This window comes from Mesoplasma photuris ATCC 49581 (assembly GCF_000702725.1).
Lineage (GTDB): Bacteria > Bacillota_I > Bacilli_A > Mycoplasmatales > Mycoplasmataceae > Tullyiplasma > Tullyiplasma photuris.
The window spans coordinates 1-57,671 of record NZ_JNJI01000005.1 but is presented as its reverse complement, the minus strand read 5'-3'; the positions used below and the strand labels follow the sequence as shown (position 1 = coordinate 57,671).

Here is a 57,671-nt window from a genome sequence, read left to right as displayed (position 1 = left end):
AACTTCTTAATAGTGACATTTCTTTTTTTAATATCAACATCTTGACCACTTAAAGCATATTCATATAGTTTTTTACCACCAACTTTAATTGCTGAATAAATTGGTGGTGTTTGATCATAATTTAAACCATCAAAATGTTTAATAGCATTTTTAACTTCTTCTAATGAAATCTCGAATGGATTTTGAGTTTCTGTTATTTCTCCATCACTATCGTAACTATCAGTTGACGTAAACAATTTCATTGTAACTAAATATTGTTTATCTGAACTTAATAAATAGTCACTAATTTTAGTTCCGTTATTAACTAAGCAAACAACAACTCCAGTTGCTAGTGGATCTAAAGTTCCTGCATGCCCAACCTTTTTAATTCCTAAACTTCTTTTTGCCTTTTGAATCACATGATTTGTACTAATTCCTTGTGATTTATCAATTATTATAATTCCTGATTTCATTTTAAGTTCCTCATTCTAATTAATTATACTATTGAAGTATAAAAAATAAGACCTAAGTCTTATTGATAACCTTTTAAAGTTAATTATTTACAAGCTCAATTTGTTAATTTTGTAGCAATTGAATCTTCATTTTTGTATCAGAAGTAAATGTTTACAACTCATAAAATTAATGAAATATACATAATTACTGAAAAAATACCAAAAATTAATTGTTCTTTTTTATCTGATGGACATGCTGTATTAAATAATTTTTGACCAAGTGGTTTTTCACCTTTATATCAAAAAATAACATATACAACTAATCCAATTAATGTAGCACAAATTAAAAAGTTTACTAATGCTGCTAATACTCTATCTTTGTTCATATTTTTATCCCTTATTCACTTTCTTTAGAATCTCTTCGATTCTGTTTGCATTATCTAAAGATGTATCATAAATGAATTGCAGTTCAGGAACTGCTCTCATTTGAATTTTTGACGCTAAGAGTTTTCTTATTTTACCGTGTCTTAATTCTAATTGATCTTCGATTGCATCTAATGTGATGTCTTCATTAAAAGCAATAAATGAAAAGTATACTTTAGCTAATTCACTATCGTTTGTTAGTCTAACTTCTGAAATAGAAATTGCTTTTAATAATTCATCTTCCATTTGTCTATTTAAAATTAAAGTCAATTCTCTTAATATTAAGGATTCTTTTCTTGCTTGAATTTTATTATTTGCCATAACGCCTCCATTACAACTTAATTATACAATATCTGTTCTTTTATAAAAAGAAAACAACTATAAAATTATAGTTGTTAGTCAATTATTTGATTAAATTATCTTCAATTTCAATTTCTTTTCCGTTTTCAATCATTTCTTTAAATCAAAACCCAGATTTTTTAATAATTCTTTTTTGAGTTTTTAAATCTAATTCAACAAGTCCATATCTATTTTTATAAGAATTAGCTCATGATCAACAATCAATAAAAGTTCACATTTGGTATCCAAAACAGCTTGAACCTTCTTCAATTGCTTTATTTAATCAATATAAATGTTCTTTAATAAAATCAATACGATAATCATCTTGAACTTGACCAGTTTCATCTTTGAATAAGTGTTCGTTTTCAACACCCATACCATTTTCAGTAACTAATCATTTAAAGTTATTATAGTTTTGTTGAATATCTTTAGCAATTTCATATAAAGTTTTTGGATTAATTTCTCAACCTCTATGCGGATTGATTCGTCTTTCGGCTCATTCATAATTTTCGAATCATTTTTCAGGCATAATCTGTCCTTCAAAAGGCGTTATTCGACTTTGAATTCGACTTGGTTGATAATAATTAACTTCTAAAAAATCAATAATATTTTCTTTAATGTCTTTTAGTTCCTCTTTAGTGTAAATGGGTAAAATATTCTCACTTTTAAAAAGGGCGATTAATTCTTTGGGAAATTCACCTTTTACAACAGGATCTAAAAATGATTTATTAAAAATTAAATCTCTAATTTTTGCAGCTTCCATATTTTCGGGGGAATTATCTTTTGGATAAGCTGGTGTTAAATTTAAAACAATACTGATTTGCTTATTAGAATCATTAGCAAACATTTTTTTGAAGGTTTTAACAGTTCTTGAATGAGCAAGAATTGTATAATATCCTGCTTGAATTCCTCTTTTGAAATCAACGATTTTTGGATAATATCATTTATAAAGATATCCTCCCTCAATTGGAACAACAGGTTCGTTAAAAGTAATTCAGTTATCTACTAAATCTCCAAATTCCTTAAATGCAGTTTCGGCATATTTTACAAATAAATCAACAACATGCAGGTTTTCAAAACCTCCAATATTTTGCAATTCAATTGGCATATCAAAGTGAAATAAGTTAACACTGATTACGATTCCCGATTCTTTAACTCTTTTAAAATAGTCACGATAAAAAGCAACTGCTTTTAAATCTGGCTCTCCCGTTTCAAAATCTTTAATCAATCTAGTTCACTGAATTGATGTTCGATAACTGTTTAGTTTCAACTGTTTCATAATTTCGATATCTTCACGATATTGTAAATACATATTAGAAGTTACTTCTGGTCCAACTTGATTATGAAAATCTTCTGGGTTTTGTTTATATCAAAAATCCATAATACTTTCATGTGGTTTATCTAATGCACCTTCTGATTGTGGACCAGATATTGCTGTTCCTCATAAGAAATCTTTGCTAAATTTTATTTTCATTGTTCTCTCCTTGGTTGATTTTATGGTTTATAAATTTATATCTTTATTTTCTAATTCAAGAAATGTAAACTTTTAAATTTCCAGTTACTTTAATATCTTCAATTCCATTCATTGTTATTGCTGATTCTCCAGTTTTAAAATCAATTCCATTAATAGTTCCCGATCCATCAACAACGCTTAATTGTAATCATGATGCTGATTCAGAAATTTTAAATGTATTTTCAATTGTTGCATCAAGTATGTAAATTGAAAAGAAATCAGAATTAAAAACTTCTTTATTTGCATTTCTAACAATCACATCATCACTATCTGGAACAGTTGTACAATTGATTGAATCTTCTAAATCCAATCTTCTTGGTTTTCCATCAGCTTCTAATCGATCATAATCATAAAGTCTATAAGTTACATCACTAGATCTTTGTAATTCAATTACTGTAACCCCTGGTGTGATTGCATGAATTTTACCAGCATCAACAAATAAGAAGTCACCTTTTTTAATATCAACATTTTTTAATAGTTTATCTCATTGACCATTTTCAATCATCGTTGATAATTCATCTTTAGACTTTGCATTGTGTCCATAAATTAATTGTGCATTTTCAGGACAATCTAAAATATATCATGATTCAGGTTTACCTAATTCATTATGTTTTTTTAAGGCATATTCATCATCAGGATGAACTTGTACTGACAAATAGTCATTAGCAGTAATTATTTTAGTTAACATTGGATACATACCTGTATAGTTACCAAAACTTTCTCGGTGATTATCAAAAACTTCTTTTAATGATAAACCAGCAAATTTTCCCTCACTCAAATAACTCATTCCATTCTCGTGAGCTGAAATTGTTCATGCTTCTCCGATTTTTTTACCATTAGGAATATCAAAACCTAATTCCTTTAATTTTGACCCACCTCACAGCTTTTCTGAATAAGCTGGTTTTAATTTTATTATTTCCATTTTTACCTCGTTTGTTCATTAATAGTTTAACTACAAATTTAAAAATATTCAACTTATGAATATTTTTAAATGAAAATAAAAAGGATTAGAAAATCTAATCCTGTTAATTATTTTAATAACTATTTTTTAAATGAAAATGTTTTTTTATTTGGGTTTAAAACAATTCCATGATCGACATTTAATTTACCTTTTTTAATATCTGCTTTTTTTCAGAATCCTAAAATCAATGCCATAATCATTACACCAACCACAATTGATAAGATGTATAATGCAATTCCGGCTCCCATTTGAGTTCCTGCTCCTTCAAATATGTGAGAATTTAGTAATGGGAATACTGCAACCCCACCATGAGCTGCTGATAAAGTGATTTGGAATCCACCAACCATTAAACCAGTAATTGCTCCACCAGTTAATGCTGATGCTGAAATTCTTTTTGGATCAGTTACCATAAATGGAATTGCTCCTTCGGTAATGAAGAATGCTCCCATTAATCAGTTAGCTTTAGCAGCATCTCTTTCTTTAGCTGTTCATACTTTTCTAAACATAATTGTACATACAGCAATTCCTAAAGGAGGAATCATACCTCCAGCCATAGCAGCAGCCATTAATACACCTGATAGATCAGTACCATCAACAATAACTTCAAGTCCACCAGTTGTTGTCATAACACCAATTGTATATGCGATTTTGTTAATTGGACCACCCATGTCAACACACATCATCAATCCTATTAACATACCCACTAGAATTAACAAGTTGTTTTGTGCCATTCAAACTAGACCTTCTTTAATACCAAACATTGCATATCCTAAAGGAATATTAATTACAAACATTGTGAACGCAATTCCCAATAATGATAAGATTGGAATTAAAACTATATCTCTAACCCCATGGAAACTTTTTTTGAAATTTCTAAATCCTTTTGTTAGTCCAAATACGATTAGTGCTGCGAAGTATGCTCCAACCATTGCTCCAATAAATCCTGAGTTCATTGGGATTTCCATTGGGAATAATTTAGATCATAAACCTGATCATCCATCAACAGCTCCATAAGCAAATCCTCCAGTACCATCAGCTAATAAACCAGCTACTACCCCAGGCATTAATCCTTGTGGACCAACAATTGTATATGCGATGTATCCACCAAGGATTGGAGCCATCATCATCATCGCTGTTTTACCAATTGCAGCAAATCATCCAGCAGCTTCGTTATTAATTCCTAAATTTTCTGTATAACCAGCAGCAAAATCAATTAGGAATGCGATTCCTAAAATAATACCACCAGCTACAACAAATGGTAACATTCTTGAAACTCCAGCTAATAAATTTCCTTTGAAATCAAAGAATTTTTTAAGTGAAAAATCATCACTCATCTCTTCAGAATCAGCTTTAACTTTAACAATTTTTGTTCCTTCACCTTTTTGGTATTGCTCAATTACTTTAGTTCCATTAAAAATAACATCTTTAGTGTTTGTATCAATAACTGATACTCCATTAAATCTGCTCATTCCAGCAATTGCTTTATCATGAGCTAAAATAATTACTTTAGCATTTTTAATATCTTCTTCAGTTAATCTGTTTTCAGTTCCACGTCTACCTTGTGTTTCAACTTTAACTGTCATACCTAATTCTTTTGCTGATTCAATTAATTTTTCTTCAGCTAAATAAGTATGTGCAATTCCTGTTGGACAAGCTGTAATACCAATCACATCATAATGACCCGAATCATTAGTTTCTAAAGTTTTGGCTTTTTTAGTAGTATTAAAAACTTCAACTAATTCTTTAAATGTTTTAGCTTTTCTAATTTTTGCTTGGTTTGCTCCATCAATTAAAGCAATTGATAAATTTGAAAGCGCTGTTAAGTGAGCATCACCATTTTCATCATTTGTAGCGATCATAAAAACCAAATCAACTGGTTTATTATCTAAACTACCTCACTCAATTGGTTTTTCTAAACTCACAAATGCAATTGAAGGATTTTTAACATGTTTTGTGATTGCATGCGGAATTGCAATTCCATCACCAATACCTGTCGAATCTTGGCTTTCACGTTCTAAAATTTTAGCTTTGAAAACACTTGCATCATCAACGATTTTTTCATTTAAAAGTTTTTCTGTTAAGAAATTAATCACTTCGTCTTTTGTTTCTAAATTAGATTTAAAAAACGAAATTTTTGATTTAAAAAAATCTTTTAGTTCCATTGTATCTCCTTTATATTTTTTCAACACTAATTGTTTCAATTAGTGGTTCGATATCTTCTTTTTGAGCTAGTCATTGAGTGAAAGCTGTTGCTCCACCTGCTGCTGCTCCATATTTTAAAGTTTTAATAATATCTAGTTTTTTGTATAAACCATAGGCAAATCCAGCAATCATACTATCACCAGATCCAACTGAGTTTACCAATTTTCCTTTAGCAATTCCTACTTTATATTTGTCGCCGTTTTCAGAAAAGAAGTAGCTTCCTTTTGAACCCATGCTCAATAAAACATTTTTTGCTCCCATTGTTTTTAATTCCATAATCATTTTTTCAATTTCTGAAAAATTATATTCTTTAAAAGGAATGTTTAAAATTTCACAAATTTCTTCAATGTTTGGTTTGATTAAAAATGGTTTTGACTTAATACCTTCAATCATTTGAATTTTAGATGTATCTAAAATAAATGTTGCCTCTTTAGAATTACAAATATCTCCAATTTCTTTATAAATATTTGTAGGCACTCCGTTTGGTAAGCTTCCTGAAGCGATTACTATATCATCTTTTTCTAAATTAGATGATAAAAAATCTTTTAAATCATTTAATAGTTTTAGTTCTTTAATTATCCCGATTCCGTTAATTTCAGTCTCTTCGTTTTTATTTAAATTTTTGATTTTAAAGTTTGTTCTAGTATTTCCGTCAAAAAAGAAAAATTTATTTTTTAAATTCACTTCATCAAATTTTTGAATAAATGGATTTTTGTTTTTTTCTCCCATAATTCCAGTAGAAAGAACATTAGCTTTTAAACTATTTAAGACAATCGATACGTTTATACCTTTTCCACCAATAACAGTGTAATCTTGACTATAATAGTTAGTTTCGCCAATATTAAATCCATCAGTTTCAATAATATGATCTAATGCTGGATTTAATGTAATTGAATAAATCATTCTTTTTCTCCTAACTAATTAATTCCAAATCTTTTGTATTTGAAAATACGTAAAAAGATTTAGCATTCATTTTACTTGAATCAGCTAATCCATAAGCTTTTTCAGAGCGGTTAATAATTTCGATTTTGATTTGGGCATGATCAGAACTTGTTGTAAAGATGTTTCCATTTTTATCAATTGCATTAATTCCGATAAAAGCTTTATCAAAATTATATTTTTTTAAGTGTTCAATCGCTTCATATCCTAGAATTGCTTCTGTTGTAGATTTGAATTTACCACCTAAGATATAAATGTCTTGATGACCATTTTTAGAAAGTTCTTGCACGTTTTTCATAGAATTAGTAACTATTTTCAAATTTAAATTTGGGTCTAAAATTTGCGAAATGAAGTAACCATTTGATCCTGAATCAATAAAAATTGATTCATTTTTTTTGATTTTAGCAACTGCTTTTTTAGCAATTTCTCTTTTTTCTTCAATATTAACTAAAACTTTAGATTCAAATTCTTCTTCAGCGACGATGTTTTTTTTGTTAATTTTAACTCCGCCATGTAATTTGGTAATAACATTTTCATGCTCTAATTCAATCAGGTCTCTTCTAAGTGTTGTTAATGGCACATCTAAGTGATCTAATAAATCTTTTGTTAAAACAATGTCTTTGTTTTCTAAAAAATCGATAATCATTTTATATCTTTGTTCTTTAATCATATATCCTCCTCAATTTTATTTTATCAAAATAAACCAAAATAAACCAAAAAAGTTTATTTTTATTTACGCAAAAAAAATTGTAACTTTACATTACAATTTTACCTTTATTTTTTAGTTTCTTCTTTGTAAGCTTCAATAATGTCGCCTTCTTTAATATCATTAAAGTTTTTGATTGTTAATCCACCTTCTGAATCAATTTTAGCTTCTTTAATATCATCTTTTAAATGTTTTAAAGAAGAAATTTCTCCAGTGTAAACAACAACACCATCACGTAAAACACGAATTTTTGCATTACGAGGAATTAATCCATCAGTTACATGGAATCCACCAATAACACCAATTGCTGTATGTCTAAATAGGTTTCTAATTTCTGCTTGACCTAAAATCACTTCAACCACTTCAGGGTCTAACATTCCTTTAGCGGCTGCTTCAAGTTCTTCAATAACTTTATAAATAATGTTGTGTAAACGAATTTCAACACCATCTTCTTCAGCTTTTTTACGAACAGATGCATCGGGTCTAACATTAAATCCATAAACTATAGCACTTCCAGCTCCCGCTAAAGTAATATCAGAGTTAGTAATTGCTCCAACTGAAGCACGAATAATTGAAAGTTTAACACCAGCAATATCAATTTTTGAAAGTGATCCTTTTAATGCTTCAACTGAACCTTGAGTATCAGCTTTAACAATAATATTAATATTTTTTAATTCACCTTCATCAATATATTTTTTAATTGAATCCAATGAGAATATTTGTTTTGATTGACGTTCTGCTTGTTTTTGTTTTTCAGCTTGCGCTTCAGCAATTTGACGAGCCATTTTTTCATCATTCATAACTAAAATTTTATCACCAGCATTTGGAACTTCGTTTAGACCATAAATTACAACAGGTTTAGAAGGCTCTGCTTTTAAAACTTTCTTATTGTGTTCGTTTTCCATATTTTTAATTGAACCAAAAGTTCCTCCAGCAATCACGGTGTCTTTAATTTCTAAAGTACCTTGTTGAATTAAAACTGATGCTACTGGTCCTTTTGCTTTATCCAAGTGAGCTTCTAAAACAACTCCTGAAGCAAATTTATTAGGATTTGCTTTATATTCATTGATTTCAGCAATCAATAATAAAGTTTCTTGTAGTTTATCTAAACCAATTTTTTGTTTAGCTGATCCTTCAATGAAAGGAATATCTCCACCAAATTCTTCAGCTACTAAGTTATATCTCATTAACTCTGATTTAACTTTTTCAGGATCTGCTCCAGGCTTATCAATTTTGTTTACAAAAACAACAATTGGAACTCCTGCCATTTTAGCATGATCGATTGCTTCTTCAGTTTGAGGCATTACACCATCATCGGCTGCTACGATCAAAATAACGATATCTGTAGCATTTGCTCCACGACTTCTCATTTCTGTGAATGCCTCGTGACCAGGTGTATCGATGAAAGTTATTTTTTTACCACTTGAATGAGTAACTTGATAAGCACCAATCGCTTGAGTAATTCCTCCAGCTTCACCCGCGGCAACATCAGCATTTCTCATTGAATCTAATAAAGTTGTTTTACCATGATCAACGTGTCCCATGATTGTTACTATTGGAGGTCTTTCTTTTAAATCTTCTGGTTTATCTTCAACTTGAGTTAATTGATCCAAAATATTTTCTTTTGTTAACACTTCTTCTTTTTTAAAGTCGAATCCAAATTCAATTGCTAATTCTCCCATTTGTTCTTCTGAAAGAATCATGTTTTGATTCATAATTGTTCCTTGAGAAAAGAAGAATTTTAAAATATCTGCTGCATTTTTACCAATTTTAGTTGCAAAATCTCCAACCGAAAGTGCTTCAGTGAAAACAAATACTCCATCAACTAAACCAGTTGCAACCTCTTCTTTAAGTTGTTGTTTAATTTGGTTGGTGTGTTGTTTTGCTTTTTGTTTAGCAATATTTTGTTTTTTATTTACGTTTTGTTTAGCCATGTAATTTTTCCCCTTTCTTAATATTGTTATAAAGTGGATTTAATTAATTTAACAAAGTTAGAATTATTAAATCCAACTGATACAATAGTGGTTCTTCCACATGCTTGTGCTAATTCTTCAACCGTTAATACATCATCGACATATTTAATGTTATGAGAAATGCACTTATCTGTTATTTTTTTCTTTTGACTTGGTCCCATATTAGAACCAATGATTACAAAAGAAGTTTTGTTTGTTTTAATAAAATCTAATAATTTAGCACCATAAATTACATTATTAGAAGCATAAGCCATTCCAATTGCATTTAGTAATTTTTGTTTATCCATTAATTTCTCTTTCTAATTGATCATAAATGTCTAAATTTAATTTCGTTTTTAATCCCTTTGATAAGAGATTTTTTTGTCGTGCTTTTTTGATTGAATCTATATCAGATTTAATTCAAACACCTCGACCATCAGCTTTTTGGCTTTGATCAATAAAAATTTCATTTGATTTATTCTTTACTATACGAATAAGTTCATTTTTAGGTAGTAACTGTTTTGAAACAACATCTCTACGTAATGAAACTTTTTGTTTTTTCACTATTTATAGTACTCGTCGTATTCTTCTAAATCTTCGTCGAATAAATCACTATCAGTTTCTTCATCAAGAGCTTCTAATTCAGCCTCAATATCACTCAATTCAAGAGTTGATTCTTCAAATAAAGGTTTTGGTGCTTCAATTTCTAATTCTTCGAAATCGATTTCTTCATATTCTTCTTCGATTTCATTATCTAATAAAATATCTGCTTGAGCAGCTGCTAAAGCATCAACATCAAAATCATTTCTACGGTTAAATTTTGGTCTTTCAACTCTTGGTGTAGTTGATTTTTCTTTTCTTCTATTAACATTTGCTAAGAATTCTGGATCTGATAATTCAGCTTCAGTAATATTACCATTTCATAAAATTTCAATTCCGTCTGTTATAGCATTCTCATATGAAAAAATATTAACTCTTAATTTTAATAAGTTCGCAACTAATCTAGCAGCAATTCCTGATTTACCAATTGCAAGTGATAATTGTTCATTTGGAACAATTACATCACACTCACCATCTTCTTCATTGTATGAAACAGAAATAACTCTAACTGGTGCCATTGCATTCATTACGAATTGAATAACATTTTCATCTCATTTAACAACATCAATTTTTTCACCTTTAAGTTCTTTTGAGATACTGTTGATACGAACACCATGTGAACCAACAACTGATCCAATTGGGTCAACAAATTCATCGTGTGACATAACTGCAACTTTTGCTCTTTTACCAGGTTCACGAGAAACTGCTTTAACTTCAATAATTCCATCAAAAATTTCAGGAACATTCTCTTCTAATAATTTTCCTAAGAAATCAGCAGCTGTTCTTGAAACCATAACTTGTGAAAATTTATTATCTCTTTCAACTTCTTCAATAAATAAAGTTACGTATTCATTAACATTGAAAGTTTCACCGTTGATAGTTTTTTTATGTCATAAACTAGCAGTTGTTCCATCAAGATCAACTAAATACGAAGTTTGTTGTTCGTTGATACCGATGATTTTACCTCTGATAATTTCACCTTTTTTACCAATGTATTTATCATAAACTTTTGCTCTTTCAGCTCCACGAATCTTTTGATTAATAATTTGAGCAACTTGACCAACAGCTGATTTAGAAAATTCTGTGTTGAATTCAATTTTTCTTCTTACTTGATCTCCGATTTGGTGTTCTTGAACAAATTCTTTATTTGCATCATTAACTGAAATTTCTAATCAATCATCTTCAACTGTTTTAACAACCGTTAATACTTGGAACATTTCGATTGATCCAACTTTTTCATCGATTTCAACTTCAACTCAAGCTTCTGTATCAAAAAATCTTTCGTATGCTTTAGCAAATCCTTCTTTGATTGCCTCAATAACTAATTCTTTTTCAATATTTTTTTCTGAAGCAATTAAATTAATAGCTTCTAATAATTGTGCACCATTTACCATGCAATCCTCCTAAAATTTAACAGCATATCGACATGCTGATATATCATCTCATTTAACATAAGATTTTTTCTTTTGACCTTTGATGAAGTATTCAATTTTAAACTCTTGTGTGTCTACATTAAATTCTGTCAAAAATCCTTCAATTACTTTTGAATTAGCAATCGCTTTATGTAATTCTAAGTGAACATATTGATCAATTGCGTTAGCTAATTCTTCTTTACTTCTAATTCTTTTTTCAATACCCGCACTAGCAACTTCTAGCATGTATGGGTCTTTGATAATTGCATCAAATTTTTCCATTGCATTTGATATCGCTTCATTAACACTCATTAAAACATCAAAATCTAAAGCTTTATTTGGTTGAATAGCATCTTCAATCAGGATTTGTAGTACATCACTTTCAAAATCCTCAAAGTTATTTACTTCATAAACCTTTAAATTGTGATTCTTTAAAATCACATTTGTCATTTCTTCGACTTCTTGTTTAATGTTTGAAAAGTTTTTCATTAAATCTCCTTCCGTAAGTTCAATAAGAAAGCAGCCTTTTGGGCTGCTTAGATTTATTAATCTTATAAATATATATTACACTATTTTTTTAATAAAAGAAAGTGTTGCTTATATTTAATAACTATAATAACTAATTACTTTTGTAGTTTGGTGCATCAGCAATCATTTTAACACCATGTGGATGTGATTCAATTAATCCTGAACTAGTAATTTCTACAAAACGTGCATTAGTTCTTAAGTCTTCAATAGTTGCACTACCTGTGTAACCCATTCCTGATCTTAAACCACCAATCATTTGGAAAACTATTTCTTTAACATCGCCTTTGTATTCAACAACAGATTCAATACCTTCAGGAACTAATTTTTTAGCTCCTTTTTGGAAGTAACGATCTCCACTTCCTCTTTCCATTGCAGCAATCGAACCCATTCCAACATATGTTTTATATTCTCTACCATTTAAAGAAATAACTTCTCCAGGTGATTGTTTTGTTCCAGCAAACATTGATCCAAGCATCACTGCATTTGCTCCAGCTCCAAGTGCTTTAACAACATCACCAGAATACTTAATTCCACCATCAGCAATAAATGGGATATTAACTGAATTACAATATTCATAAACATTTGCGATTGCTGTCATTTGAGGTACCCCAACTCCAGCCACAACTCTTGTTGTACAAATACTTCCTGGACCAATTCCTACTTTAACACAATCAGCACCTGCTTCAATTAAGTCTTTAGCAGCTTGAGCTGTTGCGATATTTCCAGCAATTACATCTAAATTAGGGAAGTTAGATTTAATATCTTTAACTGTATTAATAATTCCAGCTGAGTGACCATGGGCTGAATCAACTACAACAAAGTTTACTCTTGCTTCAACTAAAGCTTTAACTCGTTCTAAAGTATCTGATCCAGTTGATACAGCAGCACCAACAATTAATTCATTGTTATTATCAACTGCAGAATTTGGAAAACGTTCTAAATCAACATTTGTTTCTTTAACTTTTAAAACTTGTTTTGCTTGTTCAATAATTGTTAAGTTTTTATGAATAACCCCCGCTGCTCCAACTCCTGCTAAAGCTTTAGCCATTTTTCATTCAGTAACTGTATCCATCGCAGCACTTAAAAATGGTACATTTAATGTAATGTTTTTTGTTAATCGAGTTTTTAATTCAACTTCATTTGGTAAAACATTACTTTTAGCAGGAACTAAAAGTACATCATCAAATGTCAATCCTCTATCAATTAATTTTCCATTTAAATTATTTCCCATAAATTACTCCCATTCTATTGTTCCTGGCGGTTTTGAAGTTACATCATATACAATTCTGTTAACGTGTTTTACTTCATTGATTATTTTATTAACAACTCTGTCTAAAAAATCTCATGGTAAATGTGATGCTGTTGCTGTCATAAAATCAACGGTATCGACACTTCTTAAAGCAGCTAAATATTCATAAGTTCTATTATCACCCATGACACCAACTGTTTTAACTGGTAATAAAACAACGTGAGCTTGTTGAACTTTTGTGTATAATCCTTCTTCATGTAATGCTTTAATAAAAATATCATCAACTTCTCTTAAAATATCACATTTTTCTTTAGTCACTTCCCCAATTACCCTGATTCCTAATCCAGGTCCTGGGAATGGATGACGATCAATCATAATGTCGGGAATTCCTAATTCACGACCAACTTGTCTTACTTCATCTTTGAATAGATCTCTCAAAGGTTCTAAAAGTTCAAATCCTAAGTCTTCTGGTAATCCACCAACATTGTGATGAGATTTAATTGTTTTTGAAGTATGTCCTTGTTTTGAAGATTCAATCACATCAGGATAGATTGTTCCTTGCGCTAAGAATTTAGCATCTTTTGACATTTTTCTAGCTTCATCGGTAAATACATCAATAAATAATTTACCAATCATTTTACGTTTAGATTCAGGTTCTGTGATTCCTTTTAAATTTTCATAAAACAACTCGCTACTATCAACCATTTTGATATTCATATCGAAGTTTTTAGTATATGTTTCCATCACTTGTTGTCCTTCATTTTTGCGTAGTAAACCAGTATCAACAAAAATACATGTTAGTTGTTTTCCAATTGCTTTAGAAATTAAAGTTGCTGCCACTGATGAATCAACTCCACCACTTAATCCTAAAATCACTTTTTGATTATCGACTTTTTCTTTAATATCTGTAATTGCTTTTTCAATAAAGGCTTTTACGTATCAATCTTTATTAGCTTGACATACTTCAAACAAGAAATTAGCAAGCATTTGTGCTCCATATTCTGAATGTGTTGTTTCGGCATGGAATTGAATTCCATAAATTTCTTTATCACTATGTTTAATTGCAGCAATTGAGTTTTCTGAATGAGCAACTTGAATAAAGTTTTCTGGAAGTTTAGTAATATGATCAGCATGTGACATTCAAACATTTTTATCATTTGGTACATCAATAAATAATTTACAGTTTAAATCATCGATAAACAATTTTGATTTACCAAATTCTTGTTTTTCTGATAATTCAACTGTTCCACCAAATAAATGAGTGATTAATTGTAGTCCATAACAAACACCAAGAATAGGTAATTTAGTTTCTAATAGACCTCGATCAATTGTATAAGCATCATTTTCATAAACTGAAGCTGGGCCTCCTGATAAAATGATTCCTTTTAAATTTGGATATTGTTTTAATTCTTCAGGCTTAATTGAAAAATCAACCACTTCAGCTAAAACATTTTGTTCACGAATTCTTCTTGCAAGCAATTGCGTATATTGACTTCCAAAATCTAAAATAATAATTTGCGTTTGTTTCATTTCCTTCTCCTTTTTTATAATAAAAAAACGTCAAAAAAAGTATTAAAAAAACTTTCCCTGACGAGACTTATAGATTTGCAATGGTGCAACGTAGAGACACCGGACCAATTTACCGGCTTATACAAGTTTTAAAAATATTTAGTTTGTTAATATTAATATTACACTTACACAATAACTAATTCAATTGCATAAGGTAAAAAATCTTTTAAATATTCTATCATTTTAAATTTTTAAGAAAATTATTAAGAGATAATATAATAAATAGAAATAGGTATTCATGAAATTTAAAAGTTGTCTTCCATACATCATCTTATCTTCTATCATTATAGTATCGTTATTTTCAATGTTTATTAGAGCAATTTATGATGCAAGCACCGGAGATTTCGGATGATACTATCCTGATGGAATAACAACTTTTTCTTTTGAATATTCTTTTTTACAACAATTTAGCTATTATAGTAATTGAACAGTGATGCTAACAATGATTTATTGCATAATATTATTATTTTATTGAAATAAAAGAAGTAAAATTAGTGGAATTAAAAATATGTCTACTGTTGTCATGGTATCAAATTTAGTAATCATGATTTTATATTTTTCTGGGTTATTACCTAAATTATTTTTTGGAGTAGATTCTGCAAACAGTCTTGATACTTGAGCTGATTGATCAAAATCAATCAGCTCACACTTAGTTATGCCAATATTAATGGGAATAATTTATTTCTTTTATTTAAATTTTGAAACCAAAAATATTAAAACTTATTTTAAAACTAAGTGATGGTCATTTACAATTTTTATTAGTATTTATATTGCATTTGCCCTAATAAGATATGCTATGCTCAAAACAAACGGTTTTGATGATCCTCATCAAAACTTTCCATATTGATTCTTATCACCAGATGCTATGACTTGGTATGCTGTTGTTCCAATAATTTTCGCTTTAATAGGTGGTCATACTTTATTAGGAATTGGTTTTGTTTGATTAAATAATAAAACTTATTTAAAACTACATAAATAAAAATGAACCAAAGATGGTTCATTTTTTAAAATTCAAATGCTAATTGTTCATCACTTGATAAGGCATCAGTGATTCCTAATTCATCAAAAATCTTTAACTGAGTCTGTGTAATTTGAGTTCTTTGTTTCAAATCAGTAACGCTTGAAATTGGTTTAAGATCTCTTGCTTTAATTATTGATTCAGCAGCAGCTTCACCCAATGAATCAATGATGTTGAATGGTGGAACAATTCATTTATTACCCTCTTCATCAATATCAACAACAAATCTTGTTGATGCAGATTTTGTAAAGTCAATGTTTCTAAATTTAATTCCACGTGCATACATTTCAATCATGATTTCATATACAACTCTTAGATCATCATCTTTTTTAGATAATTTTTCTTTTTTAGATCTCTCATCAATTTCTTTGATTGCTTCAAGAACTCCATTATAACCACTTAATGCAACTTTTAAATTGAAAGCATCAGCTCTTGTTGATAAGAATGTTGCATAGTACTCTGTTGGATAATGAACTTTATATCAAGCAACACGATAAGCCATTAAAACATATGCTGTAGCATGTGCTTTAGGGAACATATATTTAATCTTTTGACATGAATCAATATATCAATCCGGAACTGAACATTTTTTCATTTCCTCAATTCATTTAGAATTTAAACCCTTACCTTTACGAACTGATTCCATGATTGTAAATGAAAGTGAGTTATCCATTCCCATAGACATTAAATAAACCATAATGTCATCTCTACATCCAATAACTGAAGAAATATCTGCTTGACCATTTTGGATTAAATCCTTAGCATTACCCAAGTAAACGTCTGTACCATGTGATAATCCAGAAATTTGCACTAAGTCAGCAAATGTTTTTGGATTGGTGTCTCTTAACATCGCTCTAACAAATTGTGTTCCAAATTCTGGAATACCAATTGCTCCAGTTGTTTCACCATAAATTTGATCAGGTTGAACACCAAGTTCTTGTGTGGTTGAGAATAAAGAATAAACTCTTTCATCATTTGTTGGAATGTTAATTGGATCAATTCCAGTAATATCTCTTAATATTCTTAAAGCTGTTGGATCAACGTGACCTAGAATATCCATTTTTAACAGATTATCGTGAATTGAATGGAAATCAAAATGTGTTGTTTTTCAACTTGATGAAGTATCATCAGCTGGATAGTTAACTGGTGTGAAATCTTCAATTTCATATTCACTTGGAAGAATAATTATTCCTCCTGGGTGTTGACCAGTTGTTCGTTTAACACCTTCAGCAAGTTCAGCCAAACGGTTTGTTTCCATATAATTTGGTTGATTATCTTCTGAATATTTTTCTTCAAAATAAGCTTTTACATATCCAAAAGCAGTTTTTGATGCCACAGTTGATATTGTCCCAGCTCTAAATACATTATTCTCACCAAACATTTCTTTAGTAAAGTTATGTGCAGTTGGTTGATATTCACCTGAAAAATTTAAATCAATATCAGGAACTTTATCTCCATCAAATCCTAAGAATGTTTCAAACGGAATATCATGACCATCCCCAATTAAAGGTTGTTCACATTCAGGACAATTCTTTTTAGGTAAATCATAACCACACTTAAATTCTGGTGGTGTTGTAAAATCAGAATACTTACATGATGTACATCTATAATGTGGTCTTAGAGGATTTACTTCGGTAATGTTTGACATTGTAGCTACAAAAGAAGAACCAACCGATCCACGAGATCCCACTAAATATCCATCATCTAGTGATTTTTTTACTAATAGATGAGAAATTCAATATACAACAGCAAAACCGTGTTTTGTAATTGATTCTAATTCTTTTTCTAAACGAGATACAACAATATCAGGAAGATTATCTCCATAAAATTCATGGGCTGTTTCATAACATTTATCTCTTAGTTTTATATCAACATTTTCGATAGTTGGTGTAAATAATCCATCTTTTACTGGTGCAATATCCGCATCAATCATATTTGCAATTTTATTTGTGTTTTTAACAACTATATCATTTACTAAATCAGAATTATTTAGTCACTCGAATTCATCAATCATTTCTTGAGTTGTTCTTAAGTGTTGATCAGGATAATCTGTTATTCTACCTTTGAAGTCATAAAGTGGATGTCTTCTTCCACCAAGACCCTTAGCAGTGATATACACTTCTCTAATCATTTTTAAATTAGGTTCTGTATAGTGAGCATCACTTGTTGCAACAACTATTTTATTAAATTTAATTCCTGTGTCGATAATTAATTTAATCGTTCTTTTTAATTCATCCAAATCCAATGAATCATTTTGTAATAAATTTTTATAAACAGAAATTGGTTGAACTTCAATATAATCATATTCTTGAATTGCTGCTTCGAACATTTCCAAAGTACCAGTTCTTGCCAATTCAAATATTTCTCCATTTGCACAAGATGTTCCTAATAAAATATTTCCATTACTTCTAATTTTCAATAATTCAGATTTAAAAATTTTTGGTGATCCTAAAAAAGTTTCTGTATGTGATTTAGAAATTAATTTATAAAGCTCTTTTAAGCCTAAATTATTTTTAACTAAAATAGTTGTGTGAAATCCTCTTGCTTTTACAAGATTCATATTTTCTTCATTTGTTAATGGTGCAACTTTATTTCAATCACTATCTATATCAACATCAATTTTTTTTCTGACATCCGATCACATATGTTCATAGATGTCACATAAAACATCAGCATCATAATCACCACGGTGAGCAATTTTATCATCGTAATCAATACCATTTTTTTTAGCAACGGTTCCTAAACGATAATTCTTCAATTGAGGATATATAGCTCTTGATAAAGTAAGTGTGTCAATTACTGTATTTTCTAAAGGTCCATAACCTAACTTTTTAGAAAGTGTATCTAAAAAGTTGAAGTCGAAGTTTGCATTATGAGCTACTAAAATACCATCTTTAATGATTTCGCGTATTTCTTTAAATGCTTCATCAATATTAGGCATATTTTTCAACATTTCATCAGAAATATTAGTTAAATCTTTTGTGAATTGTTTTAATGGGTTTTTAGGTTTGATTAAAATATCATGTTTTTTACGTTCTCCAGTTTTGTAATCATAAACAACTGCACCAAACTCAATAATTTCATCAAATTCAGGACTTAATCCTGTTGTTTCTAAATCGAAAACAACTAATTTAGCTTCTCTTAAGTTTTGTCCTTTATCATTTTTTACATATCAAATATCTTCATTTAACGTGTTTATTTCTAAACCATAAATCATCTTCATTTGATTATCTTTATCTCTAGATTTATTAACTGCTTTTATAGCGTGATATGCATCTGGAAATGCTTGTGCATTTATGTGATCAGTAATTGCGATTGCATTTCAATTTCATTTGTTTGCTAATTTTACATAATCTGAAATTGAAGAAACAGCATCCATTGCAGACATTTTAGTATGTGTATGTAATTCAACTCGTTTTTCAACATTATGATCAACTCTTGATGTTACTTTTTTTTCAATTTTAGCAAAATTATCAATCATGAAAACATAATCTTTATCTCAATCACTATATGAATATTTACCTTTAATTGATACTCAATCACCTTTTAAAACCTTTTGTTCTTTTAATTCGTTTGCGTTTGGTTTTGTTTTATCTTCTTCATTTAATTCATCAAATAAAGTTGGTCCTTCTCCACGAGCAAAGTGCATCGCTTTAATTGAAGAAGTATGATCGGTAATTCCTAGAGTGTACATATTTCTTCCAGCTTTAGTTTTTCTAATATCTAAAGACATAACCATTCCATGAATTACAACATTTTGTGAGTCTTTTTCAAGATCTGATATTGATTCATAAGTTGGTTGATCTAATCTAACAAAATTAGCAGATTTATATGCTTTTCCATTATCTGTAAAAATAGAAGAGGTCGAAGAATTAGAATATTTATTTTGTAATTCTTTATATTCAGCAACCTTTTTAGAAGCTTGCTCTTTATAATTTTGTTCTTTATTAGTTCAATATTCTTCAGATACATGATTAACATCGATTTCGTAATCTAAATTTTCAAATCCATATTGTTGCATTTTTTTTGAACAATATTCTAATTCACAATTCAAGGATTCTTTTTCTGAATTTGATTCAACATTAAACTTTATTTTATTTTCATCAACATCATATTCAAAACCATCATTTGATATGATGTGTCATGAACCGCCTTTAACTTGAGCTTTATTCTTTTTAATAAACTCTAAGTAATCAGCAATGATTTCTTTATCTAAAATCTGATTTTTAACAGTTAAAGATAGTTTGAAGGTAACTAAGTCATTATTTTTAAATTTTTTTTCAATGTTACTTAATATTCTTATTGGTAAAAAGTTAGCAACTTCGATATGCATGTATCCTTTTTCTTTTGATTGCGATACATAAATATCTTTTACTAATTTGGCATCATCAAAATAAGATAAATCAAGATCATCTATTTGAATATTTAATTTTTCAAATACTTGTTCGATTTTCTTTTCCATATTTATCTCCTACATAATTAAATCTTTAATTGTTATTAATACAAATATACCAATGAATAAAATCGCACCAATTGAGTATGCAATATATTTATACTTCTTATTCAAATCTCTTCTAATGGCTGCTTCAACTGCATTTTCTAAAAATTTATAACCATCTAATGGTGGAATCGGAAGCATATTTAACATAAATAGGTTAGCACTAATTCCTCCAAAATATAAGAAAAATTCAGTGGGTGAATCTAATACATTTGCAGTTTGGTTAGCCATTCCTACAGGTCCTGATAACGCATCAAAATTACCGGTAAATAGTTGTCCAATTCCCTTAATTAAACTAATTGATTGATTAGCCGTTTCTTTTCAACCATAACCATAAGCTTCGGTTGTATTTTTAAAATATCTATACGGCGCTGTTATTCCAATAGAAACTTTTTTATCATTAGTAATTTTTTTGATGAATTCTTCTTTAAGTATCGGATTATCTTTTAAAGATACAGTTATTTCTTCATTAGTTGTACCAATAAATGCTCCTGAAACTTTATCAATCGGTTTAAATGAAATTGATAATTCAATTTCATTTATATCTTCTATAGTTAATGTATTTCAATCAACTAAATCAAATTCATTTTTAAAATTATAAACAATTGTTTCATAATCTTTTGCTTTTGCTTGATTTACATCATAAAGATCTGTGTTTGCAGAATGTTCATAAATACCAAGTTTATAGTTTCACTCAGTAATAGCATATGTTTGATCTTCAGACTTATACTCTGAATCAACAGTTTGAATCATTTTTAATGCAACACTATCGTTAGAAAATCTTTGTCCATAAAAAGACATATCATCAGGTTTGTACATTGATGCCATTAAAGTTGTTGTAATAATAAATGCCGCTAATAAAAAGTTTACTACTGGACCAGATATGATAAAAAATGCTTTTTTTCAACGTTTAGCATAATCCATTTTTCTTTCATCTGGAATTGTATCTGCTAAATCTTCTCTACCTTTAGGAGGTTCAGATTTATCTGATGCAATTCATACATAACCTCCAAGAGGAATTAAACGAATTGAATATCAAGTTTCTTTACCTTTAAAAGTGAAAAGTCTTGGACCAAAACCGACTGCAAACTCATATACATAAGCTTTCGCTAATTTAGCTAATAAAAAATGACCGAACTCATGGACTAAAACTAAGAATAATACAACTAAAATTCCAATAATGAAACCAGCGATAATTATTCCAACTTCCATAAGACGATCTCCTTTTTAAATTAAATTGTATATCCTCAAATAATTGTCATTATAAACATAATAAAGAAAACTAAGTAGAAAGAATCCATTCTATCTAAAATTCCACCATGACCTGGTATTAATTTTGAATAATCTTTAATCCCAACATAACGTTTGATTGCACTAAATAATAAGTCACCCATTTGACCAACAATTGAAATCATCAATGTCATTAAGAAGAATACTACGAATGCAAGTCCAATTGATTCATTTTGGAAGATTCCATATAGTGGTGAATATTCTTTAGTATCTGAGAAGAAAAATAATAGGAAAGCAAAAAGGAATCCAATTATCGTTGCCACACCAGTTCCAATTAAAGCTCCTTCTCAAGTTTTTTTAGGACTGATGTTTGGGGCTAATAAATTTTTACCGAATTTACGACCACCCAAGTATGCAAATGAATCTGTCAAGATGATTGTTGATCAAACTCAAATAATACTTGTGAAAGAATATGTTGGAGAATTTCCACTATCTGATAAATTTAGTGGTTCAACCCCAAATGATAAAGCCATTGTTTCAAAACCTTTTAATGCACTTATCATTAATAATGAAACAAAAACTAAAATTAAACCTTTTTTAATTCAATCTTTTTTATTTGCCATAAAAGAAATCAACATCAATACAGAAATATAAATAATTCCAATCAGTGCTATAACTCAAAATTTGGACATTTTATTAAAAATATTTAAATCAAAAGAATTATACAAAAATATTTTTAGTGAAGCTTCTTTTTGACCAAACGGTCAAATAAATAATGCCAAACCACCAAGTATAATAGCTGCAAAGTGATATCATTTTTTAATTCCTAAAGCTCGTGAAAGTTCGAATAAACTACCAGCTAATAAAGCTCAAGTTAAAATAATAAAAATTCAACCAAAAGCTAAAACAGCATCAGGGTTAACATTAATACCTCTTTGTAACTCCGTGTGTAGGGTAGACATTGTTAGATAAATTACAATAACAACACCTAAAACTATTGCCGAATTAATTCTTGTTTTAAGATCGCTTTTTACTTTTTTTGGAGGAAAATCTTTTTCTCTTTTTTTAAAAATATTTTGTAACATTAATCCTCCGCATTTATAAGTATTATTTTAGCAAAAAATGGCAAAAAAAATAAGGGTTTGCCTTATTTAATTTTTATTAATTCTCTTTTTGAAGAAGTAAGCATTTCATATCCAGTTTTAGTTACAAGCAAGTCATCTTCAATTCTTACTCCACCAATTCCTGGAATATAAATTCCCGGTTCAACAGTAATTGCCATATTCTCTTTTAAAATTTGATTTGATAGTGCGTTTTCATACGGATCTTCATGAATTTCAATACCAATTCCATGACCTAAACCATGATCAAAGTATTGACCATAACCAGCATCATCAATAAATTTAGCAACTTCTCTATGAATATCTCCAGCATTTTTTTCTGCTTTAACTAAACTTATTCCTAAACTTTGCGATTCATAAACAACATTATAAATTTTTTCTAATTCTTCACTAACATCACCCAAAGCAAAAGTTCTAGTTTGATCTGAACAATAACCATTATAGTAACATCCCATATCTAAAGTAACTAATTCTCCTGAATTCATTACTTTGTTAGTTGGAACAGCGTGTGGCATACTTCCATTAACACCTGATGCTACAATTGTGTCAAAACTTAATTTATCAGCACCATTTGCTAAAAATCTATCTGAAACAAATCTTGCTAATTCAATTTCAGTTTTCCCTGGTTTAACTCAAGCAATAACTTCTTCAAAAACTTTATTAGTGATGTCACAAGCTTTTTGAATTTGCTCGATTTCTCAAGCTTCTTTTTCCATTCTTAAAAATTGTGTATCGATTGCTTTAATTTCATAATTTTTAAAAATTTGTTCGAAACTTTCAAATTGTTTATACATCACTCAATCAGATTCGAATCCTAATGATTTAACTTGATCATTTTCCAAAATTTTATTCATTTCTTGATAAACATTTTTTCCAAAATGGATCACATGATCAACATTTTGTAAGTCTTTCTTGTTATTAGCTGCTGTAATATATCTTCCATCTAAAAATAAATAACTAGCTTTTTTAGTAATAATCAAGTAACCCATTGAAGAATGAAAACGTGAATATCAATATCTATTTTGTGGTGAAAATAATAACATTGCATCAGTATTATTTTGTTCTAATAATTGTAATATTTTATCTTTTTTATTCATATTATTTCCTCATCTTTAATAATATTAAAGCATAAAAAAATAGTCTTTTTATTAAGACTATTTTTTTTGTTTATGAATTTCGTGTTTGTTACAGTTTGAACAGTATTTTGAAGCTTCTATTTTTGGTAATTTTTTGTCATTTCTACCAATATAGTTTTCGTTTTTACAAACTGAACAACGTAAAATAATTTTGTCGCGCATATTAACATTAACCTCTCTAAATTCATAATATTATCATGTAATATCAGCTGTAGATATTTTCTACTTGCTTTTTAATAATATCAATTATCGCAAAATATTTCAACACTTTAACTATATTTAATTTAAATATTGAATAAATAATTGTATGGTGCTTATTTTATAGTAAAATATTATTAAATATTATAATAATAACGGAGGCATGTATGAGAAAACTTATCGCTATTCTTGGAGCAATTACACTTTCAGCTGCAACAACAAGTACTGTAATGGCTTGTTCATCAGATAAAACCGATTCAAGAACTTTTGATCAAGTAGAAAATTGAATCAATAGTACTAAAGCAACTTTTAATGCCGATGGAACAGTTAATGAAAAAGCTTCACATATGATTTTATATATTGGAGCTAAAGATAATGCTAGTGCAAAATCTTTTGAAAGAATGTTAGCAAAAACTGTTGGATTAGATCCAACTGCTTCAATCAAAACAATTTCAGAAAAAATTAATAGTACTAATAATGAAACTTTAAAAGAACTTTTAAGAACTGATGTTATCTTAGATAAAGAATATGATACATCACAAGGAATTTATAATGTTAAATGAGATGAAGATAAAGGTACTTGAAAAACTGATGGAGCATTAAATAATAGTATTTCACTTTCAGGAGTTGGTCCTAATAAACAAGTTGAAGGATATTTAGAACCGAAGATTGAATTCCAAGGTATAAATATTGAAAAATCTAGTGATCTTTGAAATGAAGGTGCAACAGCAGAAATTTTAAATTGACTAGTCGAAGAAAGTATTGCTCGAGTTTTCTTATCACAGAAAAAAGAAACTGGATCACAAGATTGAAAAACAGAATTAGAACCATTTATTGATACTATTAAAGAAAAAGTTAAAGAATTAAAAGGACCTGTGTTCCTAATAATTAAAAACGGAACAATTACTGGAGCTACTTCTGGGTTTGCAACAACTCAAGAAGGTTTAACTGATTTAATTGGTGATAAGGATCCATCAAGAGTTGCTAATTTAAAAAGTGAAGATGATGATTTAATTAATGATCAATTTGAAAAATGAATTGATGATGTAAGAAGTAATTACTATAATAAAGAAACTGGAAATTTTGAAGAAACTGCTCAAGCTACTTTTACAAAATTTAATAGTGGTAAGATCCAATCAACAACACCTGTTGCTTACCAAGATGCAACAACTGAAGGTGAAGATATCGATTAATAACCTAACGGTTATTTTTTTTATTAAAAAATGAAAAGACATAAAAAAATCAACCCGAAGGTTGAGTAATTTTTTAATGGTCCCCAAGGCCGGACTTGAACCGGCACGGGATATAAAGCCCGCTGGATTTTAAGTCCAGTGCGTCTACCTGTTCCGCCACTTGGGGATAAATCCAAAATATAAAAATGATGGTGACTCGTCGGGGATTCGAACCCCGGACCCACTGGTTAAAAGCCAGTTGCTCTACCGGCTGAGCTAACGAGTCGTGAATGGTTGGGCTAGCAGGATTCGAACCGGCGCATGAAGGAGTCAAAGTCCTTTGCCTTACCGCTTGGCTATAGCCCAATAAATGGTGGAAGGGGAGGGATTCGAACCCCCGAACCGAAAGGAAGTGGGTTACAGCCACCCGCGTTTAGCCTCTTCGCTACCCTTCCAAATATTAGTTTGATCAACTCTTAAAAAATAAATCAATTGCTATTGTGACCCACTAAGACACATATATAATTTTATATAAATATTTTTACCTTGTCAATCTTTTACGAGTAATTAAAACAAAGTTAATTACCTATTAATTATTAAATAATTTGCTTCTAATTGCAATACATTTTAAGGAAAAAAATAAAAAATTGTAGATTAATCTACAATTTTAAAGATATCTTTAATTGATTTTTTTGAATTAGATTTTTTGGCTTTTTTGATCGCTTCTAATTCTTTTTCTTTTTGTTTTAATAATTTTTTAGGAGATACTCCAATTGTTTGATGCATTTCCTTGTTTTCTCATTTTTCTAAGTTAGCTACAACTTCTTTTCTAACATTATTTGTTAAAGCAGCAGTTGCTAATGAAATATGTTTTGAAGCAGGAATTGGTTTACCAAAAACCACTTTTACTTCAACGTGTTTTGGACGATCTGGAGCAAAAACTAAATGAGAATTTATGAAAGTAACTGGAACAACCGGCGCATTTGCCATTTGAGCAATTTTCATTGAAGCGTCTAAAAATTCACCAACTTTTTGAGAATTAGATCTTGTTCCTTCTGGGAAAATAACCATTGAACGCTTAAATTCAACAATCAATTCTTTCGCTTCTTTAAAAGCAGCTACAGCACTTCTAGGATTGTTGCGATCCAAAGGAATAACATCGATTAAACGTACGAAGTTTCCAAATGTTTTATCATCTCATAATTCTTCTTTTGCAATAAATGCAACTGGTTGTTGAACTGAAAAATCATTCATAGCTAATAAAATAACTGGATCAATATTTGATTGATGGTTTGGTGCTAAAACAAGACCAGTATCTAATCAATTTTCTAGTCCTTCTACTTTAACAGTAACGTTTAAAACGTTTAAAAGATGTTTTGCTTGTTTTTTTGTTCAATCATAACAAAATTCTTCTGAATAATATCCTGCTTCACGACGATTTTTTCTAACGATTTTTTTAGATTTTCTTTTCATGTGTAATAATGGTAATCACATGTAAGTCATTTTTAATGGATCAAATTTTACTTTATCCTCTTGTTCGATTGTTGTTGTAACTTCTGTACTCATAGTTAATCCCTTTCAAAGTATTCTATGTAAAACTCATCGTAATCAATTTGTTTCACTTTACTTAATTTATTATAATTGAAATTTTCAATATATACATCACCTTCATAATCTTCTTTGATTATTGTTCTAATAATTTCATCAGCATGATCAAAAAACAAATTAAATATTTGACTACCACCAATCACATATAATTTATTGTCTGGATTGTTTTTATATTTCTTAATTAGATCAGAAATATCATCTATATAAATCAAATTATCTTTATTATTAACCGACAGTGCTTTTGCATTGCTTGATAATACATAATTTAAGCGTTTTGGAAGTGGTTTTTGACCCATTGATATAAAAGTCTTATTCCCCATCAAAATATCACTGTTTAGTGTAGTAGCTCGAAAATGTTTCATCTCCTCAGGAATTGATCATGGGAGACTATTTTTATTACCAATAACACCTTTTTGAGTTTGTGCTCATATTAGACTAATCATCTTCTCTTACCGCCATTCCTACAGAATAATTTGTTTCATGAGAAATTGAAATGTGAATATTTTTTAAATCTTCATTCAAAATAATTGGTGCTTGATCATCATAATTAATCTCAATTGCATTCATCGGAATTTTTTGATCCAAAGTTTTAATAATCGCCTCTTTGATTGCTCAACGTCCACCAAGAAATTCTAATTTTGATTTATCTGAAGTTTTAGCATTTAAAATATCAATTTCTTTGATTGTTAAAACTTTACTTAAAAATTTTTCTTCTAAGTTTAATCTATTATTTTCAACAATATCTATTCCTACTTTTTTAATCATAATTCACCTTCTTTAATTTTAACATTTTGAATTAAAAAAATAAAAGCAAATGCTTTTATTTTACTTCAATATTAATTTCTAAATCTAATAGTGCTTCATAAACAATTCCAGCTGCATCTAGCATTTTTCTAGATGTAACAAATTCTTTATCATTGTGGTATTTATCTTCCATGTAATAAATTTTTGAAATTCCGGCTTGAATTGCTAGTTTAGTACATTCGTTACACGGAAATAATGTTACATACAAGCTAGTATTAGTTAAATCTGTTTTAGCACTAACAATAGCATTTAATTCAGCATGAGCAACATATGGATATTTTAGTTCAGCTCATTCACCATCACTATTTGCTCATGGGAAAATGTCATCATCAATTCCTCTTGGAAATCCATTATAACCCGTTGAAAGAATTTGATTTAAACCATTAACAATTACAGCACCAACTTGTGTATTTGGATCTTTACTTCTCATCGCACTAGCTGTAGCAATTGTCATAAAATATTGTTTTCATGATAAATAATTTTCTCTTTTTCCCATGTTAACCTCTAATTTTGAATTTTAAAAAACTATTTAAAGCTTCTTGATGAACACCATCTGGCATTCAATTACCATCAGGGGAGATTCTTCCAATTCATCCAATTTTTTCAAGGATTGCATTTGCTCCATCAACACCACCAAATAAATTATTATTTGCGTAATATTTCAAAGCCACAACAACATTCATATCTTGTGCAGGAATATAGTGATCCATTATTAAGAAAACCATAATAACTACCACGAATGCTAAGATTATTAAAATTAAAATACTATAAGTTCAATTTCATTCTTTTAAATTAACTTTTGTTAATCCAACAAATGCTGAACCAAGAATTAAACCTGATAAAACTAAAGTTAAATCCATTCATTGACCAGTAAATAAAGTTATGAAAACAATTATTACCATTGGTCAAATCATTTTATATTTAGCTCAACGAGCTACGGGAGTTTTTTCACCAGATGAACTCATTGCAGTCATTCCAATAAGAATACCAAGAATTGGTAATGGGCCAGACATAATAACACCTGGTAATACTGATGATGCAAACAATCCTAATAATACATATGATAATAAAAATGATATTCCGAATTTAAGTGGTTTTAATTTATTTTCAGCAATTTTTGATGTTCTAAATAAAGCAACTCCAACAATGAATAAGAATAATATACTCATCAATAAATTCGTTGTGATTGGTGCAAATCCTCATGTGAAAATTCTTCATCATTGACCACCTAAAATTGAAAGTGAATAAGTAGTTCCACCAAAAACCAATTTAGATGATTCTGGAAATAGTCTCAATTCTGGAGACATTGCTCCAATTACTGAGAAAATAGTTGGCAAGATAACAAATAATAACAATAAACCTCATGATATTGTAACTTTATTAGTCTTAATATCAGTCATAAATTTTTGGAAGTAATTTAGTTGTTCATCATTTTTATCAGAATCAGCTAAACTTGATTCTTGTTCTCTTTTCAATCCATCAGAAACTTTTGAAATTGATAATTTAGCGATTGAATCAAAATATGGTTCTAATTCATCATAAATAGTTTTAGCATCTGCTGTAACTAAAATTTCGTCTCCGATTTCTTCAACATTTGATGAAGCACTTTCCGAAATTGTAATTTTCATAACTTTAGTTTTTGATGAGTTATCAGAAACTTGTTTAATGATGTAATCTAATTCATTGTTTTCTAAACTTGTTGATGAATCATCGACAAGTTTAATAACTTTGATATGATTAAATTTATTATAAAAATAAATCACTTTATCATTAACTTTTGATTTGTAAACTTTATACTTTAATTCCTTCTGGAAGTAAGTTTTTAGAGCCGACTTTACATCTGTATAATTGAATTCCATTTTATGCACCTCTTAATTCTTTAATTTTATCATTAAATTCACTTGGAAGTGGAGCAATAATCTCAATTTCTTTTTTTGTGATCGGATGTTTAAAAGAAAGTTTATATGCATGAAGCATTTGTCCGAAGTCGGTTGTTTTTTCTGTTAGACGACCATACACAGGATCATTCATGATTGGGAATTTAATAAAAGCAAAATGAGCACGAATTTGATGTGTTCTTCCTGTCTCGATTGAAACTCTTAATAAAGAAGCATTTTCAAATCTTTCAATCACTTCGAATTTAGTTCTAGCTTCTTTAGAATTTTTGTGAGTTACCATCATTTTCTTACGGTCATTTTGGTGTCTTCCAATTGGAGCATCAATAATTCCTTTATTTTCTTTGATCACTCCTCAAACAAGTGCTTGATATTCTTTATAAACTTCATGATCAGCAATCATTCTACTCATCTCTTTATGAGCCTTGTCGTTTTTAGCAACAATCAATAATCCTGTAGTTTGTTTATCTAAACGGTGAATAATACCAGGTCTTTCAACACCACCAATACTTGATAAATCATCCATAGATCCTAATAAAGCATTAACTAATGTTCCACTTGTGTTTCCAGCTCCCGGATGAACAACCATGTTATTTGGTTTATTAATGATCAAAATATCTTCATCTTCATATAGTGTTTCAAAATCAATTTTTTCTGCAACAATATCTGTTGATTCAGGTTCAGGTACATTAACGATAATTACATCTTCTAATTGAAGCAACTGTTTTTGACTAGAAATTACATCATTGACTAAAACATTTCCATCTTTAATTAATTTTTGCAAGAAAGCTCTAGAGAATTCATGTTCATCTTTTAATACTTCTGATAAATATTTATCCAATCTAACACCACTTTGTGTAGATGATAACTTAATTTGTTTTTTCATCATTCTCTCCCTTTTTATTTTTAATTAAATCATGATGTCTTATTTTTAATATATAAGCCACGCAAATTCAAATCATCAATATACCTAAGCATCAAGCAAATAATATATAACTAATACCATTAATAAACATCATCACTGTCATTGAAATTGATAATGCACTTCCGACAACACCAAATATAATTGCAATTCCAGTATGAGTTTTTAAATTTTCAATTGTTTGGTTTTCTCATTTAGTTTTGAAATAAACTTTTCAACATAAATTTCATATTTCAATTATAAATGCCAATATCAATACTGCAATTCCAATATTTACCCAAAGATCAGCTAAATTAAATACATAAGAATTTGATCCAAATATATCAAACTCTCATTTAAACATATCAACAACTCCACCTTTAACACCTGCATTTTCAACCGCATCAAGTGGAATCATCGGCGCTCAAGATCTAGCTAATAAGTTGGCAAATGATCCTGCTAAAATAAATGTTAATGCTAAATTTCATTTTTTATCAGCTATAAAAATTCAACCAATCAAAGCAATTAATGTTGAAAATGACGCTAAAGAAATTGTTAGCGACATGTTATCAGCTCCAACTCCTTTGGCTGCTCCAGGATTTATGATGTAATCCAAACCAATTACTCCCGGAATTCAATTACTAATTGATTGACCATATTCCATTTGTCCAACTACAACCGCTTTTATAATTCAATCTATTGCGATTAAAAAGATTAATAAGGGTAATGCTACTCTTAATTTTCATTTTCAACCATATTCATGACTAATAAATTTTTCTTTAATGTTTAATCACATAGATTTCCTTTCTTTTAAGAATTAACTACTTCATTACAACGAACACAAATTTCGTTATCAATTAATGTTTCAAAAATTCCTCAACATCTTTCACATTTACCACCTTGTTTAGGTGATATTTTAATTGAAGAAATTACTTGCTCAGTAAATTCGGCATCCACTTCATTAAAAATAACTTCATTTACAATAAAGATTTGAGATAAATCTTTAATTTCTTTTAAAGTTTCATATCCTTGTTTTAATGAAATTTCAACAACAGCTTCAAAACCTTTGTTAATAATTTTTTCATTTCTTGCATTTTCAAGTGCTTTATTGACATCATTTCTTAATGCTAAAACATTATTTCATTCTGCAATAAATTCTTCAGATTGAGCAAAATTTTGTTCTCTTAAATCTAATAAATGAACTGATTTTGATTTATCTTTAATGTTAAATGATTGATAAACTTCTTCGATTGTATGAACAAGAATTGGTCTTAAAGTATCAATTAATACTCATAGTTGTTCAAATAAAACTGTTTGAACTTGTCTTCTTCTTACATTATCTTTCTTTTCAATATATAAAATATCTTTAATAAAGTCTAAATAGAATGAAGATAAATCTTTTGTTACATAGTTAATAACTAAATTATAAACTTGATTGTAAGCTAAATTATCATAAGCAATTTTAACTTTGTTTTTAAATTCTGTTAAGTTATTTAATGCAAATTGATCGACTGGTGATAATCCTTTAATGTAATCAGTCTCAGCATCAAAATCTGATAGATTAGCTAAAATAAATCTCATAGTGTTTCTTATTTTTCTGTATGATTCAGAAACTTGTTTAATAATATCATTTCCTCATTTTTGATCATCAGTATAGTTAGTTGATGAAACTCATAATCTTAAGATGTCTGCTCCTAAGTCATTTGAGAAATCCACAGGATCAACACCATTACCTAATGATTTAGACATTTTTTCACCTTTTTCAGTAACTGTCATACCATGTGAAACTAATTTTTTATATGGTGCTTGACCACTATAAACTGTTGAGTTAATCATTGAAGCATTGAATCAACCACGATATTGATCGCTACCTTCTAAGTAAATATCAAATGGTAGTGATAATTCTGGGAAGCGATTTTGTAATGCGATAGCACTTGATCCTGAATCAAATCAAACATCTAAAATATCTTTTTCTTTTCTTAAGTTTTGATTTTGATATTCTTTTGGTAAAAATGTATCTGCAGTTTCTTTAAATCATGCATTAACACCTAATTCTTCAATTTTAGTAATAGCATGATTTAAAATTTCATTATTTAAAACTAATTCATCATTTTCATTATAGAATCCAATAATTGGTACTCCTCAAAGTCTTTGACGTGAAATAGTTCAATCTGTTCTATCTTCTAAAACTTGATATAGACGTTGTTTTGCTCATTTTGGATTTGTTTCAATTCCATCAACATTTTTTAAAATTTCTGATTTAACTTTATCTAGACCAACAAATCATTGTAAAGTACATCTGTAAATAACTGGTTTTTTAGTTCTTCAATCATGAGGATAAGAGTGAGTTACAAATTTTAATTTTAATAATTTATTGTTTTCTGCCAATCTTTGACCGATTTCTTTATTTGTATCATCATAAAATTTTCCAACTAATGATTCATCATAGATAGCCATCTCTTCTGTAAATTTACCTTGATTATCAATTGGAGCAAAAGGTTCCATACCGTTATTTTTAACAATGGTATAATCATCTTCACCAAAACCTCCAGCAGTATGAACTAAACCAGTTCCAGCTTCATCAGTTACGTGGTGTCCAATTACTACTTTAGCAATTTTTGATTCATACAATGGGTGCGCATATTCCAGATCAACTAAATCTGTTCCTTTAATAATACTGATCACTTCAACATCAGTTCATCCAATCGCTTCAGATACTGCATTAATTAAAGAGTGAGCAATAATGAAACGACGATCATCATTTGATGGTTTAACAATTGCATATTCCATTTTTTCACCAACTGAAATTAATTGGTTTGATGGAATTGTTCATGGAGTTGTAGTTCAAATAACTAAGTTATCGCCCTTGACAACAAATTGATTTGAATTAGTAATTTCACAAGCTACATAAATTGTTGGTGATTTAATATCAGCATATTCAATTTCTGATTCAGCTAATGCTGATTCTGATGACGGTGATCAGTAAATTGGTTTTAAAGCTTTGTAAATTAAATTTTTTTGATACATTTTTTCAAATAAACGCAATTCAGAAACAACATAATCATGAGTTAATGTAACATATTTAGTATCGTAATCAGTAAACATCCCTAAACGCTTAAATCCTTTTGTTTGACGTTCAATTTGTTCTCATGCATATTTTTCACATAATTTTCTAAACTCAACCGGATCAATCGCTTTACGATCAACACCAGTTTTAGTAACTGCTGTTTCAATTGGTAAACCATGTGTATCTCATCCCATAATAAAAGGAGCTTTGTAACCAGAAGCATTTTTTCAACGCACAATAATGTCTTTTAAAGTTTTATTTAATGCATGTCCTAAATGAATATCACCATTTGCATATGGAGGACCATCATGTAAAACAAATTGAGGTTTACCTTCATTTAATGATAATTTTTCTTGATAGATTTTGTCATCTTCTCACATTTTTTCAAAAACAGGTTCTTTATCTTTTAAACCTGCACGCATATCAAAATCGGTTTGTCCAATTAATAATGTGTCTTTATATTTATTTGCCATATTTATCTCCTTTTAATAAAACAAAATCGCTCCTAAATAAGGAGCGATTTATCGCGGTACCATCCTAATTAATAAATACATTATATATTTATCATCTCAAGGTTTTAACGGTGCCACCGCAGAATTCTACTCATCAAAATTTTCTTTTCTGTTTAAAAATAGTGATAACTTAAATAATAGTTAGCTAGCTTGCACCATACGCTAGTTCTCTGAGTAACATCTTATAAAAGTCGTGTCTATTAGTATTCTTAATAATTATATGTTATTTTATGTTTTAATCTATATATTTATTTGTTTTGTTGATGTTTTTTTACAAAATCAATTGAAATTTTTTTGTACTCATCTTCGAACTCGATAATTGATTTTGTATGATGATATCCTTCATCAAATATTCTAAATTCATTTTCTGGTTTACCTTCAATATTATTTTTGATGTTAGCCATACTGAAACTATCTAAAGAATCGGTAATACGATCATGACGATTATGTAAATATAACATAGGCACATATTTATTATTTGGTTGGATTAAATCTATAAAACTTAAATTATAAAGATTTACACCATATTCGTTTTTATAAATACGCATCATATCTGATAACACTTCTTTAGCATATCCTTTAAATGGTGCCGGAGCATTATTAGAAACCATTCTCTCTAATAATTTTGGTACTGACATATATGCTGAATCTGCAATTCCTCATTTAACATTAACTTTTTTGATTAATTCTATTTCAGTCAATATAAAGTGGTTTATAGTAAATCCACCCATGCTTGTACCAACCAAACCAATTTCATCAACTTTATAGTTTTGAGTTAATCATTTAACAATCGATACTAAATCTTCTTTTTCTTTCATACCTCAACTAACAATATCTTTATCAGATCCACCATGACTTCTGAAATCAAAAGTTATAATATTATATCCAAGTTCTCTATAATGTCATGTTAAATATAAAACATCAAATCTTGAAGAATTAAATCCATGACAGCCAATAATTCATTTATTTGTTGGAACTGGGTTTAATCATATTGATCCGGCTAATTTTATTCCATCAAATGATGAGGTCATAAAGTTAATTGTTGGTTCTTTATATTCTTGAATGCCTAATTTTTTATTTGAGTTTCAATTTACAGGATTTAAATTAAACATATTTACAAAATTTAGTTTTACGTTGGTTGCATTTTCTCTTTGAATGATTGTTTTAGAAAAATGGTTGTTTCACATACTAATCATTGTTCTGGCTAATGCCGAATAGTTTCTATCTTCCATTTTTACCTCATTTTCATATTATATTTTAACAAGGTATCGAACAATGTTCATTACTTATTAATAATTTATATTTATATTTAAGAATATATCTGACCTAAACAACAAAAAACCATCAATAATATTGATGGTTTTAAAAACTATTTTTTATTAATTTTTGTAATTATAAAGTTGTCATTTTGTGATTTTTTAACATATTCAAATGTATATGTATATGTTTTATTTTCATCTATATTTACATAATTAATACTTAAATCACCTTTTTGATAAATATCTTTTGCATTAACTTGAATTAGAGATTCTTTAATGATTTTGATATTTTGTTCTTTAAAGTCTTTATCCATAGATTTGATGTTTTCATCATTTTCATCATTAGCATTTAAAGATTTTCAAATATTTTCAAGAATACCAGCAATTTCTTTAATCAAATCTGTAGATTGATCATCGGGTTTTAAAATAGGTTTTATACTTTCGAAAATTTCGGAAATTGATTTACCGTTTAAAAAGTTTTTAAAAATATTTTGCAATTCTTTTAAAGAGATTTGATATTTTTGATTATCACTTGGTTCATTAATTTTATTTAAATTTAGATCATCACTAACTTTATTGATTAAATCAGTTAATGATTGAGATAAATAACTATCTTTTGATTTTGATTCTATTCCGATCAAATCCTTTAATTTAATTTCAAATAAAGTTGTTAAATTTATTGGTTTATCACCAAATAGTTTTGTAATCACTTCTGCACCATTCGGAATTTGTTCTACTAATTTATCATAAATATTAATAAGTGCATTTCCAGCAACACTAATTACTCCATCTGTTCTTAAATCACCTTTATATAAAGTTGAAAATGGTTTTTCGATAAGTCCAATTTTTGTAATAGCTATTCAAACCAGGCTGCTGATTTCATCAGTCATTACTTTTAATCCTTTAATCTCAGTATCATTACTTAATCCATAAATAACTGAAGCAAGTAATCCATATAACATATCTGTATCTAAGGCTCTAGCAACTGCTGCTTTACTTGTAAGTCAACTCACATAACCAGGAATTTGATTTCAAATCATATCAATAGTCTCATCTGTAATTAAACTTTTTAAAACTGGTGCAAAAATAGCTGCAATTGGTCCCCCATTTGCTTTTTCCATAGTTACATCGCCTTTTACTTTCACTTCAGTTTGTACACCAAATAATATATTAATTCCTCTTTGTAAAATATAACCGTTAGGATCTTTATCTTTATTAATATTACCTAAATAGTATGATAATTCTTTTAAAACGAATTTAATATTTAATTGGAAGTCTTCATTTTTCAAATAATCATTAAAAGATTCTTCTCTTCCAAAATACATGCGATTTAAAAATTCAGAATTACTTTCTTCTCCATTAAATAAATGCAATGAATCAATTGGTTGAAATGCTTTATCGTATTCAAATAGTTGAAGTTTTAATTGAATCATTGATATTGCTGTTAAGATTTCAGTAAATACTTTTCCATAAATTTGAATTGAATTTTTTGATTGATTTGATGCTGATGAGTTTTTATTTTTAATATTGTTTAATAAATCTAATCCAACCATTGATAGAGATTCTTTAATCGAATCATCAGAATCATAACTATAAGTTTTTGAATTAGGATTAATAATTAGGTTAATAGCATTAAACATAGAAATTCACAAAATATTGTCTGCTTGTTTAATGTTTAAATTACCGATTTTATCAAATACATTAATATCATTAATAATAGATTGAAAATCATTTTCGCTTAATTCGTTATTAATAAGTCCTTGACCAGAACTTTTTAGCATTGATGTTAAATCATCAATATTTATAGATATCGAACCTAACAAAGCAGATAATGTATCTGTTGAAAGTGTTGGTAAAACATCAATCACGATATTCATAATGTTGAAGATGCTGTCTTTGTTCATCCCCATTATATTTTCAGGTAATAAATTATATAAATCTCCTAATTCATTACCTTTTCTACCAGATAAATTTAAGTCTATAAATTCTGAAAAATCGCCTGTAGTTGTTGAGTAGTCAAAATATTTCTCAATTAAATCTCTATTTAATAATCTATCATTTTTTATAACTATTTTTTTATCTATCCCTTGAAGCGAATCAGAAACTTTTGCTTCGGCATATTTTTGTTTTAATAAACTTAAGTCATATTGTTTTTGATCAGCAAGAATTAATTGTTTTGCTATTAAAGCAGCAGATGTTTTAATTTCTTGACTATCTTTAATATCGATATTTTCTTTTTCATTATCTTTTTCATTTTGATTGTCAGTTTTTTTGTCAGTACATGATACAACAAGCGCACTTGAAGATGCAACTAAAGAAACAACTCCAAGTAATGCTAATAATTTTTTCATATTTTTTTCCTTCTTTCTTTTTAATTAAAAAAGGAAAGAAGCTGGCGGTATTTGCGATTTTATATTTGTTATTAAATATTTCTTTTTAATATTAGAAATTAAAATAAAAATATTACATGACCATTTTTTAATTCTTAAATAAATAACTTCAAATATCACAAATAAAATATTATCTGATCTTAAAAAAGAAATTTTTTGTTTAAATTTTATTGTTAAATATGAAAATAAAAATTTCATATTTAAAATAGTTAAGAATTGAATTTTAATTTTGAATCTTTCAGAAAATATTGATATCAAAACAATGGTTATTAAAAATATAAGTGCTATTGATAAAATTGCACAAAATATTAATGATGAGATATACACTTCGTATCAAATATGACTTGCAGACCCAAACAATAACTTGATATCAAATTTTTGAAGTACATCTATAATTATGAAATTCGAAGAAATATACAATTGAAATGCTACTTGTAAAACTCAAGCTATAAAAGCCAATATAGTTATTGAGCTAATTTTAATATCAATTTTATTATTATATTTTTTATGTTCTTCATTTCTAAAATATTTGATCATCGTTGAAGAATATTTGAATATATTAATCGAGAAAATCAAAGCTAAAATTACAACTGATAAACTAGAAAATGTTAATAAATTTTTAGGAATAAACTTAGAAATCTCTGGATACCCTAAAAAGAGAAAAACAATTATTCAAGAAAATAAATACGCAAAAGAAATTATTTTATATTTGTTTTTCATAGTGTCCTCCTTGTTTATCTTAAATAAAATTACAAAATTGAAATATGTATTTAGCACATTACAACTTTGCAATTATTATATTAAATTATAGAGTTTTTTTATTAACTTTTTTAATTATTAGGAAATATAAACTTGAAAAGCCTAACATAATTCCAAAAACCAAAATAATTATAGGAACGATTCAAATTTGACCAGATTTAGTTGTGACATTTAAAAAGAAATAAGGAAAATTTGTAGAAGCATCATAACCAGATGCTGTTCTAATTAAGCCTCTTATCATAACATAAATTACATATCCAAATAAAGGAATTAATTGAAATTTTCATTGTGCAAAGAGTTTTTCTTTTGTATAGTTATTTAAATCGTGTTTGATTGCAAATAATGAAAATCCAATAAAAGAAATCGGCATTAATATATGTAAAAATAATTGACTAATTCAATATCAATTTAATTCGATAGGTATTTCATTTGTTGGTAATAAAACAGCATTGTAAACAAGCATTGTTACAGTGATAGCAACTGCAGCAGTAATTGTCATTTTAGAATTTAAAATTCCTTTTACACCTAAATTATAAGGTTTAATCACATAGATCATCATTCATGATGCAATTAATACATTAGAGATTGTTGTGAAAAATGAAGAATAGTAAATTAAATAATCAAAAAGATTAACACTAATCAATATTTTACTTGTTTGATCATCTCCTGTTGAATAAACAAACTTTAGAAATGCCATTTCTTCTGATCCAATTCCTAATTGACCTTTATCACTTGCTCATTCATAAATTTGTTGTATTGATGTTAATTTACCATCAGATATCAATCCCTCTATTTGATTTTTTAAATTAAAAATACTTGCGATGTTTTCAGCATAAACAGCGATGATGATCCCTGTGAAAAGCAACGCAAAAAATAATCCTAATCAAATTCTGAAATTTTTAAGATCAACTGCGGCTAATCATTTTGATGAATATGATGTTTTAATCAAATTCTTTTTGTTTATATTTTTCATATTTTCCTTTATTTTATAATTTAATAATTATTCTATTTATGAAAAAAATAACCGAAGTTATTTTTTAGTTTTAAATAGGTAAATATTTTTATCCATTTTTTTATATGATCCACCAAGTACATAAATTACACCCGAAAGAAATTGTAATATTTTTTTAGATTCTTCTAAGTTTGCTTTGTTTAAATTTAAAATTATTTGACCGTTTTTTATTAAATCATCAGAAAGTGTTTGTATTTCATTATATGTCGTTGGAGAATATACTCTATCAGAATTGCTTGGTGCAGTTCTAATAGTTTCGTAAAAAGTTTTGTAGTCTTCTGACTCTTCAACTATTTCTGTATAATCAATCTCCACTTCTTCTTTTTCGATAGTATCATTTGAAATCAAAGGAGCTTTTAATTTATCTCATAATTTCATATTAATCTCTTCTTAAGAAAGTTGGGAAATCTTCTTCAACATCTGTAGTAGCTAAATCACTTGTGATTTCTGATTCAATAATAACGTTATTATTTTGATTACTTTGTTTGTTTGATTGACGAATTAAATCTAAGTTCACATTTGAACGAGATTTAATTGTTTCTTCTGTAATGTCTTCAAATCCTGTAGCAATAACTGTTACAAAAATTCTGTCGTCTTTGATTTCATCATTAATAGCAATACCATAAACAATATTAATATCTGGATTTTGAGATGCTTCTTCAATAACTTCAGCAACATCATAAGCATCAGTTAAAGAAACATCATCTCCACCTGTAATATTAATAATAACATCTTTGGCTCCAACAATTGAAGCTTCTAGCAATGCTGAATTAATTGCTGAATTTGCAGCTTCAATTGCTTTATTAGGTCCTGTAGATGTTCCTCGACCAAATAAAGCATTACCTTTTTTAGTCATGATTGTTCTAACATCAGCAAAATCTAAATTCATTAATGCTGGGACAGCAATTAAATCAGTGATTGTTTGTACTCCTTGTTTTAAAATATCATCAGCTTCTCTAAAGGAATCTTTAATAGGCATTGTTCCAATTGTTGATAAAACTTTGTCGTTTGAAATAACAATAATTGAATCAACGTTTTTCTTTAATTTCTCTAAACCTTCATCTGCAAATCTTGCACGGTGACGTCCTTCAAAACGGAATGGTTTAGTTACAATAGCAATTACTAAAGCACCACTTTCTTGAGCTATTTTAGCGATGATTGGTGCAGCACCTGTACCAGTTCCACCACCCATTCCAGCAGCCACGAAAATTAAGTCGGCTCCCTCAAGAGCTTCTCTGATTTCTTTTTCTGATTCTTGTGCAGCAATTTTACCCACTTCTGGATCTGCACCAGCTCCTAAACCAGAAGTTGTTTTTCTACCAAGTAAAATTAGTTTTTCAGCTTTTGAAGTTGCTAATACTTGTGCATCAGTATTGGCAACAATAAAATCAACACCTTTTATTTTTTCGTTTACCATTCTATTAACAGCGTTGTTTCCTCCGCCTCCAACTCCAATTACTTTAATTACAGCTGGTTTGATTGAATCTTCTGATTCAATTTCATTTAATTGAATATCATTATCAATATTGTAGTTTTCCATATTAATTTTTCTCCCTATTTTTTCTAATTACTTTTGAAGCAATGAAAGTTCCTTTAGATTCCAAGAAAGCTGGTTGTAAAAAAGGTTTTCCTTTTTGTAAACTTGGTAAATTGTTAACAAGTTCATTTGCATTAACAACCTCTTCTTTATGAATGTGATTTTGTTGTAAGTTTCTATCGTAAATAAATTGATTAGCAGCAATTAATATCGGTTCAACACCAAATGAATTAATTGATTTAATTTTTAAAATTTTAAATACATCTAAAGAACCTAAGTTGGCATTTAATTTTTCAAAACCAATAACTGAAGTTATTAAACCTGAGTTAAATTTTGGTAATCCTTTTAAAGTTATTTTTTCAATATACGAATTTTTAATTATTGATTCAATTTCATCAATGTAGTTTGTAATAATTGATTTTAAAATTTTACCAATATCACGTTTTGTCATTGTAAAGAATTTGTTTCCTTTACTACTTCTTGCCTTTAAAACATTAACATCATCAAATAATTGAGTTGCATAATTTAAATTATTATAAATGTAATTCTTAGCTGAACTTGGTTTAATTCCTATTTTATTAGAAAGTTGAATAGCTATATCTTCCATTCCTTTTTCTAAATAATAAGACTTTATAATATCTCCTGCAAAATGAATTACTTCAATATGATTTTCTTGTCAGTCAATTAAAATTCCTGATTTAATTTTTCCTAAATTATTTCTTTTGATTTCATTAATTAAAATTTTACTCTTTTGATATTGTTTTATAACAATTGAATCATTAAAAACATCTTTAAACAATTTTTCAAATGATTTTTCAACTTGTTCATCAACTCTATTTAAAGTTGCAGTTACTTCGATAAAATCACCAGCTTCAAGTGATAAAGTTCCAGTTCTATAAGTAATATCATTATAAACAAATTTAGTTGGTTTGTATGATTTAGTTTTATAACCATCTGTATCATTTGCATTTCTGAAAGTCGCTTCAATTCTTCTCTTTAATTTAGGATCAGATTGTAAAACGTATGCAGAATTAGTTAATATTTTTTCAGAAATCTTTACTAATTGAGTATCTTCTATATTTTGAGTTGATGTAGATGGGAAAATGTAATTAATACTTGTTAGCTTGTTTTTTGAACTAGAAGTATATTTTTCATAAATTTCTGAAAGATCTTTTTCAACTTTTGAAGATTCATTAATTGTATTGTTATTTTTCAAATAATTAATTTTTGCATATTTCTTTTCTTTAAAGATAACTATTTGTTGATTAGTACTTTGATTAAAAGTTGAAACGATAAAACTCATTTCATTCATTTTAATTTCAATTGTTCCAATAATTTTTCCCATGTTTACACCTACTTTCTATTTTTTTCTAATTGCTCATAATTTAGCACTATGTGATCTTCGATTATTTTCTAATTCTCCAACATTTGCTTTGATTGGTTTTTTAATTATTAATTCAAATTTGGCATTACTTTCAATTCTAATTGGTAATGACGCCAAAATTGCATCTTGAGGATCTTGCGTTACTTCATTAAAAATATTTTTTACTATTTTTTCTTCAAGAGAATGAAAGGTAATTACCGATATTCTTCCACCAGGTTTTAATAAGTCTAAACTTTGTTTTAATGAATCTGTTAAAACTCCAATTTCATCGTTTACATAAATTCTTAAAGCCTGAAAAGTTTTTTTAGCTGGATGCTTTGGTTTTTTAAGTACTTTTTGAGGTAGAGATTTTTTAATTAATTCAACTAATTCAAATGTTGTATTAACTGGTCTATTATCAATGATTGTTTGAGCTATTCTCGGTGCAAAATCTTCATCACCATATTTTCATAAAATATCTCTAATCTGTTCATATGAATATGTATTAACAACTTCGTGTGCACTTAACTGATTATTTATTGTATCCATTCTCATATCTAATGGTCCATCAAAGCGATAACTAAATCCTCTTTCTGGAACGTCGAATTGAGGGGAACTAACTCCTAAATCATATAAGATTCCATCAACTTCGAAGACACCTTTGAGTGCAAGTAATGCTTGAATATTTAAAAAGTTACCTTCTAAAATTTCAAAATTATTTGAAATTTTATTTAGCTTTTCTCTACCTTCAATAATAGCTGTTGGATCTTGATCAATTGCATACAATTTTCCTGATGTTAATTGCTTTAGTATTTCACTAGAGTGACCACCACGACCCAAAGTACAATCAACATATATTCCATCGGGTTTAATATTTAGCAATTCAATTGATTCATGTAACAATACCGGGATGTGCTTTTCCATTACGTTATCTTCCCACTTAAGTTATCAGCGATTTCTTCCATTTTTTCAGAATTAATGTTTTGATAATTATCATACTTAGTACGATCTCAAATTTCTGCTTTCGATCCTAAACCTAAAATATAAACATCTTTATCAATATTTGCTGTATTCAATAAATTGCCTGGAATTTTAATTCTACCTGATGAGTCAATTTCAGCTTCCACTGAATTTGCCATAATTTCTCTTGTTAACATACGTGATTCACTATTCATATTTGAAAATGACATAATTGAATTTGCTCATTTTTCAAACTCGACAGAACTTCGTAATTCTAAACTTCCTTCAAAACCTTTTGAAACATAAACTATGTTTCCTAATTTAGTTCTTAACTTAGCCGGAATAGTTAGACGAAGTTTGTCATCTAAACTATGTTCATATTTTCCTAATAACATACCACTTCGCCCCACTTTCTCCCACATTTATATTATTTCACATTTTTTGTATATTTGTTAAGAAAAACAAAAAATAAAAATTTAATACAAGGTTTAAAAAACAAATAAAAAAAGAGCATGCCCGAAGACACGCTCTTTTATTTTAAAATTAAGCAACTGCTTTAACTTCTTTTCCTTTGTAGAAACCACATTCTCTACATACGCGGTGTGGTTTAATCATAGAACCACAGTTTGTACATGAAACAATTGATGCTGATGCTAAAGCTAAGTGAGATCTTCTCTTATTTTTAGCAGACTTACTAGTTTTTCTAAATGGTACAGCCATGTTTGACACCTCCTATTAATTATTTTTTATCTATGTTTATTTCTGATAATTTATCTCATCTTGGATCTGGTTTATCATTCTTAGAGTTTTGATATTGTTGCTCTGACAACAATGATCATCCAGAACCAGTCTTAAAAATTATATCATTGTTTTTTGAAATATTTACAGGAATATTAATATTTATTTGTTCAATTAAATATTCTTCCAAATTGAATTCATCTCCTAAAATCAGATTTGCTTGGTCATTTAATTCTTGACTAAAAGTATATTCTTCCCTTCAATCAATTCCATCTTTATAAATAAATTCTTTACCATCTCTAGCATCTATTGCTAGGATTTCAAAATTAATAACTCCATTAATTTCAATAGTCTCAATTGATTGTAAATAATCTAAATCAATATCATAATCAATTGCTAAATATTCTTTAATCAATCTTTGTTTAGAAACGATTAATTCTGGATTTTTAATTGCATCAGTTAATTCTTGATGCGACTTATTTCTTAATTCGGAAAGATGCATATTATCTTACCTTAATATCCATTTTAGAAACATTTGATAAAACTTTGCTTCATTCTTCATTAATTTCATTTTCTGTTAATTGGTGATCTAGATTATTGAATACTAATGAAATCGCTAATGATTTTTGATTGTTAGCATCTAATTCTTCACCGAAATATTCATCTAACAATTTAATTGAAATTAAATTGTTAACACCAATAATCATATTTTTAACAATTTCTTCATATTTATCATTTTTTGAAATTAATAGAGAAATATCTCTTGATGATTGTTGGAATTTTGAAAGCTCTTTAGAACTATAAATTTTTTGTGATAATTTTTCTAAAAGATTAATGTTTAATTCAACCACAAAAGTTTTATTAATTTTTTTAACATTTTCGAATTTAGGATTTAGTTTAAAAATATAACCAATTAACTCATCTTCAAACTTAATTTCTGCATTAATAAATGGATGAATTTCATCAATTACTTCTTCATTGTTTGCAAAAGTGATTTTTGATAAGTCAACTTTATATAATTTAAAAATTTCTTCAACGATTCCTTTTAAATAAAAGTAATTTGATTCAATTGTAAATTTATTAATTCTATCTTCAATTAAATTACCTGAAATTAATAAACTTAAATGTCTTTCTCTTAAGTTTTTTGCATAAATATCAGCGATTTCAAATAATTGAACATGTTTATTATCAACGCTTGAATTATAAATAGCTACATCAACTAAAGATTTTGCTAAATTCGTTCTATATGTTTCACGAATTTTTGAAAGTGGACTCATTAATGAAATTGGTTCATCAATATTGAAAAGATTTCATTTTTCAACTTCATCTTTTTCTATTAATGAATAAGTTTTAACATTATTAAATCCCTTACCAATTAAGTAATCTGTTAATTTTGTTTGTAATTTTTGATTTGTGTTTTTAGAATTTTTTCTAGCCACAATCATTGGAGGAACTTCTTTAATATTGTCATATCCATATAGACGTGCAACTTCTTCACAAATATCGTTTTGACCATAAAGATCAGTTCTATTTTCATCAGCTACAAAAGTAAACCCATCAATTGCTTCATTATAAGAAATTGTAAAATCCAAATTTTTAAATAATTCAATAACTTCTTTTGCAGATATTTCGATTCCTAAGAAATCTTTAATTTTTTGTAAAGTTAAAGTTATTACTTTATTTTGTCATTTTGAATTATCAATAATTTTTTTAACATCACTAAACGCTTCAAGAACATCATATTGTTCTAGTATTTTAACTAATGAGCTCAATGCTAAATTACTTAAATTCGGATTTAAAGGCTTGATATATCTTTGAATATCAACATTAGATGTATTTAAAGTTTTTTGCTGTTTACGCATTAAAGTTTTTGATGCGTTTATCATGATTGCTAACACATTTACTGTTGTGTCAGTTACTTTGAATGCTTCTTCTGTTTTATTACCTAAAATATTAACAATAGAATCTTCATTCAATAAGACAACCATTTCTTTATTATCTATTAACATTTTAGTTAAATTAAGCGATTTAATTTTATCTGCATCAACCAAAATAATTGGTTGACCAGAAATGATTGCTGATGCATTAGCTAAGTCCTCATAAAAGTTATCAGTAGTTTTTGATCCTGATATTTTTAATCATAAATCATCTTTAGCATCAACTTTATGTTTACCACTTTTAACTTTTAAACTTGCAATTGATATTGTATTTAATTCTTCTTTTGTTAAACTAGTTGTTAAAGTTAAACCATTAACCTCTAAGTTTTTATTAGTATTAACTTCGATCAGAGACTGTAAATTTAATTCTAAATTAAAGTAATTTGATATTTCTTTAGCTAATTGAATAGCTGATAAAGCATCGCTTCTATTTAAAGTTAAATCCATATCTCAAATAAAATCATTAAAATTAATCTCTGAAACTGATTTACCAATTAATTTTGTCAAATCTTCATTTGATTCAATTTCATAAATTGAATCGTTTTCTAAATCGGTTAAAACATTTGCACTTAAACCAATTTCAGTTAAAGAACAAATCATACCATGAGAACGGTAACCACGTATTTCTCTTATATCAAGAGTCATCCCATTTGATATTGTCACCCCTGGTAAAGCAACGATCACAAATTGACCTTTATCAACATTAGGTGCTCCACAAACTATATCTAATTCTTGAGAACCAACGTTTACTTTATTAAATCTTAAATGTGTTCCTTCAATTGGTTCTGAATGTAAAACATGTCCAATAATCAATTCACCATTTAATTTTGAAAGATCACAAGTTTCTTCTACTTCAAAACCTAATGAATTAAGAGCAACTGTTATTTGATCATTTGACACATTTTTTAAATCGATTGATTTTTCTAATCATTTTCTTGTAATTATCATCTATAGTTCCTCCTATTCTCCATAAAATTTAAATTGGTCTAAAAATTTAACATTATTTTCATAAAATGATCTAATATTATTAATTCCGAATTTTAACATCGCGATACGCTCTACTCCAATACCGAAAGCCAATCCTGTTGTTGTTTTAGGATCTAAACCATTCAATTCCATCACTTGTTCATTTATCATTCCTGCTCCAAGAATTTCAATTCAACCAGATTGTTTACATAATGAACAACCTTTTCCTTCACATTTAAAACATGATACATCTACTTCAACACTTGGTTCAGTAAATGGGAAGAAGCTTGGTCTCAAACGAATGTTGACATTTTCATTAAATAATCTTTGACACATGTATTTTAAAATTCATTTTAAATTTGCAAAGGATACTTTTTGACCAACTGCGAATCCATCGATTTGCATAAATTGATGTGAGTGAGTTGCATCATCATCATCTCTACGATATACATTACCATATGAAATTGCTGCTAAGTTTTTTTCATTAGTTTTTTGTTTTGAAAGTTCTGTTAACATTCTTGCTGTCATATTTGTACAGTGAGTTCTCATTACAATTTCATCATTAATATAAAATGTATCTTGCATATCACGAGCTGGATGACCGATAGGTAAATTAAGATTTTGAAAGTTAAATAAATCTTGTTCTACTTCTTGACCATCAACCATTTCATATCCAATTTCAGTAAAAATATCACTGATTTCTTCAATAACTAAGTTTAGAGGATGCTTTGTACCAAATTTAATATCTGTGCCAACTAAAGAAACGTCGATTTTTTCACTCGCCAATTTTTCTTTCAAAATGTTTTTTTGGAAAGTATCAAATTTAGCATTTAATTTTGTTGATATTTCAATTTTAACATCATTAGCAAGCTTACCAACTTCTTGACGTTCTTCAGGTGATGCACTTTTAATTGATTTCAGAATAGGGATTAGAGGTGAATCTTTTCCACTAAAATCTTGTTTAATTTGTTCTAACTGCTCAAGAGTTTCTATTTCATTTATTTTAGTATTAAATTTTTCTAATATGTCCTTTAATTTATTTAACATAAGTACCTCTTTCATTTTATAATTTTACTACTTTTAATATTATTTTATAAGTACGGTTTGATTTAAAATATAAATATTGAAATAATATTTTTTAATTTAGTCTTCTTTTTTAGAAGCTAATTTTAATTGATAAATATTATGTTCTTTAATTGCCATATCATCATCATATGTGCTCAGCATCAAGTTTAAAGTTTGATCATTTGGCATAATTTTTGAAATAGATTTTAAAACCTTTTTTAAATTATTTTGAAAATCATATTTAAGTTTTTGAAATTTATATTCGTAATATTTATTTGTGTCAAATTTAACTTTGCCCTCTGATCAATCTTCTCTTAATTCTTGATAAAAAACTCATGGAATTAATGCTTGATTAATAAAATTTCTCAAATCAGTATAAGCAGTTAATAAAAATCTGTTATAGTTTTTAATTATAATTTCAGGAATGCCAATTTCATTTAAATAGGTTTGTGCTCCTTCAGAAGTTAATTTAAAAATATGACGCATTTCATCTATTTCTTCTTCAATTTTATTGATCATATCAATACTAAATTGAAAATCAAAATTAGTTTGTAAATAAGTAAGGAAAATTGGTTTTGAAACTATATTTTCAAAACCATCAAATTTTCATTTAATTTTATATTTTTTAAAGTCTGCATAATTTATTTTTGAAATTGAATTATTTTTAAATTCTAATGCTATTTTTTCATATTCACTCATAGTATTACCTCTTATATATTTTAACAAATAAAAAAACCTCATAAAAGGTTTCTTTATTAACTAAAAATTTGTAATTCTAGATAATGGCTTATTTTGAACTTGCTTGTCTGATGCTCATCATCCTAAAGTAATTACAAACCCTAAAACTAAGAACGTGATAACAATTGCTTGTCAACTAAATGGTATAGACATGTATAGTGATCACTGCGCTGCAGCAATTTGAACAAATACCGCTCAAACAACAATTGATAAAATATAAGCTACAATAAATGATATTATTGCTCCAATAACATAACTTCCCATTACAACTCAATTTATTTGTCTTCGTTTATAACCAAGAGACTTCATTGTTAAGATTGTTCTTGTTGATTCTTCAACAATAATATTCATAACAACTATCAAAATAATTGATAATAATAATGTTTGTAATAAAATCAAGATCATCATTAATTGCTGCATACTATCAACAAGTATTTTAACAGCTGTTTTTGAAATATTAATTGGAATTCCTGTTGTGTGAATATCACCACTAATTGGATTAGGATTTGTATACATACCACTCGCATCATCAATTTGATTAAATTTACTTTTGATTGAATCCAATTCTTTAAATAGTCCATCAAATAATGATGTTAGAATTGCAGAATCATTATTGACTTTAATGGCAATTGTATCTCCTGTAAACTTCATTTTTGATACCGATCCTTGTAAATCATTTATATCAATATTTCCACTTAACATTTCTTTACGTGATCAAACTTCATTTATTAATAAACGTTTGTAATCATCTGCGGACATAATTTCTTTTAAAGCATCATCAAACATTTTATCAAAGAATAATCTGTAATCTAATTGTACTTGTGGTTTTTGTGTAAGTTGAATTTTAACAGCTTCATTAATTCCTGTTACAACAACTGTGAAAGGAATTTTTTGAATAGTATCTGTTGTCATTTGAATATGATCGCCAACTTTTATATTATTTTTTTTAGCAAAATAATAATCAATAACTGCATTAAATTTATTTTCACCTTCATAATCATACGATAAATCTTCAATAATTTGGTTAGAAACACCATCAAAATTTAATTGATTTCTTGGATCACCTAAAATATTATTGTTACTATCATAATCAGATAAAACTATTGCTGCTCCAACATTTTTAACTTTACTATCATCGAATAAAGCATCCATATTGTAATCTAAATGTTCCATTGTTGAATCATAAAACAATTGATTAAAAGTGACAACTGGTTCTTCATCAATAGATTTAATTTCATCAAGCATCATTGAACCCATAATAATTGTTTGACCTGTAGCTGATACTAAATTTAAGTTTAATCCTCCAGTGGATGCTCTACTTGTTGCTTTTGAATTGATTTGATCAGCAAATTCTTTACTTTGTAAAGAATTAGATAAATATTGCATAATCGGATTGGTTGACATTGATCAATAAATACTATTATTAGGATCAAAATCATTTAACAACTGATCTTCAAGTAATTTATTATAAGCAATATCGAATTCTTCTTGCGTATAATTTTGAATTTTGTCTAATTCTGTAAAATTGTTTGTAAGCTCTTTTATAAATATTGCTTGACCGTAAGTTTCAGCCATTTTAATAGCTATTAATCTAGATGAATCAGTTATAAACATATTGTTAAATTTTTCTTCTGCTCTATCATATGGTTTCATACCAAAAAATGTTTTTTCTAGATCATCGCCAATATTATTAGCACTTAAATCTTGTATTCAATCTTCTGAATTTTGGTTTAAATCATCTAATGTAATATCTATTGATTGATTAGCTTTTATTAATTCTTCTTGATCTTTTAATAGATCAGAATCTAACATTTTATAGGCATTCATCGTATTTAAATAATAATCTCTAACAAAAACTGGAGATTTTGCACTTGAATTAGATAATGTAGATAAGAAAAACTCGATTCCTTCTTTTGGAAGTAAAACTTTTTCTATCCCCTCTTCTTGAACCAATGTATTTCTGATCGCTTGCATCAAGGCTTTTATTCTATATCTAGAGTCTGAAGATTCCTCATTAGTATCAATTGCTTTATTAATACTATCAGAATTTTTATAATCATATGATTTTAAAAGACCGTCTACAAATTCTTCTTCATTAACACCATAAATGTTAAATTTTTCTTGGCCTTTTGTAATATTAATATTTGAATCATATTCTCAGATATATCTATGATCGGTATCATCATTTATCATTCTTAATCCTTGATCGATAGTTTGTGTAAGCAATGCTTGCGCTCCAAACATCATTGTATAAACTAATGCTGAAAAAGCAAATAAGAATTGAACGATAATAAATTTACCTTTGGCTGCTTTTACAAAAGCGCCACGTAATCGATAACCAAATGCAAATTGGTGTTTTGCTAATATAGCATTGAAGAAATTTTGTTTCTTTTTCTTACCTAATTTATTTTGATTATTAATTAATGATAGAGTTGGTTCTCTTAAATATAAAATCGTTAAACCAAAAGATAGAAGTAAAAATATAACTGGAATTATTATAAATAATATTGATAAGAATACTGGTCCTGTATAAACTTGTGAATACTCAAATGTCACAACTGCTCCAAAACTGTTTGATGCATATATTTGGAACGGAATTGAAACAAGTCACCCCAATATTAATCCCAATAAAATTTGAAGATAAGTTTTTAAAGCGAAAATTCAAGATAGTTCTTTAACTTTATAACCAAATGATTTAAAAATACCTAGTTGTTTTCTTGTTTCATTCATTTCTTTTTTTATTGTAAAGTTAATAAAAATGAATGCTAAAACTAAAACAGCAACTCCTAAACTTATAAAAATAAATACTTGTAAATTTATATTACTTATTTTATTAGCTATACTTGAATCTGATCAATCGATGAACACTTCTTCTTTTTGATCGAATATAAAATCGTTATTTTCACTTTTAAAAATATTTGCAATATTATTTGTAGCGATGTTGTTTTTAACTTTATAGTTCATAGAATAACTGTTTGAAGGAGTTTTTGAAAAATTTCAATTTGTAGCATGAATCTCTCTTAGCATTTCTTTTGAAGCATAAGCAAAACCAAATGTATCAATTTTTTGAGTAAGACCACTAAAACCGTCACTTGGAACCAAGTCATCAAGTTTATTACCAATACCCGTTACTTCAAAACTTATTTCATTAGCGTAATAAGCATCTTTTTTATCAATATTAAACAGTAACGAAGTTACTGGCGAAGATGGAGTTGTGAAAACATCACCAACATTAATATTGTTAGCTTTTGCATAACCTGATGAAATAACTACACCCGGAAGTTCTTTTCTTGATAAAGAATTTGGTTGTGAATTTTGATCAATTACACTACTTCCTTCACTATAAAATAATTCATTAAATTTTTGATCATTATCATAAGTTGCTAATTGAATCGATTTCGAAGGTGAAATAGATCCTGCTTCAATTTTTGATAATAAATATGTTTGCTCAACATCTAATAAATACTGATTATAAAATTTATTAGAATTTTTTATAACTTTTCTAATTAAAAATGTTTGATCATTATAGTCATTACCTTGTTGTTTTAGAATGTTATAAAAATCTAAATTAATAAACTGAAAACCAAGTAAATAAATTTTATTACCTTCTTTAAAAATTTCATTAATATTTTCATTTAAAGAATCATTTAAAAAAATTAAAATGTCTTTGATATTAGGAATAGTTCCGCTTGAAATTAAACTAGTAATATCAATACCTGAACCACCATTTTGTTTAAAAGCTTCATCCATTTTAGTAATTGATCTAACAACTGCAGAAATTAAATCTTCGTTATTTTTTAAATTAATTAAATTTTGATCATAATTAGAACTTCAAAGAGCATCTGTTATATCTTTTATAATGATATTTGTCATTTCTTCGATATAACCTGCTTTAAATTCTTGAGACTTTTGATCGTTATTTGAATAAACAAAATATGCATTTGTTTTACTCAAAGCACCAGTTCTAAAGTTTATTAAACCATTATTAATTATTTCATTAAGTTTAGTGATAACACTATAATGCATTAAATCGTCTTGATTATCGGCTACTTCTCTTCAATTAATTGATCCAAAATTTTTTTCCATATCTTGATCGATGATCATTAACGTTGATTCTGATAAAAAAGTTTTATCATCAAAATTAGAAATTTCGATATCAGAACCAAAAAATTCTTCATACTTTTCAATATCTGCTTTATAGAAAAAATTATAAGTAAATTCTTGATCATACTCTGTTGAAGCTTCAACTTTTATTTGAGTATCATATGGTGTTGTTTTGTTTTTAAAAGAAGTTAATTTTGTTTTTAGTTGTAGTGGTGTTGAAACCATACCAATCACTACAGTTACTAACATCACAAGAAAAAGAAGTGTACCTATCGCAGACACTCAGTTTTTAAAAAATGTTTTTAAGTAACTTTTGATGATTTGCTTCATTTAAAACTCCGATATATTTATATTATATTCTATTACAATTTATTAATACATTCAAAATAAAAAAACCAATTTAATGGTTATAATTGTTTCTGAAATTTTCAAATCAAATAATAAGACTTTCTAGTATTTGATTACTCATTTTATAAATATCTACTACATGTTCATTTTCTTTAGATTGGTTGTCAAATTTAGAAATAATATTTTGTAATAAGACTTGTAGATCTGGTTCTGCTTCAGTTTTTCTATTTCCAATTTTTGAAATTATAACAGTGGACAAATCTTTATGATTATCTTCATCTTCAGTTCCGTTTCAGTCGATTTGTCAATAAGTATATTTACCATCTACTTTTTTATTAGTTGAAAAATATCCAAAAGGGTGGTTCATAATATTCCTAATTATAGCTAAATCATCGAAAGCTTTAAGAGTTTCTTCTAAAGTTGCGATTGGCAATAAATTCTGAAATGAAATTGAAGCTTCAGCTATTTCTTTATACTCATGATTAGGATTAAATTTTCAAATTTCAGATTCTAGCTTCTCACTTAAATCTTCATTAATATCATAATAATTATAAATAAAGTTAAAAGTAACAAATGATTGAAAAATTAAAAATAAATTGGAAATGATATTAGTTTTAGTATTAATAATATTTTCTGTGTCCATTCTCAATAACATTGAAGACATAATTGCTTTAGTATTTGTTTCAATAATGTTAATCAAAGTTGTTAATTTCAGTGTTACTAAATTGTTTTTACCAAACAAAGTCATGATATCATTTTCTTTTTGATTAGGGACAGCTTGTTGAACAAACTTTGTAACTAGTGGAATTAAAAATAACGGTAAATTAGTTTTAATTGTAGAATATACTTCATTCATTAATTTTGCATTATTATAAATTTTATATCTAGTATTATAAATATCAATTTCATTTTCAGTAATTAAATATTTATCACCTTTATGTGTGTAACTAAATAATCCATTTTCCTCATTGATAACATCAACTTCTTCAAATTGAGAATGTGACGTCATTTTCTTCTTATCATATCCAGTAACTGTGATTCATATTTTCTTCATAATTACTCCTTTTAAAATATTCTATATGATTTTTTGAAAATATTTTAAATGAGTAAATAGAAATTTATATTTTAAAATTTTATTTGGCTTTAAAGATTTAAGAAATTTTTTCTAGAAAAAGTGAAAATTCCAAAAAATATTGATAATGTTAATAATATCGGATCGATAATTGCTAATGATACTATAAATTCTTTATTTTTTGGTAAATTCATTAATTGTATTAATTGAACACCATTATCAATTAAATATTCTTTAGATTCAGTACCTGAATATAAAAGACCAGGAGAAAATAAATAAAATGAAAAGTATTTATTATATTGAAATATTGCATAATCATAAGGATTTGTTCTATACAGAAAATCTGTTAAACCTATTGCCGCTAAAATAATTATAAGAACAAAAGTTATGATCCAAAATCAAATAACTTTATCATTCAATAATATATTTATAAAAATTAAGAACGAATTTATAATCATAATTAAGAATAACATTTCAAGACCTTGGAAAAATACGAGTTTAATATTTTCTTTATCTGCTACATTGAAAATCGATAATAATATTGGTGCTGAAATAACTATTGGAAAAACTAATATAAATGTTGTTAAAAATATAAAAAACAATTTTGCTAAATATATTTTTTGACGACTTGTGCTTGTAGATAATCAAAAGCCCACTTCACCTGTAACAACTTCTTTAGAAAAAATGTTTGTTATAAAGAAAGAAGAACAGATAACTAAAATTGATATCATTGGAGCACCAAATATAAATGCATTTAAAATTGTACTAAATGTTACAAGTCCATAAGTCGTAGGAATATCATCGAGCTTATAACTTGATTCAGATATTGTCTTTAAAACATTATTTGGAAAGTTAAAGCCCACAATAATTATTGCTAGCGAAGCTATTAAAAATAAAATTATTGAAAAAACACATATAAATTTTCAATTTTTTTTAGAATGATAATTTATTATGTTCATAATGTTGTTTGATTTAATTTTCATATTGATCCTTCTATATATTAAATTCTTTATTGCTTCATTTTATATTTATACCAATAAAATTTATAGTAATTATTGAGAATAAAATTAATGGTAAAAATAAAACGTATTGTATTATTCCATAGACACCTATTTCATTTTTTTTATAAAAAACTTGAAAAAAATCAGTATTACCCGACGTAAACTCAATTACATTATTGATTTCATGATTTGAATAGTCTGTAATTCTAGGCAATATAGATTCAATTCCTAAAAATTTAACTATTGGGTTAGAAATAAACATTGGCGCAACCATTGAAAAAATCGTATATATAATTATTGAAAATCATAAAATGTTAAATCATTCTCTAGATTCAACTAATAATAAATTAGTGTATATTACTATAGATGTTAAAAATAGTAATATTATTAAATGTTGAAACATTTTTAAAAATGCAAATGCAATTTGATTTTTATCAACAATTCCAACTAACGATATCGAAGAAATTAAAAATGAAATTAATCAACAAGAAATTATAGTTAAATAAATTGTAATTGTTTTTATTCAAATAATGTCTTTAACTTTTATTGGCTTAACTAATCAAAAAGAAATTGAACCACGTTCTAACTCTCCAGATATTGTTTTGTTACTAAATAATAGAACAAAAACAATTGTTACAATTATCGTTGTAGGACCAAAAGTTATAGTATTAAATATTGATGAAATAGAAATTATATTAATTTTAAAATTATCATCTTTAACAAAAAGAGTTGAATCACCAAAAGCTTTTAATGACTGACTTGAGTTCATTGAAGATATAACGATAGGAATCATTGAAATTAAAAAGTAAATAACCAAAAAAATAATAATTAATTTAATGTTAATTAAAATATTTTTCAATACATATCTTCATACATTTCTTGATATTGAAAATGTTATATTTGAATTTTTAAATGGATGCTTCATCTTTGTATATCCCATCAAAAACTTCTTTTAATTTTTCCAATTGTTCAAAATCGTTTGTAACAAAGTTTTCAACGATTTTGCCATCTTTAAGAAAAATCAATTCATCAGTTGCTTCCATTATTTCATCAAGAATATGAGAACAAATAATTACGGTAGTGTTATTTTCTAAATTTAATTTTTTAATCAATTTAACAAACCTTTTTTGCATAACCGGATCCAAACCAGATGTTGGTTCATCTAAAATCAAAAACTTTGGTTTGTTCATAACTGCAGCTATTATTGCAATCTTTTGTTTCATTCCTTTTGACATTCTTTTAATTTTTTTATCAATGTCTATGTCAAAATATTTAATTAATTTTTGAAAAAATTCCTCATCATAGTCTTTTTTAAATTGCTTCACTAATTTTAAATATTGTTTCCCTGTTAAATGTTCAATAAGATTTAGTTCACCAGCAATATAACCAGTATGTGCCATTAATTCATCATGATTTTTAATTGGATCAAGCCCAGAAAAATAAATATTACCTGAATCTGATTTTATAAAACCCATTAATTGTCTAATTAATGTTGATTTTCCAGCCCCATTTGGACCAACTATTCCAAGTGATTTACCTTCTTTTAATTCAAAATTTATATTGAAATTTCCTGCTGTTTTTGAATATTTTTTTGTTAAATTTTCAATTTTAATCATATTGAATTTAAACTCCTTAGTATTTTATATTTCTAATGCTAATTTGATTATAAATTATTAAAAAATATATTTTTAACAAACCTCAATTATTTAATTTAAATAAAATTTAGATTTCTATTTACTGACTTAGAATATTTTTACAATCAAATATTAAATAATAAAGTATCTTATAAGTATAAAAAAAGAACCTAAAGGTTCTTTTTCTTTTAGAACTGGCAACTCGCTATCTTCTCGCAAGGCAATATTGTCGCCGTAGTAGAGCTTAACTTCTGTGTTCGGCATGGGAACAGGTGTGACCTCTACGCTATTATCACCAGATCTTAAATTGTTTTGATTGTTCTTTGAAAACTGAATACTAGATTGAAATTTAATGTTTATTTAAATGTGCGTTTGTAATAGATTTTATCTAAAATTCACTCGATCTATTAGTATTGGTAAGCTTAACGCCTCGCAGCGCTTACACACCCAACCTATCAACCATGTGGTCTACATGGGATCTTACATCTTACGAATGGGAAAATTCATCTTAAAGGAGGCTTCTCGCTTAGATGCCTTCAGCGATTATCCGTTCCGCATATAGCTACCCAGCTATGCCTCTGGCGAGACAACTGGTGCACCAGGGATGCGTCCAACCCGGTCCTCTCGTACTAGGGTCAGCTCTCTTCAATTTTCCTACGCCCACAACAGATAGGGACCAAACTGTCTCACGACGTTCTGAACCCAGCTCGCGTACCGCTTTAATGGGCGAACAGCCCAACCCTTGGAACCGACTTCAGCTCCAGGATGCGATGAGCCGACATCGAGGTGCCAAACCTCCCCGTC

51 protein-coding genes, 4 tRNA genes, 2 rRNA genes and 1 riboswitch (1 of these 58 running past the window's edge) are annotated in these 57,671 nt (G+C 27.7%); of the genes, 5 read left to right on the top strand and 52 right to left on the bottom strand.

The window, feature by feature from the left end; genetic code table 4:
- From truB to guaA, 15 genes are all read right to left on the bottom strand, one after another.
- Positions 1-452: the 5' portion of a tRNA pseudouridine(55) synthase TruB gene (gene truB, locus T347_RS0103010; protein WP_031543178.1), read on the bottom strand. The gene continues 415 nt to the left of window position 1, outside the view; the window shows 452 of its 867 coding nt (coding positions 1-452); its start codon is at positions 450-452; its stop codon lies off the left edge, out of view.
- Positions 453-535: 83 nt separating this feature from the next.
- Positions 536-817 (bottom strand): RDD family protein, encoded by a 282-nt coding sequence (locus T347_RS0103005; protein ID WP_031543176.1) that lies wholly within the window; start codon positions 815-817, stop codon positions 536-538.
- A gap of 4 nt (positions 818-821) precedes the next feature.
- Positions 822-1,175, bottom strand: a complete 354-nt coding sequence (gene rbfA / locus T347_RS0103000) for a 30S ribosome-binding factor RbfA (RefSeq protein ID WP_031543174.1) — start codon at positions 1,173-1,175, stop codon at positions 822-824.
- Between the two features lie 82 nt (positions 1,176-1,257).
- The gene (locus tag T347_RS0102995) at positions 1,258-2,667 is read right to left on the bottom strand and encodes a glycoside hydrolase family 1 protein (protein ID WP_031543173.1); all 1,410 of its coding nucleotides are present in this window, start codon (positions 2,665-2,667) and stop codon (positions 1,258-1,260) included.
- A 43-nt stretch (positions 2,668-2,710) separates the two neighbouring features.
- Positions 2,711-3,628, bottom strand: a complete 918-nt coding sequence (locus T347_RS0102990) for a type I phosphomannose isomerase catalytic subunit (RefSeq protein WP_031543171.1) — start codon at positions 3,626-3,628, stop codon at positions 2,711-2,713.
- Positions 3,629-3,747: 119 nt separating this feature from the next.
- Positions 3,748-5,829 carry a PTS fructose transporter subunit IIABC gene (locus T347_RS0102985; protein ID WP_051636042.1) on the bottom strand — a complete coding sequence of 694 codons (2,082 nt, stop codon included), beginning with the start codon at positions 5,827-5,829 and terminating at the stop codon, positions 3,748-3,750.
- A gap of 10 nt (positions 5,830-5,839) precedes the next feature.
- Positions 5,840-6,772, bottom strand: coding sequence for a 1-phosphofructokinase (pfkB, locus tag T347_RS0102980; RefSeq protein WP_031543167.1), 933 nt, complete (start codon positions 6,770-6,772; stop codon positions 5,840-5,842).
- Positions 6,773-6,782: 10 nt separating this feature from the next.
- Positions 6,783-7,478: a DeoR/GlpR family DNA-binding transcription regulator gene (locus tag T347_RS0102975; protein WP_031543165.1), complete on the bottom strand. Its 696-nt coding sequence runs from the start codon at positions 7,476-7,478 to the stop codon at positions 6,783-6,785.
- A 104-nt stretch (positions 7,479-7,582) separates the two neighbouring features.
- Positions 7,583-9,448 (bottom strand): translation initiation factor IF-2, encoded by a 1,866-nt coding sequence (gene infB / locus T347_RS0102970; RefSeq protein ID WP_031543163.1) that lies wholly within the window; start codon positions 9,446-9,448, stop codon positions 7,583-7,585.
- Between the two features lie 26 nt (positions 9,449-9,474).
- The gene (locus T347_RS0102965) at positions 9,475-9,774 is read right to left on the bottom strand and encodes a L7Ae/L30e/S12e/Gadd45 family ribosomal protein (protein WP_031543161.1); all 300 of its coding nucleotides are present in this window, start codon (positions 9,772-9,774) and stop codon (positions 9,475-9,477) included.
- Complete coding sequence (gene rnpM / locus T347_RS0102960; RefSeq protein WP_031543159.1) at positions 9,767-10,033, bottom strand: RNase P modulator RnpM; 267 nt, start codon at positions 10,031-10,033, stop codon at positions 9,767-9,769. The genes T347_RS0102965 and rnpM overlap by 8 nt, the downstream gene beginning before the upstream one ends.
- Positions 10,030-11,460 carry a transcription termination factor NusA gene (gene nusA, locus T347_RS0102955; protein ID WP_031543156.1) on the bottom strand — a complete coding sequence of 477 codons (1,431 nt, stop codon included), beginning with the start codon at positions 11,458-11,460 and terminating at the stop codon, positions 10,030-10,032. The genes rnpM and nusA overlap by 4 nt, the downstream gene beginning before the upstream one ends.
- 9 nt (positions 11,461-11,469) lie before the next feature.
- Positions 11,470-11,967: a ribosome maturation factor RimP gene (gene rimP, locus T347_RS0102950; RefSeq protein WP_031543154.1), complete on the bottom strand. Its 498-nt coding sequence runs from the start codon at positions 11,965-11,967 to the stop codon at positions 11,470-11,472.
- A gap of 130 nt (positions 11,968-12,097) precedes the next feature.
- Positions 12,098-13,237: an IMP dehydrogenase gene (gene guaB / locus T347_RS0102945; RefSeq protein ID WP_031543152.1), complete on the bottom strand. Its 1,140-nt coding sequence runs from the start codon at positions 13,235-13,237 to the stop codon at positions 12,098-12,100.
- 3 nt (positions 13,238-13,240) lie between these two features.
- Complete coding sequence (gene guaA, locus T347_RS0102940; RefSeq protein WP_031543150.1) at positions 13,241-14,785, bottom strand: glutamine-hydrolyzing GMP synthase; 1,545 nt, start codon at positions 14,783-14,785, stop codon at positions 13,241-13,243.
- A gap of 50 nt (positions 14,786-14,835) precedes the next feature.
- Positions 14,836-14,930, bottom strand: a riboswitch (purine riboswitch).
- A gap of 132 nt (positions 14,931-15,062) precedes the next feature.
- Here guaA and T347_RS0102935 point away from each other — a divergent pair.
- Positions 15,063-15,803 carry a hypothetical protein gene (locus tag T347_RS0102935; RefSeq protein ID WP_031543148.1) on the top strand — a complete coding sequence of 247 codons (741 nt, stop codon included), beginning with the start codon at positions 15,063-15,065 and terminating at the stop codon, positions 15,801-15,803.
- A gap of 25 nt (positions 15,804-15,828) precedes the next feature.
- On the opposite strand, the gene T347_RS0102930 is transcribed toward T347_RS0102935, so the two are convergent.
- The 5 genes from T347_RS0102930 to rpmG form a co-directional block, all read right to left on the bottom strand.
- Positions 15,829-20,304 (bottom strand): PolC-type DNA polymerase III, encoded by a 4,476-nt coding sequence (locus T347_RS0102930; RefSeq protein WP_031543146.1) that lies wholly within the window; start codon positions 20,302-20,304, stop codon positions 15,829-15,831.
- A gap of 9 nt (positions 20,305-20,313) precedes the next feature.
- Complete coding sequence (gene rseP / locus T347_RS0102925) at positions 20,314-21,552, bottom strand: RIP metalloprotease RseP (RefSeq protein WP_051636041.1); 1,239 nt, start codon at positions 21,550-21,552, stop codon at positions 20,314-20,316.
- 20 nt (positions 21,553-21,572) lie between these two features.
- Complete coding sequence (locus T347_RS03820; protein WP_051636040.1) at positions 21,573-22,655, bottom strand: phosphatidate cytidylyltransferase; 1,083 nt, start codon at positions 22,653-22,655, stop codon at positions 21,573-21,575.
- 62 nt (positions 22,656-22,717) lie between these two features.
- A complete protein-coding gene (locus T347_RS0102915) occupies positions 22,718-23,788 on the bottom strand; it encodes a M24 family metallopeptidase (protein WP_031543140.1) in 1,071 nt (356 codons plus the stop codon).
- A 57-nt stretch (positions 23,789-23,845) separates the two neighbouring features.
- Entirely contained in the window at positions 23,846-23,989 is a 144-nt protein-coding gene (gene rpmG, locus T347_RS0102910; RefSeq protein ID WP_031543138.1) for a 50S ribosomal protein L33, read from the bottom strand.
- Positions 23,990-24,192: 203 nt separating this feature from the next.
- Between rpmG and T347_RS0102905 the strand changes: the two genes are divergently transcribed.
- Positions 24,193-25,218, top strand: a complete 1,026-nt coding sequence (locus T347_RS0102905; RefSeq protein ID WP_031543136.1) for a lipoprotein — start codon at positions 24,193-24,195, stop codon at positions 25,216-25,218.
- 77 nt (positions 25,219-25,295) lie between these two features.
- Here the strand turns inward: T347_RS0102905 and T347_RS0102900 are convergent.
- The 14 genes from T347_RS0102900 to T347_RS0102835 all read right to left on the bottom strand — a co-directional run bounded on the left by T347_RS0102900 (position 25,296) and on the right by T347_RS0102835 (position 37,594).
- Positions 25,296-25,384, bottom strand: a tRNA-Leu gene (locus T347_RS0102900).
- Positions 25,385-25,407: 23 nt separating this feature from the next.
- Positions 25,408-25,483, bottom strand: a tRNA-Lys gene (locus T347_RS0102895).
- A gap of 5 nt (positions 25,484-25,488) precedes the next feature.
- Positions 25,489-25,563: transfer RNA gene (locus T347_RS0102890), tRNA-Gln, on the bottom strand.
- Between the two features lie 5 nt (positions 25,564-25,568).
- A tRNA-Tyr gene (locus T347_RS0102885) sits at positions 25,569-25,652 on the bottom strand.
- A 199-nt stretch (positions 25,653-25,851) separates the two neighbouring features.
- Positions 25,852-26,763 carry a lysophospholipid acyltransferase family protein gene (locus T347_RS0102880; protein ID WP_031543134.1) on the bottom strand — a complete coding sequence of 304 codons (912 nt, stop codon included), beginning with the start codon at positions 26,761-26,763 and terminating at the stop codon, positions 25,852-25,854.
- 2 nt (positions 26,764-26,765) lie between these two features.
- The gene (locus tag T347_RS0102875; RefSeq protein WP_031543131.1) at positions 26,766-27,248 is read right to left on the bottom strand and encodes a dihydrofolate reductase; all 483 of its coding nucleotides are present in this window, start codon (positions 27,246-27,248) and stop codon (positions 26,766-26,768) included.
- Positions 27,241-27,570, bottom strand: coding sequence for a holo-ACP synthase (locus T347_RS0102870; RefSeq protein ID WP_031543129.1), 330 nt, complete (start codon positions 27,568-27,570; stop codon positions 27,241-27,243). The genes T347_RS0102875 and T347_RS0102870 overlap by 8 nt, the downstream gene beginning before the upstream one ends.
- Positions 27,571-27,625: 55 nt before the next feature.
- The gene (locus T347_RS0102865) at positions 27,626-28,105 is read right to left on the bottom strand and encodes a deoxycytidylate deaminase (RefSeq protein ID WP_031543127.1); all 480 of its coding nucleotides are present in this window, start codon (positions 28,103-28,105) and stop codon (positions 27,626-27,628) included.
- A gap of 1 nt (position 28,106) precedes the next feature.
- Positions 28,107-29,468, bottom strand: coding sequence for a hypothetical protein (locus T347_RS0102860; RefSeq protein WP_031543124.1), 1,362 nt, complete (start codon positions 29,466-29,468; stop codon positions 28,107-28,109).
- A 1-nt stretch (position 29,469) separates the two neighbouring features.
- A complete protein-coding gene (locus tag T347_RS0102855; RefSeq protein ID WP_031543122.1) occupies positions 29,470-30,390 on the bottom strand; it encodes an RluA family pseudouridine synthase in 921 nt (306 codons plus the stop codon).
- Complete coding sequence (locus T347_RS0102850; protein ID WP_051636039.1) at positions 30,374-31,201, bottom strand: signal peptidase II; 828 nt, start codon at positions 31,199-31,201, stop codon at positions 30,374-30,376. Before T347_RS0102850 ends, T347_RS0102855 begins: the two co-directional genes overlap by 17 nt.
- 14 nt (positions 31,202-31,215) lie before the next feature.
- On the bottom strand, positions 31,216-33,945 hold the full coding sequence (ileS, locus tag T347_RS0102845) for an isoleucine--tRNA ligase (protein ID WP_031543118.1): 2,730 nt from the start codon (positions 33,943-33,945) through the stop codon (positions 31,216-31,218).
- 287 nt (positions 33,946-34,232) lie between these two features.
- Entirely contained in the window at positions 34,233-35,216 is a 984-nt protein-coding gene (locus T347_RS0102840; RefSeq protein WP_031543116.1) for an alpha/beta hydrolase, read from the bottom strand.
- A 137-nt stretch (positions 35,217-35,353) separates the two neighbouring features.
- The gene (locus T347_RS0102835; protein WP_031543113.1) at positions 35,354-37,594 is read right to left on the bottom strand and encodes an MOLPALP family lipoprotein; all 2,241 of its coding nucleotides are present in this window, start codon (positions 37,592-37,594) and stop codon (positions 35,354-35,356) included.
- 268 nt (positions 37,595-37,862) lie between these two features.
- Between T347_RS0102835 and T347_RS03870 the strand changes: the two genes are divergently transcribed.
- Positions 37,863-38,444 carry a hypothetical protein gene (locus T347_RS03870; protein WP_156952774.1) on the top strand — a complete coding sequence of 194 codons (582 nt, stop codon included), beginning with the start codon at positions 37,863-37,865 and terminating at the stop codon, positions 38,442-38,444.
- On the opposite strand, the gene T347_RS0102825 is transcribed toward T347_RS03870, so the two are convergent.
- The 15 genes from T347_RS0102825 to T347_RS03905 all read right to left on the bottom strand — a co-directional run bounded on the left by T347_RS0102825 (position 38,439) and on the right by T347_RS03905 (position 55,507).
- Entirely contained in the window at positions 38,439-39,365 is a 927-nt protein-coding gene (locus T347_RS0102825; RefSeq protein ID WP_031543108.1) for a Pr6Pr family membrane protein, read from the bottom strand. The two genes, T347_RS03870 and T347_RS0102825, sit on opposite strands and share 6 nt — an antisense overlap.
- A gap of 57 nt (positions 39,366-39,422) precedes the next feature.
- The gene (gene sepF, locus T347_RS0102820; RefSeq protein ID WP_031543106.1) at positions 39,423-39,782 is read right to left on the bottom strand and encodes a cell division protein SepF; all 360 of its coding nucleotides are present in this window, start codon (positions 39,780-39,782) and stop codon (positions 39,423-39,425) included.
- 1 nt (position 39,783) lies between these two features.
- Positions 39,784-40,944 (bottom strand): cell division protein FtsZ, encoded by a 1,161-nt coding sequence (ftsZ, locus tag T347_RS0102815; protein WP_051636038.1) that lies wholly within the window; start codon positions 40,942-40,944, stop codon positions 39,784-39,786.
- A 1-nt stretch (position 40,945) separates the two neighbouring features.
- Positions 40,946-42,286 (bottom strand): hypothetical protein, encoded by a 1,341-nt coding sequence (locus T347_RS0102810; RefSeq protein ID WP_031543101.1) that lies wholly within the window; start codon positions 42,284-42,286, stop codon positions 40,946-40,948.
- 15 nt (positions 42,287-42,301) lie between these two features.
- Positions 42,302-43,228, bottom strand: a complete 927-nt coding sequence (gene rsmH / locus T347_RS0102805) for a 16S rRNA (cytosine(1402)-N(4))-methyltransferase RsmH (protein ID WP_031543100.1) — start codon at positions 43,226-43,228, stop codon at positions 42,302-42,304.
- A complete protein-coding gene (mraZ, locus tag T347_RS0102800) occupies positions 43,228-43,659 on the bottom strand; it encodes a division/cell wall cluster transcriptional repressor MraZ (protein WP_031543098.1) in 432 nt (143 codons plus the stop codon). The genes rsmH and mraZ overlap by 1 nt, the downstream gene beginning before the upstream one ends.
- Positions 43,660-43,807: 148 nt before the next feature.
- A complete protein-coding gene (gene rpmF, locus T347_RS0102795) occupies positions 43,808-43,984 on the bottom strand; it encodes a 50S ribosomal protein L32 (protein WP_031543096.1) in 177 nt (58 codons plus the stop codon).
- A gap of 19 nt (positions 43,985-44,003) precedes the next feature.
- A complete protein-coding gene (locus T347_RS0102790; RefSeq protein ID WP_031543094.1) occupies positions 44,004-44,504 on the bottom strand; it encodes a YceD family protein in 501 nt (166 codons plus the stop codon).
- Between the two features lies 1 nt (position 44,505).
- Positions 44,506-46,887: a phenylalanine--tRNA ligase subunit beta gene (pheT, locus tag T347_RS0102785; RefSeq protein ID WP_031543092.1), complete on the bottom strand. Its 2,382-nt coding sequence runs from the start codon at positions 46,885-46,887 to the stop codon at positions 44,506-44,508.
- Positions 46,888-46,899: 12 nt separating this feature from the next.
- Positions 46,900-47,952, bottom strand: coding sequence for a phenylalanine--tRNA ligase subunit alpha (gene pheS, locus T347_RS0102780; RefSeq protein WP_031543090.1), 1,053 nt, complete (start codon positions 47,950-47,952; stop codon positions 46,900-46,902).
- A 96-nt stretch (positions 47,953-48,048) separates the two neighbouring features.
- A complete protein-coding gene (locus T347_RS0102775) occupies positions 48,049-48,669 on the bottom strand; it encodes a hypothetical protein (RefSeq protein ID WP_031543088.1) in 621 nt (206 codons plus the stop codon).
- Between the two features lie 60 nt (positions 48,670-48,729).
- Positions 48,730-53,142, bottom strand: coding sequence for an ABC transporter permease (locus T347_RS0102770; protein WP_031543086.1), 4,413 nt, complete (start codon positions 53,140-53,142; stop codon positions 48,730-48,732).
- Positions 53,143-53,212: 70 nt separating this feature from the next.
- Positions 53,213-54,214, bottom strand: a complete 1,002-nt coding sequence (locus T347_RS0102765) for a hypothetical protein (protein ID WP_031543083.1) — start codon at positions 54,212-54,214, stop codon at positions 53,213-53,215.
- 89 nt (positions 54,215-54,303) lie between these two features.
- The gene (locus T347_RS0102760; protein ID WP_031543081.1) at positions 54,304-55,215 is read right to left on the bottom strand and encodes a hypothetical protein; all 912 of its coding nucleotides are present in this window, start codon (positions 55,213-55,215) and stop codon (positions 54,304-54,306) included.
- 10 nt (positions 55,216-55,225) lie between these two features.
- On the bottom strand, positions 55,226-55,507 hold the full coding sequence (locus tag T347_RS03905) for a hypothetical protein (RefSeq protein ID WP_169734487.1): 282 nt from the start codon (positions 55,505-55,507) through the stop codon (positions 55,226-55,228).
- Positions 55,508-55,544: 37 nt separating this feature from the next.
- On the opposite strand from T347_RS03905, the gene T347_RS03900 reads away from it, so the two are divergent.
- Together T347_RS03900 and T347_RS03895 are read left to right on the top strand one after the other, a co-directional pair.
- Positions 55,545-55,739 carry a hypothetical protein gene (locus T347_RS03900; protein ID WP_169734486.1) on the top strand — a complete coding sequence of 65 codons (195 nt, stop codon included), beginning with the start codon at positions 55,545-55,547 and terminating at the stop codon, positions 55,737-55,739.
- Between the two features lie 24 nt (positions 55,740-55,763).
- The gene (locus T347_RS03895) at positions 55,764-56,042 is read left to right on the top strand and encodes a hypothetical protein (RefSeq protein WP_169734485.1); all 279 of its coding nucleotides are present in this window, start codon (positions 55,764-55,766) and stop codon (positions 56,040-56,042) included.
- Between the two features lie 99 nt (positions 56,043-56,141).
- On the opposite strand, the gene T347_RS0102750 is transcribed toward T347_RS03895, so the two are convergent.
- The 3 genes from T347_RS0102750 to T347_RS0102740 form a co-directional block, all read right to left on the bottom strand.
- Positions 56,142-56,849: an ABC transporter ATP-binding protein gene (locus T347_RS0102750; protein ID WP_036228461.1), complete on the bottom strand. Its 708-nt coding sequence runs from the start codon at positions 56,847-56,849 to the stop codon at positions 56,142-56,144.
- A 210-nt stretch (positions 56,850-57,059) separates the two neighbouring features.
- A 5S ribosomal RNA gene (gene rrf / locus T347_RS0102745) occupies positions 57,060-57,167 on the bottom strand.
- Positions 57,168-57,253: 86 nt separating this feature from the next.
- Positions 57,254-57,671, bottom strand: a 23S ribosomal RNA gene (locus T347_RS0102740); the annotation flags it as partial.